The organism is Streptomyces sp. NPDC002004, from assembly GCF_053593975.1.
On sequence record NZ_JBSFDP010000043.1, the window covers coordinates 1 to 49,034 of the forward strand.

Genomic DNA, 49,034 nt, shown 5'->3' on the forward strand with positions numbered 1-49,034 from the left:
CGCACCCACCGACCGGGCCTGCGTCTTCCTCGTGGACGGCCTCGGCTGGGAGCAGCTGAGGGCGCACCCGGACGAGGCCCCGTTCACCGTGGCCCTCCCCGCGCTCGCCCGGTCCGCTGGACCCCGGACCCGAGGTGCCCCGGATGTCCCGGTGCTCCGAGGCGCGGTACGTCGTGGGCCCGCTCGAGCGCCCGCGCAGGGACCGTCCAATGGGGGCCGATCACCGTCGCGTCGAACCTGCTGAGCAGTCACGTCCGTTCACGAGTACGTCGACGGCGCGCGGCGGGTCACGCCAGTGAGTCGATCCAACGCTCCAGGCGGCGGCCTTCGACGGCCATGAGCTCCGGGTCGCGGAGCGTGTTGGTCAGCACCGAGATGCCCTGGTAGGCGGCGATCAGCGCGACCGCGAGCTCATGCGCATCGCTCCGGCCAAGTTCGGCGAACTGCCGCTCGGCCCAGTCGATGAGGGTGCACATGACCGCGGCGACCGTGGCGTCGAGGCCGTCGGCCCGCTTGTCCAACTCGGACGCGAGGGTGCCCGTGGGGCAACCGAACCGTACTGCGGTGTCACGCTGTTCGACCCACCCGGCGATGAGCGCCTTCAAGCGCTCACCCGGTGTCGGCAGTGCGTCCAGGGCCGCAATCATTCCCGAGAGGTTCTGCCGCTGGGCGTCGATGGCGGCCTCGACCAATTCGTTCTTGGTCTTGAAGTAGTAGTAGACGTTCCCCACGGGGACGTCGGCCTCCCGCGCGATATCAGCCAGGGTGGTCTTCTCGACGCCCTGTTCGTGCAGCACCTTGACCGCCGCAGCGGCCAGCCGCTCGCGCTTCCCGGGAGCGCGCCGCGCCCGCTTCTCTGAGTCAGTCACCCAACTGACTGTAGACGAACCCCAGCACAGTGAGCTACGGTCGGGCTCCGACTCAGTTAGTCAACTAACTCACACAGGAGCCCTTGTGATCGCAGTGACTGGAGCCACCGGGAACATCGGCCGCGAGACCGTCCGCATCCTCGCCGAGGCAGGCGAGACGGCGACCGCCATCTCGCGTGGCGAGGCGCGCGACCTTCCCGCCGGCGCGCGCCACGTACAGGCCGACCTCGCAGCCCCGGACAGCCTCCGCCCCGCAGTCGACGGAGCCGACGCACTGTTCCTCCTCGTGGCAGGCGACGATCCGCACGGCATCCTCGACGCCGCGAAGGCGGGTGGCGTCCGCCGGGTCGTCCTGATCTCCTCTCTCGGCGTTGCCACCCGCCCCGACGTCTACCGCCATGCCGCCACCTTCGAGACCGCACTCCGCGACTCGGGCCTTGAGTGGACCGTGCTGCGCTGTGGTGGGCTCGCATCCAATGCCCTCGCGTGGGCCGAGCCGATACGCAGCGACCGGGTGGCCGCCGCCCCGTTCGGCGACGTCGGCCTGCCGATGGTCGACCCGGCGGATGTCGCCGAGGTCGCCGCCGCCGCGCTGCTGCGGCCCGGCCACGCAGGCGCTGTCTACGAACTCACCGGTCCTGCCACGACCACCCCGCGCGAGCGGGCCGCGGCGATCGGCGCCGCGATCGGCGAACCGGTCCACTTCATCGAGCAGACCCGCGACGAGGCGCGGGAGCAGCTGCTCGCGTTCATGCCCGCACCGGTGGTGGAGGGCACCCTCGCCATCCTCGGCGAACCGTTGCCTGCCGAGCGCCGGGTGAGCCCCGACATCGAGCGGGTCCTGGGCCGCGCGCCGCGCCCCTTCACGGACTGGGCCGCCCGCAACGCCGCCGCCTACCGCTGACCTCGCCCTGTCCACACACCCCTGGGAGATCCCGCATGCCGACCACCCCCGTCCTCGACTCGACGATCGCTCACCGCGAGCACGGATCGGGCACCCCGATCGTCTTCCTGCACGGCAACCCCACCTCCTCGTACTTGTGGCGGAACGTCCTGCCGGCCGTCGGCCGGGGCCGCCTGCTCGCCCCCGACCTCATCGGCATGGGCGACTCGGGCAAACCCGAGATCGATTACACCTTCGACGACCACGCCCGCTACCTCGACGCCTGGTTCGACGCGGTGGGACTCGACGGCGTCGTCCTGGTCGGCCACGACTGGGGCGGCGCACTCGCCTTCGACTTCGCCGCCCGCCATCCCGGCCGGGTCCGCGGCATCGCCTTCACCGAGACCATCGTCAAGCCGATGACGTGGGAGGAGTTCCCCGAGGGCGGCCGCGAGCTGTTTCGGGCCATCAAGACGGAGCGGGTGGGAGAGGCCATGATCCTCGACGAAAACCTCATGATCGAGAAGGGTCTCCCCGGCACGGTTGTCGGCCCGTTCGACCGCGCCGACCTGGAGGCGTACCTGCGGCCCTACCCCACCCCGGAAAGCCGCCGACCGCTGCTGCAGTGGCCGCGCGCCATGCCCCTCGGGGGTGAGCCCGCCGATGTCGTGGCCCGCGTCGAGGCCTACGACGCGTGGCTCGGGGCCAGCGCGGACGTCCCCAAGCTGCTGATCGACTTCGCGCCCGGCCCCGGCTCGATGATGGGCCCGGACCTGGTCGCCTGGTGCGAGAAGCACATGGCCGCCCTCGAGATCGAGCGCCACGACATGCCGGCCGGGCATCACACCCCGGAGGACCGCCCTGCCGAGATCGCCCTGGCGATCGCCTCCTGGGCGGACCGACACGAGCTGCGCTAGATACTCGGGTGCACGGCCCAAGTGAGGACGCCGACTGCGGCAGAACGGCCACCGACCGGGCCGGCGTTCCCCTTCGGCCCCGCCGCCTGCAACTCCAGTGGACGAATGCCCCTTGTCCGCCAGGCTGCCCGTAAGACGGTTTCCGTATGGCCCTGTTGACCACCTGGCGGCAGTCCCGCACCGACCGGCCGATCTCCGGCGGAGCCCGAACCCGGCCGACAGCGGAGTTCATTGCCCTCACAGCTGTGGTGACGAGGTCGAGGGGCGGGGTCGCGGCGTAGGGCTTCAGGAACGTATGCCTATACCGCGCCACATGGGCAGCGGTCGCCGCCGGGCGATCGGTCGAGGAAAGCAGCCCGGCTGCTGGGGTCTGCAGCCCCCAGCAGCAGCGGGCGGCTCAGCTCAGGTGGGCGTCGGCGTAGGCACCCATCGCGTCCCGCTGGTAGGCGGCAAGACCGGCGGCGACAGCGTCGTAGACGGCGTGCCACTGCTCATCGTCGACGTAGGTCTGTCCGAGGGCCTTGAACGCGGCCGCGTCCGGGGTCCACATCCGACAGATGACCTGGTAGTGGGCGTCGACCTCGGCCTGCACCGCCGGGTCGGTGACCGGGGTGCCGGCCTGCATGAACTCGGCCATGCGGACCAACGCCGCTGTCGCCTCGCGCTCCAACTGTGCCCGCTCGGCCTCGGACGAATGGGCGGTGAAGCGCGCCGACTGCTCTGCCTGGCTGGGCCAGTGCCGACGGGCGGGTGCCTCGTAGCGTGCGGTGTCGAAGCCGGTGAACAGGTTCTCCGGCCTGCTGATCTTCTCCATGGTACGGGTGTCCTTGTCTTCCTCCAGTTCGGCGATGGTGCGGCCGACCGTCCGGACGAGTACGTCGAGACGGTCCCTCTCCGACAGCAGTCTGCGCTGATGGTCGCGCAGCGCCGCCAACGGGTCGGTCTGGCCGTCCAGCATTGCTGCGATCTCACGCAGGCCCAGACCGAGTTCCCGCATCAAGAGGATCTGCTGCAGCCGCAACAGCTCTGACTCCTCGTAATAGCGGTGGCCGTTGCCCCCGATGTACGCGGGAGCAAGCAGGCCGATCTCGCCGTAATGCCGCAGCGTCCGAGAGGTCACCCCGGACATCCGGGCAACATCCGCGATCGACCAGGCCATGGCCACACCCTTCATCGCCGGGCCGGTCTGTCCGGCCACACACACGACCGTAGAAGTTGACGCAGCGGCAATTGCAAGTCATCGAGGCCGGCCGGATGCTCCTTCGGGACCTGCGCCTGGCTCACGCGCACCGGCCAGGGACACATGGTCCGCCTCGCCGCTCCTGACGTACCGGGCGACGGGATCGGGGAGATGGCCGGGCGGGTCCCCCGGTGACGGCAGGGACCGGCCGATTCGAGCGCTCAGCCGCCCCGTTCCAGCGAATCGCTGCGGAGGCATTCGGTACGGCGTTACTGTCCCAGGCAACATCCGTGATCAGGGGGGCGGGATGCTCGATCAGGTGTTGGCCGCACTGGCCGCATCCGGTGGCACGGCTGTGGTGGCGGCCGCGGGAACAGACGCATGGTCCGGATTGCGCCAAGCGCTGGCACGCTGGTTCGGCCGGGGCGAGGCGCAGCGTGAGCAGGCGGAACTGGAACGCCTGGATCGGACAGCGGCCGCCCTCCGGGGCGCCGGCCCGGCCGAGGCTGCGCAAGCACGGATACGCCACGAGGCGTCCTGGCAGGCCCGCATCGAGGCGGTGTTCGAAATCCTGGACGAGGCGGAGCGCCACCAAGCCGCCTCCCAGCTCCGTAGCGTGCTTGCACAGCATGCTCGGTTCACTGAGGCGACCACCGGGCCGGGAGGTCTGGCCATCGGCGGCAATGCGGATCTCCGCGCCGACGGGGGTTCGATCGTGGCCGGGGTGATTCACGGAGGAGCCCATATCGGCACCCCTCCCACGCCGGATCCGTCCCAGGGCTGAACGGGCCGGCCACCTCAAGCCCACAACTCACCGGCACCCCTTCAGGCCTCGGTGAGCCGGCGCGGATTACGTCGCGCGCCCGCGACCGCAGCCTGTCCGTCGGCTATGTGGCCGATGGAGGTCACGTCACCTATTACGCCGCAACCCGCCCTGTGGTGACCTGGCCGCACCAGGTCGGGGTACTGCCGCGGCAGGCCGACTGCTTTCAAAACCGAGCAGTCATCGAGCAGTTGGAGCTGTCGGCGTCTGCCGGGACCTCGGCGGTGTCGTGCCAGGTCCTGATCGGCATGGGTGGGGTCGGCAAGACCCAGCTCGCCGCCCACCACGCCCGCACCCTCTGGAAGCGCGGAGACGTGGACCTGCTGGTATGGGCGACCGCCGAGAAGCCCGAACAAGTGGTCAGCGCCTACGCGCGTGCCGCCACCGACCTCCTGGGCGTCGACGAGAGCGATCCTGGGCGCGCCGCGGCGGCGTTCTTGGCATGGCTCGCCATGCCACCGACAGCCGCCTCATCCGCGGGTGGATGCCGGTGGCTGGTGGTACTCGACGACGTGACGCACCCGGCCACTCTGGCCGGGTTGTGGCCCCCCGACGTCCCGCACGGGCGGACCCTGGTCACGACACGCAACCGCGACGCGGCCCTGTCCGCTCAGGGCCGCCGCCTCGTCGACATCGGTCTGTTCACCCTCGCCGAGGCCACGAGCTACCTGACCGCGAAACTCGCCGCACACCACCGCAGCGACGACGCCACGCAGATCCGAGGGCTCGCCGACGACCTGGGGTGTCTGCCCCTTGCCCTGGCTCAGGCGGTGCCCTACATGATCAACAAACACCTGGACTGCGCGGCCTACCGCAGACGGCTGAACGACCACCGCCGCACCCTGCCCGACGTGCTGGCCGACGCCACCGGGCTGCCCGATGACCAGCACCGGACCGTCGCTGCCGTCTGGTCCCTGTCCATCGCCCTCGCCAACCAACTCGCTCCAACAGGCCTGGCCGAACCCATGGTGGAGCTGGCCTCGGTGCTCGATCCCAACGGGATCCCCGAGACGGTGCTGACCAGTTCCCCGGTACTCGCCCACCTCGCAGCGAACCGACGAACGGTCACCGGCCACGGAGCCCTCGGCCGGTCCTCGAACGTCCCCGGCGTCGACGAGGAAGACGCCGTGGACGCGCTGTGGAACCTCAACCAGCTCAGCCTGATCGACTACACCCCCGACGCCCCCCACCAGGCTGTGCGCGTTCACCAACTCCTCCAACGTGCTGTCCACGAACTCCTCCCACCGCGATCGCGCGCCGCCCACGCGCGTACCGCTGCTGACGCGCTGCTGGACGTCTGGCCCGACGTCGAGCGCGACACCGCTCTCGCCGCCGCCCTGCGAGCCAACACCAACGCCCTTGCGCGCCGTGCGAACAGGGCTTTGTACGAACCTGAAGCCCACGCCGTTCTGTACCGTGCCGTGAGAAGCCTGGCCGAGACCGGACAGGTCATCGCTGCCATCGGTCAACTCCAGCGGCTCACCGATGCCACCACACGACATCTCGGCGCCGACCACCCCGACACTCTCACCGCCCGCCACAATCTGGCCCGCTGGCGGGGCGAGGCAGGCGACGCGACCGGAGCAGCAGCCGCATTCGCCGAACTCCTGGCCGACCGAGTACGAGTCCTCGGCCCCGACCATCCCAGCACCCTCACCACCCGCCACAATCTGGCCCGCTGGCGCGGCGAGGCAGGCGACGCGACCGGAGCAGCAGCCGCATTCGCCGAACTCCTGGCCGACCGAGTACGAGTCCTCGGCCCCGACCACCCCGGCACCCTCACCACCCGCCACAGCCTCGCCTACTGGCGGGGCGAGGCAGGTGACCCGGCGGGAGCAGCCGCCGCGCTCGAGGAGGTCCTCGCCGACCGAGAGCGTGTCCTCGGCCCCGATCACCCCGCCACCCTGACCGCCCGCCACAACCTGGCTTGGTGGCGGGGTGAGGCGGGCGACCCGACCGGAGCGGCAGCCGCACTCGAGGAGGTCGTCGCCGACCGGGAGCGCGTCCTCGGCCCCGACCATCCCAGCACTCTCACCGCCCGCCACAGCCTCGCCTACTGGCGGGGTGAGGCGGGCGACCCGACCGGAGCGGCAGCCGCACTCGAGCAGGTCCTCGCCGACCGCGAGCGCGTCCTCGGCCCCGACCACCGTCACACCCTCACCGCCCGGCGTTCCCTCGACCACTGGCGGAAGAAGGCAGACGGAACCAGCGAACCCGAGCTTCCCGGCCCCACTTGTTCGACGGCTGATGGGCAATCCGCTCAGTAGCCACCATGGCATCCGAAGGAGACAGGGAGCTGTAGCGCCGGCCCGGTGGAGCGGTGCCTGCCCGGTTTCCCCGTCCTGTGCCGTGGCCGACGACGCCGCCGTACCCCCGGCTGAACGCATCGCCGACACCCGGAGTCCCAGCCGTCTCACGGTGACCGGGACCCTTTTGCGCCTGTGACACGTCTCAAGGGAAAAGGAGGCCATTCATGAACCGACACCACCTCATCGCTCCGGTGGTACTCACCACTTCCGTACTCCTTCTCGCGGGCTGCGGCACGCAGAAGGACAAGGGCAGTCATCCGGCAACCAGCGTGTCCGCCTGTCCCCGGAAGGCAACCCTCACCGCCGCCGACGCCGGGCGCACGGTGTGCATCTCCCCGGGCACGACGATCCGCCTCACCCTGGGCGGCAGCCCTGACCGCCCGTGGACACCGGTCAAAGCAACGGGCAAGGGCTTGAAGCAGGTCAACGCAGGCATCGGTGCCCCGCATGGCAACACGATCGCCGCCTTCCAGGCCACCACGACCGGCAAGGCTGAGCTCACGTCGTCCAGGCCGTTGTGCGGGAAGGCGGACAAGCCGGGCGGGACGGCCTGCCACGGCATGAAGCGCTGGGCGGTCAAGGTCGAGGTCGTAAGCGCTCGGAAGTGACTCTGCGTTATCGCTGATATCACTGGGCAATCCGCGGACTCCGGCTGAGCCCCGCAGTGTCCCGGCCCCGCCGTCCAGATCGGCGGTGGCCGGGGCGGGCGGGCCAGGTGAAGTGCGACGAGGCCGCGGTCATCGTCCGGGACCGCGGCTCGCAGCGCCCCCGTCCGGACCCTGATCGGCTCCCTTGCCCCTGCCTCCGAGGCCGTCGCCCGACGGATCGCCGAGATCGAAGCCCGTCGCGCGACGGCCACCACACCGGACGCGGTACCGGACGCCGGTGACACTCCCCCGCGAACCGCCCGCCATGGCGGGATGCACTGCGGGCATGCCACGCGACGCCGAGGCCCGCAGCGGGCACCGGCCCAGGCCACCGGGGCTCCGAGGGTGCCACGGGAAGGCCTTCATCTGTCCGAGCACGGACTCGCCGCACACCCGGACCGCAGGGTCGGGTACCCGGGCTTCCCGGCCATCCGCAGGACGAACCCATGGGACTTCACAGCCGCGTTGCGCGGGCCCACCAGAGCATGTGCGCCGTGTCCATGAACCGACAGGAGGCGGTGTCGGCACCGTCTCGTGGTCTCACGCTCGGCCAGGGTCCGGATGCGCGCCGTCGTTCCACGACGGTCGGGTTCAAAGAGGGGCCGGCTCGCCGGGGCGGTCCTCACGGCCGTGCTCGAGTCACGACCTCTGGGAGAACGGGCTGCCGTCCCGCTCTGCCGCGGCACCGCTGCCGGTGGCGGTCCGGTCAGCTCACGGCGGTGGAGCTGAGCACGGGGTTCGGAGAGGGATAGCAGGACGTCGGCACGCTCACGGTGAAGCCGAGGATGGGCACGCTGGCGGTGAAGGTGAGCCCGGGGTCGTCGTAGCCGGTGCCGACGAGCCGGGTGTCGACGGTGGTCCCGGACGCTCCGGCGGTCAGGTTCAGTGTCAGCGTGGGCAGCGTGAAGGTGCTGCCGCCGCTGATCGGTCCGGGGACGGTCATCACGATGTCGTCGCCCCGCACGGTGACGCTCGGGGTTCCGGAGCCGAGGTTGGAGCCCCCGGACAGGCTCTCACCGGTCAGGGTCGCGTTGGCCGGGACGGCGGCAGTGAGCTGGATGTTCTTGATCGACTTCACGGTGTGGCCGCTCACCGATCCGGGGACCGTGAGCGGCTGGGGGGCGAGGGCGACGTTGAAGGAGCTGCCCGAGGCGACCGACTCGGGTGCGGTGGCTTCGACTCCGGCGCTGAGGTCGAACGTCTGCGCCGAGCCGACCGGCGGCTTCGCCTGACAGGCAAAGGCCAGGGGCGCGTCCGCCGCCGAAGCGGGCGTCATCGTGAGTCCGGCGAGCGCCAGGCCGCCGACGATTGCCGTGCGCAGGCGTAACTGGGATAACGGTCTCATGGCCGTCCTCCTTGGCTGTCCTGGAACTTGAGTGGGCAGTCGGACCGGTTTGCGGCCCGCCGGAGCAGGTGCGTACACGGTCCGGACCGGCTGCGAGGGCCTCCCTGGCACGGGAAGGCCCTCAAAGCATGTCCATGACAGCACGAACGGGTGACGATGGGCAGGGGCGCGACACGCTTTTGGGCCCGGCATCGGCCCAACGTCCACGCCGTTGGAGTTGCCCGCCGGTCCGGGGAGAACGCACTCCGGAATCCCTCCCGGCGCGGGTGGGGCCGCCGGCTGACCCGCCGAGCCAGACAGGCAGCGGCCGTGCCGCCCGCCCACCGGACCTCCGTGGCCATCGGCGGGCGGTGCGGCAACAGCCGGATCTCTCACCTCCGGCCACGCGACCGGCCGAGGAAGCCGACGCCCGACCGGGGGCACGGCCGCGCGGGCTCTCCTGATCGACGCCCGCGCTGCCCTCCCGCTGTCCTGTCAGAACTCCAACTCGTGCTCGATGCGGGCCAGTTCCTCCGGGGTGCCCTGGACCTTCGGGCCGGTGAACCACTTGCGGGCCGAGACCAGCCACCACACGCCGGCGAAGCCGAGGACGATGAGAACGGCAATCGGGGTGTAGTTGAAGGTGGTCGCAGTGACCGGGCTGGTGGTCGGCAGCATGAACAGCACAGAGATGACCACGGTCCAGACTACGGCGATGACACCGACCGGCCTGCTCCAGCGGCCGAGGTGCCACGGACCGCGCTCGAACCGGGAGCCCTGCAGCAGGCGGAGGAACACGGGCAGTACGTACGCGATGTACAGGCCGATCACGGCAATCGAGGTGACGGCCGCGTATGCGGTGGCGTTCCACAGGTACGGCAGCCCCAGGAGGAAGGCGCCGCCGGTGGCCAGCCAGACCGCGTTCGTGGGGGTCTTGGTGCGCTTGTTGATGCTGTGCCACACCTGGGAGCCGGGCAGCGCGCCGTCACGGGAGAACGCGTAGATCATGCGCGAGTTGGCCGTGACCGAGGACATGCCGCAGAAGAACTGGGCGCCTATGGCGATGAGCAGCAGCAGCTTGCCGCCGGTGTCGCCCACCGCGTCGATGAAGATCTGCGCCGGAGGAACGCCGGTCGAGCTGCTCAGCGCGCCGTCGTAGTCCTGGATGGCGAAGGTGATGCCGATCAGCAGGACCCATCCGGCCACCAGTGACACCAGAATCGACATCACGATGCCGCGTGGGCCGGCCTTGGCTGCATCATGGGTCTCCTCCGTCATGTGCGCGGAGGCGTCGTAGCCGGTGAAGGTGTACTGCGCGAGAAGCAGGCCCAGCAGGCCGACATACAGGCCCGAGTGCCAGCCGGTGCCGTTGACGAAGTGGGTGAAGACGAAGTCGGCGGACTGGTGCTTCGACGGAACGACGACCAGGGTGCCCACGATCACCAGCACTCCCAGGACGTGCCACCACACGCTGACGTTGCCGAGGAGAGAGACCAGCTTCACGCCGAAGGTGTTCAGCAGGCCGTGTGCGGCGAGCACCAGTCCGAACAGGACCATGGTGTGCCCCGGGGTGGCGGTGAACCCGAACTGCAGGTCCAGCAGCGCGTTCAGGAAGAACGCCGCCCCGAAGTCGATGCCTGCGGTGACCGCCACCTGGCCGAGGAAGTTGAACCAGCCGGTGAACCAGGACCATGCCGGCCCGTGGGACGGTGCGAGCTTGGCCGCCCAGTAGTACAGGCCGCCCGCCGTGGGGTAGCTGGAGCAGACCTCGGCCATCGCCAGGCCCACGAACAGGGTCATGATGCCGACCAGTGGCCAGCCCCACGTGATCAGCGCCGGTCCGCCGGTGGCCATGCCGAAGCCGTACAGCGTCAGACACCCGGACAGGACGGAGATGATGGTGAAAGAGATGGCGAAGTTGGAGAAGGCCGACATCGAGCGGGCCAGTTCCTGGGCGTAGCCGAGTTCGTGCAGGCGTTGTGCGTCGCCCGACACCGGGTTGTCCCGTTCCACTTCGCTCACGGGCTTGTCTGTGGACATACGCTCCTCCTGAGGTTCGGGCAGCCGCCGAGGAATGGGGCGAGGAAACCCTCGCTGCCTGAAATCAAAGGTTTGAGCCGACACCTTTGCGATTGTTGGGGCTGTGCGCAAGAGGTTGGTGTTAAGCACTTGTTACGCAAGGGCTGTGGCGTGCCGTGTACCGCCGTCGTCCCTGGCCGCAACCGGCTCACAATGGTCCGCCGAACGACCTCATGACCATCCGGTCCGCACCGGCGGGGAGGGCGGAACGCCGCTTCGTCCGGCTCAAGGCCGCCACGGGATCCGCCACCGGGCACGCGAAGGCCGCCCCCTCGAAGGGGCGGCCTCACGCGCATCGTTCCTGCTCCGGGCAGGGCCCCCTGACGACCGGACCTTGTTGCCGCGCTGCGAACAGCGCTCCTACAGGCCTTGGACGGTTGTCGTCGACCACTCGTCCTGCTCGCCGAGGTCCGGGACTCCGGCGCGTCCGACCGGACAGCGACGGAGGACAAGGCTGCGCGACGACGGCCTCGACGATGCGACACCCCAAAATTCCTACCGGACGGTAGCCCGGCAGCACGGGCGACGCTACAGTCTGGCTCGGCCCGGGCAGCAGCGCTCCCCCTCGGGCGACACGGGCCGCTCCACTCCGCACCGCGAGATCGCAGCTCCACCCTCACCACCGTTGCGCCGCACGCCCTGCACGCGCCACGCCCCAGGAAGCCGATCACGCGCATCAGCGCCCCGGTGCGTGAGCCGTGCCGCGTATGTCGGCATTCCCACCGGAGGAGTTCTGATGCCCGTGCGTCATGCCGTTCTGAGCCGTCTGCTCCACAGGACCCGGATCCTGGGTACGGCTCTGCTGCTCACCGCGGCCGTGCCCCTGTTGTCCTCGGCACCGGTCCACGCGTTACCGAACGGAACCGGCGGCGGCTTCGACGAGACGCGGCTGGACCACATCGCGGTCCCCGGTCTCCACAACGCCTACGAACCGAGCAAGTCCAACCGGCTCACCAAGGAGCTCGACCAGGGAGCCCACCTCGTCGAGCTCGACGTCTACAGCACCTACCGCCGGGACGGCGGATGGATCGTCAGTCACGCGGACCCTCTGTTCAACGAGAACAACTGCACCTACACCCTCGGGTCCGGGTCCCTCAGCAGAACACTGCGGAACGGTAGCCTGCGCAACTGCCTGGAGAACCTCCGTGACTGGAGCGACAGCCACCCCGGCCACGACCCGATCTATGTGAAGCTCGAGCTGAAGTGGGGCTTCCGCAGCAACGCGGGCATGGGTCCGGCCGAACTCGACCATGTGATCGGGAAGTACCTCGGCGCGGACAAGGTCTTCAGGCCCAGCGACATGCTGGACGGAAGATACCCGAACCTCGATGCGGCGGCGAAGGCGGACGCCTGGCCGACCTGGAGCCAGTTGCGCGGCAAGTTCATCCTCTACCCGATCACCGGCACCATCGAGAACAGGCTGGCCGACTACCGGTTGGACAACCTCTCCACAGCACAGGAGTACGCAGAGCACGTGCGGGACCTGGCGGCGCAGGGGAAAATCGGCCAGGCCATGATGTGGCCGGACACGCACCCGGGTGCGGGTGGCGGCGACCCCCGCGACATCTACGACCCCTCTCTGCGCCCGTGGTTCGTCATGTTCGACTCCGACGCCAGCACTTGGCTGGGCCTGGACATGTCCTGGTACTGCGCGAACCACTACCTGACCACCCAGACTGCCGCCGAGAACGTGGCTCCGGCCCTGGACGACACGGATCCGGACCCTGCCGCGGCCACGGAGCGGGTCAGGTACCTCGCCGAGGAGAACCACTCCAGCGCGACCACCTTCGACTGGATGGGTGTGCCCGGCGCGTTCACCGTCTGGCCCCGCAACTGCTGACCTGCCGACCCCTGCATGGTCGACGAAGAGCCGAGCAGCGTTGTCACACTGTGCAAGCGCCGCCCATCGAGCCCGAGGTGCCGGACCGAGCCCCCGCACCACCACATGCGAGTAAGTTCGGGCAAACCGGCCGGGCCGGAACGGCTCAATATGCCGTTCCAGGTGAAATAAGTAGAGAATGGTGGAGAAATAGCACACCCCTCTACCCTCCTCGGCAATCACAAGACGCCGCCGCCAAGGCGACGGAAGCATCTTTCTTTCGAGGAGATTCGCGTGCGCACAAAATATCGAGGTCGCTTAGTGGCATCGGCCGCCGCCTTGGCTGCCGCCGCCATCCTGACCACCCCGGGCTTCGCCGAGGCCTCAACCGGAACGGTGGTCGTGGACAGCGGCTCCCAGGTGCTGACCAACCCCACGAACGGGACCTGCTACACCAGCCTGCTCGGCAGCAACGGTTACCCCGGCGCACACACCATCACGAACCACACCAGCGGGAACATCACTGCCTATTTCAGCAAAGACTGCAGTGGAGCTCCCACAGGTGCTGTCGTCATCCCGCCCGGCAAGTCCGATGCCGCGTCGAACTACGGCTCCTGGGGCTGGCTGACCGTGTGGAATTCCGTCAAGGTCGGCTGAACGGAAACAGAACGCAAGGCGCCCGCCTCCGGCAGCTCGCCACGGGTTCGACCGGGGCCGGAGGCGAGCGTCCGGTCATGTGCGGGGACATGGCCCTGGATCGTGCCGGGCGAGCTCCGCAGGAACACAGAGCCGACGTCCACCAAGCGTCCCCCAAGCTCGCCTGGCGCCTCATCGACCGGCGGCGTCAAGCCGCCCCCGCCCGGTAGCTCCGGGCTCAGCGGTCGTCGTCTGCTCAAGGCTTGCGTCGAAGCCGCTGCCAGGGTGTGCGCCGCGGCTGCCGAGCGACGATGTCGCCACCGGTCGACCTGCCGCTCAGCACGACGCGCAGTCGTACCGGCACCTCCTCGCCGGTGACCGGGCGGAGTTTGATGTCGCCGCGGCTGTAGGTGACGTCGTCGGCATCGACCACGACCCCCGCCGGCGTCACCAGCGTCAGATTTCCGCCGATGCGCAGATCGATCTCGATGTGCAGGGTGTCGTGGGTGATCACGGCCTCGGTGAAGTCGAGCTTCAGGTCACTGAACATCAGCCGGATCTCCATACGGCGTGGGACCAGCCAGCGACCGGCACGCTTGCCTTCCCCGAAGCGCTGATCGATCTGGATCACCTCGCGAGCTTGCGGTGGCATCCCTTCGATCGGGAGGTCAGCGGTCAGCGCCGCGAGGTCGGCGGCGGTACGTGCCGTCAGCGCTGCTTCGACGCGCTCGTCCAGCTCGGCGACGGTCAGCCGGCCGTCGCCCGCCGCGACCTGGAGGATCTCGACGGCCTGATCCCGGTCTCTATGAGATACCCGCTGCTCGGACGCGGAGGGACGAGGGGAAGAATCATCTGCTCTGGAGACATCGCCTGACATGCAGTCAGTGTGCTGGCAGGCTCGAAGGGCCGGCAACTTCTGATCGAAAAATAGGGGATTACCCCGACGGACATCAGGGGAAGTCGACCCGTCCTCCACCGCGCGGCCGGCCACGACCGCCGAGCCGGCATCGTCCGTCGACCGCATCCCGGAGCGGCCCTACCCGGAGGCGATGATCGCTGCCGGTGTCGATGGCGGCGGACGCGGTTTCCGCCGCCGGACCCCAGCCGCCGTCGACGCCCAGGCGACACCCATTCGTTCCCCGGGTTCCTGGGCCGACCGACGGACACCCTCGCTCCAGGCACACCTCGGGCACGTCACCGCAAAGCGCGATCTCCGACAACGAACAAGCGAACTCCTCGATTCCTGCCCGATTTCGGGCAGAAAAGTGGAGGTTCCACGGCTCCCCGCCGTATGGTCATCGTCCATGATCTCCATGGACGCACTGTGGACCTTCTCTCTGATGGTGGGCCTTCTCACCGTCACTCCCGGGCTGGACACCGCCCTCGTCCTGCGCACCGCCGCGCTCGGGCACCGCCGTCGCGCGTGGGGCGTGGTCCTCGGCATCCAGAGCGGAACACTCGTCTGGGGCGTGCTCACTTCGCTCGGTGTCACGGGACTGCTGACCGCGTCCCACCTCGCGTACGAGACCCTTCGCTGGGTCGGGGCCGCCTATCTGATGTGGATGGGCGTCAGGCTGCTGTGGGCCGCCCGGCGCCACCGGGTGGACGGACACCCGACGACGACCGGGAGCGTCACCGAGGCCGCGCCCGGCACTGCCGACGAGTCCCTGCTCGGCGGCTGGCGTCAGGGACTCGCGACCAACCTCCTCAACCCGAAGATGGGGGCCTTCTATGTCGCGGTGCTTCCGCAGTTCATCCCCGCCGGCGCCTCGCCCCTCACTGCGGGCGTGCTCCTGACCGGTGTGCACATCCTTCTGGCCGTCATCTGGGCCCGCGCACTGATCACCATGGCGCACGTGCTGCGAGACCTCCTGCAACGGCCCTCGGCGCGCCGCTGTCTCGACCGCATCACCGGTACGGTCATCGCCGCCTTCGGTGTCCGGCTCGCGCTCGGGGAGTGAGGCATCGCCCGCCGCCCCGATCAACAGCGGCAGACGAACGGTCACATCACGGGGCTGCTGCGAGCCGCCGCCCACGCCGACCACCTATGAACAGGCAACCCCTCACCCGGAGTGGAAGGACACACATGGGATCGCTTCCCACCCCTACGGAGGCCGTGGTCTTCGACTGCGACGGTCTGCTGGTCGACACCGAGGTGTGCTGGACCGCCGCGGAAACGGCCATCTTCGCCGCACACGGCCACTCATTCGGCCACGCCCAGAAGGCGCTGGTCATCGGCCGTACCCTGGAAGCTGCGGGAGAGGCCATGGCGGACTACTTCGGCCGACCCGGAGCCGGTGCCGAACTCGCCGCCGCGCTCCTCGAACGAGTCCGTACGGAGCTGGGCCGGGGCGCCGCCGCGCTGCCCGGGGCGGCAGAGCTGGTGCGCGCCTGCCGGGCCGCCGTGCCCGTAGCCGTCGCCAGCAACAGCCCCCGCGAACTGCTGGACACGGCACTGGAGTCGGCCGGCCTCGCCGCATACTTCACCCACTCGTTCGCCGCCGACGAGGTACGTTCCCCCAAGCCCGCACCAGACCTCTACCTGATGGCATGCGAGGCACTCGGTGCGTCCCCGAAGCGATCCGTCGCCTTCGAGGACTCGGCCACGGGCATCTCTTCGGCGCGTGCCGCCGGGCTCTACGTCGCCGTCGTGCCGTCCCTTCCGGGAGGCGACCTCGACCACGACTGGCTGGGCACCGGCCTCGACGAACCGGAACTGCTCGACTGGGCCGGGCAACTGGGGTGCGACGCGGTCTGCTGACGTATCCGAACCTCGCACGTGCAGCGGATCGGGGCGGCGTAGAGGCCACGTCGCCCTCGGCCCGGAGACGTCGCCCCCGACCCGGCGGTGTCGCTCGCCGACGGTCCGAGCTGCGTCATCGGCGCACTGCCGCTCGGGCCGCCGCAGCACAGGTGCACAACACGTCACCGTCGAGCACCGACGGGAGCAAGGTCTCATCCCGAGCCATCGCTCGAGCCCGGCCCTGTGAAAGCCGATTTCCGCCCGACACAGGTGCCCCGGCACCTCGCATCCGGGCAATTGTGAACGCCGCGCTTCACGCGTATGTCAGGTAATTCAGCATGCGAGACGGGTCCGGAGAGCCATTGACGTGGCCGGAACCCGCTGCGAATCTCTTGCTTGTGAGCCAGTCCGAGAACCTCGCTGCGCGCCTGCACGTCGATCTTCGACGCCAGGCCAGCGCCATCTGTGTCATCGGCCGCTGAACCGCCGAGGCGCACCGCTCTCCTGCTCCGCTTTCCACCATCGGCCGCCATGCCGAGCTGTGCTCGCGCCGTAATCGCAAGGTTCCTCAAAGGCACCTGCGGAGAGCACGTTCCGGCATTCGACGTGTGCCCGCCCCATCCCGAAACCCGGGCACATATTGCCGGTGGACTTCCTTCGCACCAGGTAATCCCGACATGGCGATGTATCTCGCGTTGCGCTCCCCCATCGCCGCACCGTCGAACCGCTTCGCAGTACGTCGACCCGCTGCGGATTTCCGACAGCCCTGAAGAAATCAGCACGGCCCGCTCCAGCCGCTCCACCGATCCCGAACAGGACCTCTCCATGGCCACGACGGCATCATCCCGACGCCAATTCCTCGCTCTGCTCGGTCTCTCGACGTTGGCCGTGAGCTGTGGCACGACCGCGACAGGAGCTTCCGGCAAGAGCCAGACCAAGACCCTCCGCTACCAGGGCTGGGCCGGCCAGGTCACCTTGCCGGAGCTCGCAGAGGACCTCGGCTATCTGGAGGACGTGAAACTGAAGTGGGTCGGCAACACGATCAGCGGGCCCCAGGACATCCAGTCCGCGGCCACCGGCCAGACCGACTTCGGCGGTGCTTTCAACGGAGCAGTCGTCAAACTGGCCGCGCACAAGGCCCCCATCAAGGCCGTCATCAGCTACTACGGCTCCGACAAAAACGTGTACAACGGCTTCTACGTCCTCAAGGACAGCCCCATCCATTCCGCCCGCGATCTGGTGGGCAAGAAGATCGGGATGAACACCCTCGGGGCCCACTCCGAGGCGATGCTCGACATCTACCTGGAGCGCGGCGGCCTTTCGCGGGCGGAGATCGACAAAGTCGAGCCGATCGTGGTGCCTCCGGTCAACACCGAGCAATCGCTGCGTCGGAAGCAGATCGAAGTGGCCGTACTCGGCGGAATTCTGCGCGACAAGGCCCTGGCGGCCGGAGGTATCCGCCCGCTGTTCACCGACTATCGCCTGCTCGGCGCTTTCAGTGCCGGCACATATGTGATGACGGACCGCTTCCTGAAGCAGAACCCGGACACCGCCCGGGTCTTTGTCACCGCCGTGGGAAGAGCCATCGAATGGGCCCGCTCCACCCCGCGCGAAGAGGTCATAGCCCGGATGACGGACATCGTGAAGAAGCGGGGCCGCAACGAGGACACCGCGCCGCTGAAGTACTGGCAGTCGTACGGCGTCGCCGACACAGCGGGCCGGATCAACGGCAAGGACCTCCAGTTGTGGATCGACTGGCTGGTCAAGCGTGGCGACATCCAGAAGGGCCAGGTCACGTTGTCCGACCTCTACACCAACGAGTTCAACGCCGCAGGCAAGGGAGGGACAAGGCCTTCGTCGCCGGCCTCCTCCGCTTCGACGGGCGGGAGCTGACCCCATGCCGGAAACCGTCACACCCAAGATCGTGCTCGAAAACGTACGGAAGGACTTCACTGTCCGGGACCGGGCCGGCAGGGGCCGAGCGGGCAGGAACGGTGCGGCGACGGACCAAGCCACCCGGTTCACCGCCCTCGACGGCATCGACCTGGACATTGCGGCAGGCGAGTTCGTCGTCCTGGTCGGGCCCAGCGGGTGCGGAAAGTCGACACTGCTGGATCTGCTCGGTGGCCTCACCCAACCCACTGCGGGACGGATCCTGGTCGACGGCAAAGCCGTCACCGGCCCAGGCCTGGACCGCGGCATCGTATTCCAGCAGTACGCGCTGCTGCCGTGGCGCACGGCGCAGGGAAATGTCGAGTTCGGCCTGGAGGCCACCGGCGTACCACGGCGGCAACGCGCCGCACGGGCACGGGAGTTCCTCGAACTGGTCGGTCTGGGCGGATTCGAGAGCCGCCATCCGCACGAGCTGTCGGGCGGGATGCGCCAACGGGTGGCGATCGCCCGCAGCCTCGCCTACGACCCCGACGTACTGCTGATGGACGAGCCGTTCGCCGCGCTGGACGCTCAGACACGGGAGTCGCTTCAAGAGGAACTGCTGCGCATCTGGCAACGCACGGGCAAGACCGTCGTCTTCATCACCCACAGCATCGACGAGGCCGTCTACCTGGGACAGCGCATCGCCGTCATGACATCCAGGCCGGGCCGCATCAAACAGATCGTGCCGGTCGCCCTCGACTCCCGAACGGCGACGGACGACCTCCGGTCCAGCCCCGATTTCGCGCGATACCGGCACCAGATCTGGGCGCTGCTGCACGACGAGGTGGCCAGGGCACAGCAGTTGGAGAAGGAGGGGGCTTCCGCATGAGCCACACGACCGGCACGACCACAACGGCCGGGACGACCCAGCCGACCACGACGCCGGGCCCGGCGACCGCCACCGGCGCCCTCCCCACCCCTTCCCGAGCCACATCCCCGGCTGCCGCGCCCCGCGCGGAATCACCGGCGCAGCTGCGGGGAAGCACCCCTCCGACGGCCCATGTACGCCGGGCACTCGACCGGTTGGCGTACGCGCTGGTGAAAGGGGCCCTCAAGTCCGCGGCGATCGTGACTCTGCTGCTGCTGTGGGAGACCGCACCGCGACTCGGTCTGGTCGACCGGACCTTCCTGCCGCCGTTCAGTGAGGTCGCCCGCTCGTGGTGGGAGCTGGCAGCCGATGGTCAGCTCGCCGACAACGCACGTGCCAGCCTGGTGCGCTCGTTCAGCGGATTCGGTCTCGCCGTCGCCGTCGCCGTGCCGCTCGGCCTGCTGATCGGCTGGTACCGGCCGGTCGCCGACCTCCTCGGACCGCTGTTGGAGGTGTTCCGCAACACCGCGGCGCTGGCCCTGTTGCCCGTGTTCGTACTGCTGCTGGGCATCGGCGAGACCTCGAAGATCGCCATCGTGGTCTATGCGTGCACCTGGCCGATCCTGCTCAACACCATCAGCGCGGTCCGCAATGTCGACCCCACCTTGCTGAAGCTGGCGAAGTCGATGGATCTCTCCGCACCCCGCCTCTTCCAAAAGGTCATCCTGCCGTCCGCGGTGCCCGTGATCTTCACCGGAATCCGGCTGGCCGGGGCGGTGTCCATCCTGGTGCTGGTCGCCGCCGAGATGGTCGGCGCCAAGGCGGGGCTCGGCTACCTGATCAACGCCTCGCAGTACAACTTCGCGATCCCGCAGATGTACGCGGGCATCATCACGATCTCCGCCATCGGCGTCGTCTTCAACCAGCTCCTGGTGGTCATGGAGCGGCGGCTGAGCTCCTGGCGCGTTCCCGTCGGCGCCTGACGCTGCCACGTCCACTCCCGCTGCCCCGTTCCCGTCCCGCCGTCCCCGATGCGAGGAAGCCATGTCCGCCACCGGACCCCGTCAGCTGCATCTCAACGCCTTCCTGATGAACGCCGGCCACCACGACGCCGCCTGGCGGCACCCCCGCACCCAGCCCGAACGGATCACCGATCTGCGCTATTTCCAGGAGCTCGCGCAGACCGCCGAGCGTGGCCTGCTCGACTCGGTCTTCCTCGCCGACGGCCTCGCTCTGTGGGGCAAGGTCCGGCACAACGCAATCGGCGGCTTCGAACCACTCACCCTGCTGTCCGCCCTGGCTGCGGTCACCGAACACGTCGGGCTGATCGCCACCGTTTCCACCACCTTCAACGAGCCCTACCACACGGCCCGCAAGTTCGCCTCCCTGGACCACATCAGCGGTGGCCGGGCCGGCTGGAACATCGTCACCTCGGGCACCGTGAACGAGGCCCGGAACTTCGGGCAGGAGGAGCACCTTCAGCACCGGTTGCGCTACCAGCGCGCACGGGAGTTCATCGAGGTCGCGACCAAGCTGTGGGACAGCTGGGACGACCATGCGATCCTGCTCGACCGTGAGCGCGGCGTCTACGCCGACACCGACAAGGTGCGGGAGATCAACCACCGCGGCGAGTTCTTCGGGGTGCAGGGACCTCTGAACGTTCCGCGCAGCCCACAGGGCCACCCGCTGTTGGTGCAGGCCGGTTCGTCGGAGGACGGCAAGGAGTTCGCAGCCCAGTACGCCGAGGCGGTCTTCACCGCCCAGCAGACCCTTGCCGACGGCCAGGCCTTCTACAAGGACCTCAAGTCGCGGCTCACCCGCTACGGCCGCACCGAGGATCAGCTCCTGGTACTTCCCGGCATCGCCCCCGTCATCGGCTCCACCGAGGCCGAAGCCCGGGCACTGGAGCAGGAGCTGACAGATCTTCAGATTCCCGCATACGGAGTGGCCCAGTTGTCAGGGATGCTCGGCACCGACCTGACCGGGGTGCCGCTGGACGGGCCCCTGCCCGAGCTGCCGGAGGAACGCGACATCAACGGCAACAAGAGCCGCTTCACACTCGTCGCCGAACTCGCCCGCCGTGACGGCCTCACGCTGCGCGAGCTCATCGCGCGCCTCGGCGCCGGACGCGGCCACCGTGTCTTCGCCGGCACCCCCGAACAGATAGCCGACGAGCTCCAGGAGTGGTTCACCCAAGGCGCCGCCGACGGCTTCAACATCATGCCGCCCCATCTGCCGGGCGGCCTGGAGGACTTCATCGACCACGTCGTGCCGATCCTTCAGCAACGCGGCCTGTTTCGTACCGAGTACACGGGCCGCACCTTGCGCGAGCACTACGGCCTGCCCCGTCCCGCCAACCAGCCGGCCGCAACGGCCCCAACGGGAGGACGGCCCGTATGACAGGACCCGAACTCACCACGGACGTTCCCGTGGCCGGTGGCGGCTCCGCAGCCGCATGGGCCGCGTTCAAGGCGGCACGGACGGGAGCGGACGTCGTCCTGGTCGACCAGGGCTACTGCGGCACCAGCGGCGCCACCGCCTCCAGCGACACGTCCTGCTCGCGGCCGCCACCGCGGGCACATCGGCCGGGGACACGGCAGCACACCCGGCGCACTGCGCGCCGTCGGCCCTCCCCGGGCCCGCCAGAGCACGAGGGAACCGCACCGCCCATCACTTCCTGACCACCGCCCGGCCCAACACCCCTCGAAAGGACACCAGCACATGACCACCAGCACCGCCTTCGACGTCCGCAGGATCGGCGGTCGTATCGGCGCCGAGATTCTGGGCGTGGATCTCTCGACCGATCTCGACCCCGCCGTCGTCACAGACATCAACTCGGCACTCCTGGAACACAAGGCGCTCGTCTTCAGGGGCCAGCAGCTCGACGACGCGGGCCAGCTCGGCTTCGCCGGCCTGTTCGGCGAGCTCACCACCGCACACCCCACCGTCCCCTCCGTCGGCGGCCAGCCCCACATCCTGCCCGTCGACGGTGACGAAGGCATTCGCGCCAACCAATGGCACACGGACGTCACGTTCGTGCGCACGCCCCCGAAGGCGTCCACGCTGCGCAGCATCGTGGTCCCGCCCTACGGGGGCAACACCCTCATCGCCAACGCTGCCGCCGCCTACCGGGACCTGCCCGAACCGCTGCGTGAGCTGGCCGACAAGCTGTGGGCGGTACACACCAACGACTACGACTACGCCGCCCCCAAGAGCGCGAAGGCGGCCGAGCACCGCAAGCAGTTCGTCTCCCGGAAGTACCGCACCGTTCATCCGGTCGTCCGCGTCCATCCCGAGACGGGAGAGCGCGGGCTGTTCATCGGTGGCTTCGCGCAGAGCATCGTCGGCTTCGGCCCCTCCGATTCCCGCGACCTGCTGCGTCTCTTCCAGTCCTACGTGACCCGTCCCGAGAACATCGTGCGCGTGGCCTGGGCGCCCGGCGACCTCGTCCTGTTCGACAACCGCATCACCCAGCACTACGCCCCCGACGACTACGGCGACCTGCCCCGCCTGCTGCACCGGGTGACCGTCGCCGGTGACGTCCCCGCCGGTATCGACGGCACGCTGAGCCACGTCGTGGAGGGTGACGACGCATCCCACTACACCCCTGCCGTGGCGTGAGCCGCTTGGCCGCCGGGTAGGGGGACACGATTCTTCCGACCCGGCGGTCCAGCCGTCCAACGCCGAGCCAAGCCATTCGGGATCATCGGATCCACCGTCCCGGCCTCGCGGCCGAGCTCGGAACTGCGAGCCGGAGGGGCGTGCGTGTCCTCCGGCCGGTTCACGCCCCTTGCCCCCGGTGCCGTGTGGGGAGCCCGGCCCCGTCGCCGTCGCCGGGAAGTCGCCCCCACCCCCGCTGTGCGGGGCGATCGTGCCTAGGAGAAGACGTAGGTGTCGTACCCGGTGCAGACCTTCTCCGAGCCCTTCACCAGGCACGCGTTGAGGCTCAACCGGCGATTCTCGGTGATGTCGCCGGTCTTCCACGGGGTCGTGTAGGGGGACGAGTGTCCCCGCGTGGAAGCATCGCGGGAGACATCAAGGCCCACGATGGACACCTTGACACCCCACCCGTCGGCCCCGCCGTCATGCGCCCGCAGCGCGTCTCCGGGGGCGCCGCCGATCACCGGGTCCGCGTTCCAGTTCACGTATCCGGCGTAGTCACCATCGGCGTAGAGGTAGAGGACCGCCGACTTGCCGTGCTGATAGGTGCTCGTCGTGTAGGTGAGCCGGGGCGCTGCCGCGGCGGAGCCCGCGCCGGCACCGAAGGAGACGCCGACGGTCACGGCGGTCGCCGCCAGGAGGGTGGCGATCCGCTTTCTTATCTCGGCCATCAGAAGCCCTTTCGCATCAAAATGATCAAAGTCGGCCGTGATCATAAACCATTGCGGCCGGGCATCCGACGCTCATCGCGCCACGTCTGCACCCGACTTGAGGCCGGAGGGCTCGCCGTGGACCTGGTCCCTTTCGTCGCTCGGTCGGCGTCCCGGGCGCCCTGCGGGACTTCCCTGGGCAGTACCCGTTCGTGCACATCAGCCTGCGCGTGGTCCGAAGCGACGAACTCGTCGAGCAGGCAGGCGTCACCTCCGCGGCCCGGGAGGCCCAGGGGCTGTCGTCGGAGGCGGTCTGGGGCGATCGATCACGGTCGGGTGATGGGCCGGCCGCTCCGGACTTCCGCATACCGACGGGCATTCCCTCGATCCGCATGATGCTGAACGGGATCATGTGCAAGCTCGGCACCTGGCGGCCTGGCGGTTGATCGACGTGCCGGATTCCAGGGCAGCCGAGCGGCCTGGACGCCGTTCCTCCCAAGGTCACCCGGCCATCCGTATGGCACTCGCCATCCAATAACACGATTGCATTTACCGTGCAACAATGCCGAGGGCGGAGCGTGTGAGGAGGGTCCATGACCGACACACCGGACCTGCGGACGGACGGCAGGGCAGAACGCGGGCGGCTCACAAGGGAGCGGATCGCCGAGGCTCTGCTCGCCCTGCTCGACGAGGGCGACCCGTTCCCCGCTGCGGACCGGATCGCCGCACGAGCGCAGGTCTCACGGCGCCTGGTCTTCCATCACTTCGCGGACATGGAGCAACTGCTGGACACCGCCGTGCGTCGCCGTATGCAGGAGATCTTCGCCCGGGCCACCCCCTTGCCGGCCACCGGTCCACGACCGGAGCGCGTCGCCGCTCTGGTCGCACAGCGGTCGGAGATCTACGAGTGGATCACTCCCGCCCGCCAGGCGGCGATACGCGTCGAACCCGGCTCGCCACGGCTGACCCAGGCGCGCGACGAGATGTTCGCCTGGGCCCGCGAACGGCTGAGCGAGGTCTTCGCCCAGGAGCTGGACGGCCTGCCCCCGGCTACCCGCACCGACACCCTGGCCGCCCTCGACGCGGTGACCGCCTGGGCGGCCTGGAACCACTGGCGCACCACCGGCCTGGATCTCGATCAGTGCCGTCGCGCCATGAGAACCGCCGTCAACGCCCTGCTCGACCAGGCCTGACCGGTCCACGCCCTCGGCCTCCGGGGTGAGCACCCGCGAAGACCGGGCATCGGCGACGGCAGGCCTCGCCGCGTGCAGGTGACGACCGTCGTGGCTCAACTGCCGCACCTCAGACGGGCGCGATCACCTTGAGCGGAGTGCGCCGCCCGGAGGGCAGGTTGTCGTAGAGGTCCGCGACGAGGTCGCCGCGCAGTCGGCGGTGGGCGGGGTCGTTCCACAGGTTGCGGAACTGGTGCGGGTCCTCGACCAGGTTGTAGAGCTCGCCCTCGGTCCCGTCGTAGTGGATGCCGCAGGAGTTCAGTGTCTGCGGTCCCCACAACTCTTCCATGCCGTTGGGCCGGCCGTCGGTGCTCTCCTCGTACGCGGTGCACAGCCAGCCGTCGCGGTAGATGGTGCGCAGGTGCATGCCGTAACCGGGGAACTGGCTGTCCCACTCGCACAGCACCCGTTCACGGCCGCTTCCGTCGGCCACCGGCAGCGGGGCGCCCTCGGCCCACTCCGGCACCGGGATGCCGGCGATGCTGCAGAGGGTGGGCAGCAGGTCCACCTGGCCGACCGGGTCGGTCACCTCCGCCGGTGTGACGCCCGCGCTCGGGGCGGGACGCCAGATCAGCGGCAGCCGCATCAGCGCGTCGATGTGGAAGGGCCCCTTGTACAACAGGCCCAGGTCTCCTTGCAGTTCACCGTGATCGGTGGTGAAGATGACGTCGGTGTCGGCGTCCCAGCCGCGTTCGGCGACCCGGCGCAGCACGCGCCCGCACGCTTCGTCGATGAGTTCGTTCATCACATGCGTCTTGGCGTTGATCTCCCGGACCTGGTTGTCCGTCATGGTTCCCGGAACGAAGTCCCACGGGCCGCCCTCGGCGTTCGCCCACCGCCCTTCCCACCAGGCCAGCCAGTGCCGCGGCCGGTCGGCGAGCACCTGGCGGATCGCGTCGGGTGAGCCGGGGTGTCCCGGAGGAAGGTCGAGGTCCTTCCAGGAGACGCGGCTCTGTTCGGACACGGGCGGGTCCCAGGGGTGATGAGGGTCGGGGAAGGACATCCAGCAGAACCAGTCGCAGTCCAGGGGCAGGCCGTCCAGCCACTCGATGGTCCGGTCGGCCACCCAGTCGGTGTGGTACCACTCCCGGGGGATGATGTTGTGCTTGATCTCCGGTGCACCGGTGTCTCCGCCCCGTTCCGCCCCCAGCAGCTGGGCGTAGCTGCGCAGGTGTTCGGGGTGATGGGCTTTGAGCCACCTGCCGTAGTGCCCCAGCAGGACATCGCCGACGGCTGCACCGTGCATGGCCTGGATGGAGTACTCGAATCCTCGCCACGCGCCGGTGTCGCCGCGCGACGCACGCCGGTTCTCCTCGAACTGCGCCGCCGGGTCGAAGGCCGGTTCGAAGTGCGCCTTGCCCACCAGGGCCGTGCGGTACCCGGCGCTCTGTGCCAGGTGAGCGGCGACGGACGGCGCATCGACGGGCAGCGGGATGCCGTTGGCCACCACTCCGTGAGTGCGGGGGAATTGTCCGGTGAGGATCGTCGAACGGGCAGGCATGCACACGGTGTTCTGGTTGTACGCCCGCCGGTAGACGATGCCGTCGGCGGCGAGTCCGTCGGCGACCGGGGTGCGGGCGATCCGCCCGCCGTTGCATCCCAGCGCGTCGTATCGCTGCTGGTCGGTGGTGATGAGCAGGATCTTTCGGCCCATGGCGGCCTCCGGGTCGGGAACAGAACGGGGCAGGCGCGATTGAGTCCAGCGCAGCCATCTTGACGCTTATTGCACTCCAAGTGCAATACTCGGGGCCCGGCCTGCACCACTGATCAACCGTCTGCACCCGTCACCAGCCCCGCCCCTCCCCCGTCGCCCATTCCTCGTCGGGAACGGTGCCCGGCTTGGTCCCGTCCCTCTTCGACCGCTGAGCGAGGAGCACTTCATGACGAGCGTTCTGCGCACACCAGACGACCGCTTCACCAAACTCCCGGACTTCCCCTTCGACGCCCACTACGTCGAGATCGACGGCGGTCTGCGGGTTCACTACCTCGACGAGGGGCCGCGCGACGGCGAGGTCGTACTCCTCATGCACGGCGAGCCGTCCTGGTCGTTCCTCTACCGCAAGGTCATCCCGGTGCTCGTAGCCGCCGGCCACCGCTGCATCGCGCCCGACCTCGTCGGATTCGGTCGCTCGGACAAGCCCGCCGACCCGGCCGCCTACACCTACCAGCGACACGTCGACTGGATGAGCGAGGCGGTCTTCGACCGGCTCGGTCTGAGTGGCATCACCTTCTTCGGCCAGGACTGGGGCGGCCTCATCGGGCTGCGTCTCCTGGCGGCCCGTCCGGAGCTCTACTCCCGTGCTGTCGTCGCAAACACAGGACTCCCCACGGGCGCCGAGCGGCCCACGGACGCATTTCTGACCTGGCAGCGGTTCTCCCGCGAGTCGCCCGACTTCCCCATCGGGCACATCGTCTCCACCGGCTGTGTCAACGCACTCGACGACGATGTCGTCGCCGCCTACGACGCCCCCTTCCCCGAAGACATCTACAAGGCCGGCGCCCGCATCTTCCCCTCACTGGTACCGACGAGCCCGGACGACCCCTCCCACGCGGCCAATACGGCGGCCTGGCGCGTGCTCGACCGATTCGACAACCCCTTCCTCTGCGCGTTCAGCGACAGCGATCCGATCACCCGCGGCGCGGACTCGACGTTCCTCACCCGCGTGCCCGGCACAGGGGGACAGCCGCACACGACCATCGAAGGCGCCGGGCATTTCCTCCAGGAGGACAAGGGCGAAGAACTCGCCGGCGTGATCGCCGCCTTCATGCACCGCGGCCGATGACCGCCTCGCACCCGCCAGGAGAGTTCATGCCCGTCGAACCGACACCCGAACAGCTCGAGGAGTTCCTCCGCAGCGACGTCGACGGCGAGATCGTCATGCTCAATCTGCTCAAGTTCAGCGACGACACCGAGACGTACGGCCGCTACCAGTCGGCTGCCGAGAGCCTGGTCCAGAGCGTGGGCGGCCGCATCCAGTGGATCGGCCTGCCCCGCCACGTCCTGGTCGGCGACCCGTCCGCCGATGACTGGGACGCGGTGGCGACAGTCACCTATCCCTCACGACAGGCCTTCCTGGCCATGATCTCCCACCCCGACTACGCCCCTGCGCGACGCCTCAGACAACGTGGCCTGGCGCGCACCGCCCTGATCTGCTGCGCCACCGCACCGACAACCGCCACCCACCACGCCCCGCGCCCCGAGTAACGGCACCTCACGCACCCCTACGGCCGGCGCGGGCCCGCCCCTTCGTAGTTCACCGGCAGCGTGAGCAGTCCACGGGCACGCAGGGAGGGCCTCCAACGCGGCGCAGCCTCTGCCGGCTCAAGCCTGCTGAACCGATCGAGGAGCGCGGCCAGAGCAATCTCCGTCTCGGCCCGTGCCAACGGTGCGCCCAAGCAGTAGTGGATCCCATGTCCCAGCGCAAGGTGACCGGAGGCGTCGCGGCCGAGGTCGAACCCGTCCGGGTCGGGGAACCGGGCGGGGTCGCGGTTGGCGGCGGAGAGGGAGAGCAGGACCGTCTCCCCCGCGGGAACCGTGACACCTCCGATGATCACGTCCGCGGTCGGGAAGCGCCGGATGGCAAGCAGCGCCGGTCCTTCGTAGCGGGCGAACTCTTCCACGGCCGCCGGGAGTTTCGACGGGTCCTTGCGCAGTACGGCCATCTGGTCCGGATGCTCCAGCAGGGCGTGGACCGCGTTTCCGATGAGTTGCACCGTGTTCTCGTATCCGGCGAAGAGGATCAGGAAGGCGAGTGACATCAGCTCGTCCTCGCTGAGCCGGTCACCGTCGGTGTCACGTACCGCGATCAGGTCGGAGAGAAGGTCTGCGGCCGGTTGCTCGCGCTTCTGGCCGAGGAGGTCGACGAAGAACCCGAACATCGCCTTCACCGCATCCTTGGCGGCCTGGGGTCGGGCCGGATCCGGAGCCACGAGCGCGTCCGTCCAACTGCGGAAGTCCCGGCGGCATTCGCTGGGGATGCCCAGCAGATCGCAGATGACGACGACCGGGAGTGGCGCGGCGTAGGCGGCGATCAGATCGGTGTCGCCGTGGGATCCAAGCGCGTCGAGGAGTTCGTCCGCGGCCTGACGTATGGGTGTACGCAGCTGCGCAACCCGGCGAGGCGTGAAGGCTCGGCCGACCAGCCGGCGGATGCGGGTGTGGTCGGGCGGATCCATGTTGAGGAGGTTGGCGTCGAGCGCCGGTGGCAGGGAGAACCCCTGGTAGTGCCCTTGCGCGGCGTGCTTCTTGTTCAGGGAGAGCCGTGGGTCGGCGAGGGCCTCGCGCACGTCGTCGTATCGCGTGACGAGCCAGGCAGGGTCGCCGTTGGGTCCGGCAATGCGATGCACCGGTGCGGCCTCACGTAAGCGCCTCAATACGTCGTACGGGTCGCCGATGAGCTCGTCCTTGAGGTCCATGAGGTCCATGAGCCCACCCTAGGTTGTCCGTTCAGGACCGTTGAGGGTGGGCGCACGACCTCTGGACGCCGCTGCGAATGGCGGAGTGTGACGAGACACGGCGTGTTCGCCGACCAGGCCGCAGGAGCAGTGCGAACCGGGCTCAGGATCAGTCCTGTTGACGGACGGTTCGCCGGCCGGGCCTCGATACCCGATGTTCCACGGCGGTCGAAGGACGACGGCTCCGGTGGAAGGGATTTCTGGCAAGTGGCCGCGTAGGGCTGGGTCGTGTCTGGAAGTCAGCTGCTCCACTGCATCGCCGACGGCCTTGCCCGCCCGGACAGGGTCGGCCCCGAAATCATTTCGCCCGTGCTCGCCTCGTCCGGTACGGTCGCGGAATTGTCCTCACTGCCGGGAGCCCATCAGGTTCGCGTGTGGCCTCCCCGGCGGTTCCCAGGCTGAGAGCAGGTTTCGTTATGGCATGTCGTATCAGTGAGCTCGTGCTCGGTTGCCGCGACCCTGAAGTGCTGGCGCGGTTCTGGTGCGAGGTCCTGGACTTCGTCGTGCTCGATCGCGAGGACGACGGCACGCTGGAGATCGGGCCGCGCGAAGGGTTCGGTGGTCCCCAGCCGACAATCATCCTCAGTCGCAGGGCCGAGCCGGAGAAGGGGAAATCCCGGCTGCACATCGACGTCAACGCCACCGACCGCGATCAGGACGCCGAGCTCGAACGCCTTCTTGAGCTCGGTGCGCGCCCGGCCGACATCGGCCAGACAGGGGAGGAGCAGTGGCATGTCCTGAGCGACCCCGAAGGCAATGAGTTCTGCCTGCTCAAGGCCCGCCTCAACCCACTCTGACGCTCATCGGCCACGCCTCGGCACCAGCTACCCAGGGTCTGCCTCAGGGCTGGGCGGGATCTTCCACGGAGGCCGCGGTGTCGGTGGTCTCCACACGCCCCATGGCCGCCCGCAGCGTCACGGCAGCCGCGACTCCCGCCACCGTGCCGCAGGTCAGGGCGGCCGGGATGCCGCCACCGACGCCGGCGGACAGGTAAACCAGATCCCAGTGCAGGGTCGTCCCGTCGATCACCACCCGCAGCAACTGGCTCGCCAGCAGTCCCAGGACGGTCGCACACACTGCGCCGACCGCCATTGCCGGAACGGTGGCTCGGGTGAGCAGTCGGGGCAGCCAGCGCAGTGCCCACCACACCAAGACGAGCACGAGCACGTCGGCGGCCCGATACAGCAGCCAGTCGCCGAGCGGCCCGCCCGCCGGGCCGGCCCATGCGCCGAGCAGCAGCCACTGTCGCAGGAGATCACCGGGTTCGGCGAACAGGCCGACATCCGGGGAGACGGCCTGGAGGCCGGCGGCGACCCGCTGGTACGAGAGGACCACCAGCGACAGCGCGATCACCACGGTCCCGGCGGTGGCGGCCAGCCGGGCGGCGCGCGCCGGGACGACGGCCTGCGGCAGCGGGCCCGCACCCTTGACGGTGATGCGCGCTGCGAGCACCGTCACCACGGCCCCGACCAGCGCGGTCGCCACCAGGACCTGCCTTCCGGAGGAGATCACACTCGCCAGCTGGGGCAGGAAGCGGTAACTGCCGTGCCCCTGCGCGGCGATGAGCCACGGCGCGGAAACGGTCACCGCGAGGGTCCCGGCCACCATGCCCCAGGCCCACACCGCGAGCAGCGCGGCCGGCATCCGGCCCTGTATCGGGGGCAGCCTGCGGACCAGGAGCAGCGCCCCCGGTACGAAGAAGGCGAATACCGCGCCGAACCGGATCTGCATCGCAGTGGAATACAGCGACACATAGCTGGTGCTGTCGGTCCCGGCCGTGTCCCCGATCCCACCGGACACCTCGGCGCCGAGCCGGATCGAGTTCGGAGGGTCGTACGACCAGGGCATGAGCCAGTGTTCGAGCTCGGCGGCGGTCTGGCCGCCGAGCACATCGGTGGCGCCCGGCAGGTGCAGCGCGTGCGCGCTCGCCCCCGCCCACCACAGGAGCGCCGTGAGCAGCAGCCCTCCGACCAGTGCCGGTATGGCCGCGCGCCGGTATGTCATGTGCTGTCCCCCGCCTTGGTCCCGCATCCCGTGAGTCCCCTGATCAGGTGGAGACTACGGGGAGTTGATCACATGCGGATCACGACCTCGGGCCGGACCGCCCGGACGACGTGTGTCTCCGGCTCCCGGTCGGGCGCGAACGCTCGGACACCCACAGTGACGGGGCCCGGACACCCACAGCGCGGGGAGTGCGGCGAACAGCGGTGTCGCTCGGTCCTGTGGTGCCGGATCGCCCTCGTCCGCCAGGGCAGGATCGGACCGAAGACGTCGTCACCTCGCGGCGTCGGCCGGACCGGTCCCGGTGGTCTGCCGTCGGCCGCCGACCTCTTCCGGGATACAGCGACCACACTCACACGCACCATCTCACCTTTGGCCAAGTCCGTTCACTGTGTTACGAGTTCGCCTTTAGACTCGAAGATCATCGTGTCGGCTCACCGTTCAAAGGAGATGGAATGACACAGCCTCCCTTTGCCTCCCTGTCCACCGCGCTTGCGGGGCTCGGGACGGCGCTGGGCTTCCTCGCCCTCCAGCTGCGCGCGGAAGGTTACGAGCAGTACGTCGAGTCCGTGGCCACCGACAGCATTCTGATGTGGACCACTGCGTGCCTGACGGTCGTGACGTGGGTCCGCTACCGCCGGACGAAATCGGACTGAGCTGTACGGACGCCGAGGGGCGCCGGGGCATCGGCCCCGGCGCCCGTTTGCGTGTGTTGATCGCGAACGTCACGACAGTTCCCTGGCCATGTCGGTGTCCGGGGTGGCCAGGTGAAGGGAGTTGCGGTCCTGGCGATGAATGAGTTCACGGGTCGTCGACAGGGCAAACGCTGGGGCGATTACCGGACAGGGTCCGACCGGGACTTGTCCATGCGGCGCTGATCTGGCTGCGGGTCCGCGCACCCGACCTGGCGCAGGCCCCCTCACTCACACCTCGTCGGTACTGCCGATGACCGTCGTGCCCCGGCGGTGGGTCGGTGGCGAGGTGGCGTCAGGGGCGTTCAGCGTTGTGGGGCGAGCTTCGCGTGGTCGGTGTCGGGGAGCCAGTCGCGGTGTGGTGCGTAGTCCAGCCAGCGCCGGGAGCGGCCCGTTTCCGTGAAACCGCGCAGCAGGGTGTCGAGCAGCGGATGGCGTGCGGACTCGCGCCACGCCAGCGACCAGGCGTACAGCGGGGTCGGCTCGACGATCGGGATGGTGCGCAGACCCGCATGGTTGGGCAGCGGAGCGTCGGCGGGGAAGAGGGTGAAGCACCCGGGGTCGCCGCGCAGATGGTCCACCAGGTGGTCCAGGCCCAGGTTGGGGCCGTCCTGCCGCCGAGTGACGGCGAACGCGTCGGCGAAGCGGCGCAGGAAGTCCAGCCGGGTCAGTTCGGCGGGACACCACAGGGTGCTCTCCCGCAGATCGGCCGGGCGCAGGGCGTCCGCGCCCGCCAGCGGATGAGACGGGCCGACCACCGCGTCGACGGGTTCCAGCCTCACCAGACGTTGGGTGAGGCCCGCGTCCCCGCCTCCGGGCAGCGGGTGCACCCGGCCGAAACCCAGGTCGGTGTCGCCACGCAGCAGTGCCTGCGCGACCGAGGGCCAGTCGCGTCCCGGGCCGGGCTCCAGCCGTACCGGCCCGAGCGCCTGAGCGGCCTGGGCGACGCTGCGCATGGGCGCGTAGAGGTGCCCCCAGGTGTCGATCCTTACCGCCGAACCGGCACCGCTCACCGCAGCGATGGCGCGCTCGCCCGACGCGAGCGCCTCGTGTGCGGCCGGCAGGAACCGTTCGCCCGCCTCGGTCAGCCGGATGCCGCCCTCGCGCACGAACAGCCGGACGGCCAGCAACTCCTCCAGTCGCGCGATGCGCTTGGACAGCGCCTGCTGACTGGTGTTCAGCTCGTCGGCGGCCCGCCCGAAGTGCAGCGTCGCGGCGGTCGTCGTGAACGCGCGGACGAGGGCAAGGTCGAGATCCATGCCGCTGACCTTAGGCGACAACCGCGCGTTGTCGGCCGGGCAGCCGCGTTGTTGGCCGTCCCGCCCCCGCACCCGGCCCAATGGTCCTCGACGCCCCAACAGGCGCCGCACCGGCGCCGGACCGGGGAATGGCCCCGGAGGCCACCGAGGAGGAGACCACGATGAAAGCCTTGATACCGACAGGGGATCCGACCGAGCCGGTCGTGCTCGCCGACGTCCCCGAGCCGACCCTGCGCCCGCATGAGGCGCTGGTGAAGGTCGAGGCGTTCTCGGTCAACCGGGGCGAGACGTTCAAGCTGGAGAAGCCCGTCCCCGGCGAGCGCCCGGGCAAGGACGTCGCGGGGTTGGTGGTGCAATCGGCAGCCGACGGGAGCGGACCGTCCGGAATCACCCGCGTCGTGGGGCACCCCATGGCGGGCGGCTGGGCGGAGTACGTGGCGGTGCCGACCGATGCGCTCGCGGTGCTACCGGACGGCGTCAGCATGGTCGATGGCGCGGCGCTGCCACTGGCCGGACTCACCGCGGTGCGGCTGCTGCGCGCCGCCGGGCCCGTGGTCGGCCGACGCGTGCTGCTGACCGGTGCGTCCGGCGGCGTGGGCCACTACCTGACCGAACTCACGGCCGCAGCCGGGGCGCAGGTCACCGCAGTGACACGGGACGCTCAACGCGGGGCCCGACTCGCCGGACTCGGCGCCGCCGAGATCGTCCACGACGTCGCCGATGCCCGCGGGCCCTTCGACCTCGTGCTGGAGTCGACCGGCGGCCGGGCCCTCCCATTGGCACTGGCACGGCTCGCCCGGCGCGGCATGCTCATCTGGTTCGGCCAGGCCAGCCGCATGCCTGTCACGCTCGACTTCTTCGACTTCTTCAGCGGCCCCGAGTCGGCGGTCATCCGCCACTTCCACTACCTCGACGCGGACACCCGCCTCGCCGACGACCTGACGACGCTGGTCCGGCTGACCGACGAGGGCCGACTGCACCCGGAGATCGGCCGCGTCGCGGACTGGGCCGACACTGCGACCACCCTCACCGACCTACGAGACCGCCGCATCCGCGGCAAAGCCGTGCTCACCCTGCCCTGACTCCACGTCACACCCACCCGACCGGTACGAAAGCCCGGCACAGCAACCCGAGGAGCCCTCATCATGAACATCTCCACCGACCCCAGGTCCGTGGTCATCCGCTATGTCGAGGCCGTGCGTGACGGTGACGCCGAAGTCATCCACGACAGCTTCGCCGAGGACGCGACCTGGCACTACCCGGGCGATCTGCCGATCTCGAAGGTGTGGCACGGCCGCGACGCGATCATCAACGACTTCCTCGGCGGCATGGGACCGCTCCTGGTCCCCGGCACCATGGAGATCACCCTGATCAGCACCCTCGCCGAGGGCGAGCGCGTGGTCGCCGAATGGACCGCCACGGCCAGGACCGTCCACGGCGGCACCTACGACAACCGCTGCCTGGGCATCTACACCGTCCGCAACGGCCGGATCGCCTCCGTCGTCGAATACGCGGACACCCACCACGTGGCCACCACGCTCTTCCCGGACGAGACCACGGCGCCGTCCAGCGGCGCCGAGTGACCCGCACACCTGCCGGACGGCTCGGCGGGTTGACGGTGTTTCACACTCGCTCGAAGACCATCCGTACGACGCCGATCCGTCGCTCGCGCTGGAAGCACAGGGCGGTGTGCTGTTCCCGGATGACGTCGGACACCGCGTCGGCACCGATGAGATCGGTGCCGTGGCCGCGGTTCTCCTCCAGACGTTCGAGCCAGGCCGCGATCGTGCGAGCGCCGTCGTCCGGATCCCGTCGGGCTTCGAGGAGTGTGAACGAACCCCGTGCGGCCTCTGCGATCTCCGACTGGGTCGGCAGGAACATCTCCGGGAACACCTTGCGCGACGCGTGCAGGCCCTCCCGAAGATTGCGCCGACCGGTGTGAGCCATCTGAGAAAGGCGCTTTCGGGTGCCGTCACGGGTCGGACCCACGGCGGCGAGTTCCTCGCTCGGCAGCAGCATGGCGGCGAGCCAGCCGCGGTCGTGCCAGGTGTTGGCCTGGATGGACAGACGTCCGCCCGGCCGCAGCCACGCGTGGCAGCGTTCGAAGAACTCGCGGTACCGAGCCACGCGTTTGGCCCTGGACATGGTGTTCCCGGCGAAGTGCTCGATGGCCTCGACAGCGATGATCGCGTCATAGGGGGCGTCGGGCTGGTGGTCGTACCAGTTCTCCACGCGCGCCTCGCAACCGGGCCAGTTCTGCTCCTGGATCCAGGCGACCTGCCCGGGGCTCATGGTGATGCCCACCACGTGCTCGACCTGATGGTTCTCCACGAGGCGGCGCATCATGCTGCCCCAGCCACAGCCGATGTCCAGGACACGGTGCGCACCGACGGCCTGCGCGGCGTGGGCGTGGTAGTCGAGTTTGCGCAGCTGGGCCGATTCAAGAGTGTCACCGTCGTCCTGCCACATGGCGTACGAGAAGACGAGCTCAGGGCCGAGCGCGAGGCGATAGTAGCTGCCGAGAAAGTCGTACTGGTGGACGATCGCCCTCGTCGAAGTGCCTTGGTAGGAGTGACTCCTGGCTTTGCGCACGATGCGTACCCGCCTGTCGGTAGAGGCCGAACACCAACCGGTCCGAGGCCGCGCTCACCGAACTCCACCCGGAGGACGGGGCCTTGAGCACGACCGATCGAACGCGGCTTCAGGTGCATGGAGACCGCCGGTGGCCACACACACCGTCAAAGGGCATGAGGACGGCCACCGGTCGGCATCCACGCATGGGCACTACTTCGTCGGGTCGATGTCCTCGGTGCCCGTTCCGCCCGCCTTCTCGCTCTGCTCCTTGAGCCGCCGGGCCTTGTCCAGCAGCCGCTGGCGCTCCTGCGGATCAGAGGCGCGCGACGCCGCCTGCTCCAGCTCGAGAGCCTGCGTACGCATCTGCTGTGCTCGCCTGCCCGGCTCGCCTGCAACACTCATGATCGCTCCTTGGGTATCGGGAAGAGCGGGACCATCCCAGCGAAGCAGTGTCCCGTCACCATCGCATCCCGGGGCGTCACCCTCTGCTATCCATGCAGGTGGGGCCGGCTTCAGTCTCGGCTGCGCTGCCTCTTCACCTCCCCGATCGGCTGCGGCCTGGAGGTCGTACCCACACCGCTCGGCGCCAGCCGGACGGCGGGGGGCAGGCATGGCACCAGACGGCCGGGGGACCCGCGAAGCGTTGTTGGATCTTTCGGATCGCGCTCACGGTCGCAGGCGTCCCGTACGTGTCGTCGGGCCGCGGGCCCATCGGGGCGGGACACCGGGTCCGTCGCAAGGTTCACGGTTCGCGGCTGGCGGCTGGCGGCTGGGCCCGAGCGTCGGTGGTCTTCTCCCCCAGGGCGGCGGACAACTGCCGGGTGCGACCCGGGCGTTCAGCTCCGTCCGCGTGTCCTGACCCGGCCCCGGAAACCGGCCTGCTCAATTGCCGGGCGCAGCCGAGACCGGATGACGGACCATGAACACGTCCACCTCGTCCTCGGCCTCGACGGTGAACCCGTGTCGCTCGTACAGCCTCCGGGCCGAACTGCCTTGCAGCACGTTCAGCCGGGTCGGAACGTGCTCCCGGTCGCACCGTTCCAGCAGCCTGCTCAGCACGGCAGAACCGATGCCCCCGCCCTGCAGTTCCGGAGCCAGGTAGAAATGCTCCAACCAGTAGGCGCCGTCTGCCGGTCGCAGTGCCACACAGCCGGCCAGGGCACCGCCCACCTCGATCGTCCAGGTGTGCGCCGGCTCGAACCCCTGCCGCAGCCGCTGCCGCACACGCCGCTCGTCGTACCGCCCGAGCCGCTCGAGATCCGCCTTCAGCACCACTGCCCGCAGCTCGGCCACCGCCTCGACGTCCGTCGGCGAAGCTGCCCGAAGCTCCCATTCAGCCATGATCATGATGCTATCGCCGCCCGGTTCCTGAGGCGCCGGACGCGAACGGCGGGGTCGTCGCGGACGGGGCGGAGGCGCCTCAGAACCGCCGGGCCGATTCCTCCGCGTGGGCCATGCGCCGCAGGCTCAGCAGCACCGGTTCGTACAGCACCGTAAGCGCGACGGCCGCCTCGATCTGCCCGGACGGGGTCGGCTGCTCCTCGACCATGTCCAGGTCGGTGACTGCCAGTTGCGCTGCCAGCTGCCCGTACGGCAGCAATTGTTCGGTGTCGCAGGGGTAGCCGAGCCGGACCAGCGCGGCGACCGAGTCGATGAGCCGCCGGTGGGCGGGGTTGAGCATGTCCAGGCCGGAGCCGGAGGACCAGCCCAGCCTCTCCAGCAGCGCCTCCACCGAGCGGCGGGCGGTCTCCACCGCCGGGTCGTCCTCGGCGGGCCTCTCGGCGCAGGGCAGCGCCCGGGTCGCCGCGCCCAGCCGCAGGTGGTGGTCCAGCGACTCGTCCTCCGCGGCAGCGATCACCCCGCGCGCGGCTGCCACCGAAACCCCGCCGATCTGGATCAGCGCCCGCACCAGGCGCAGCCGCCGCAGGTGGTCGTCCCCGTACTCGGCCTGGGTGGCGGAGATCCGGCGTCCGGGCTGGAGCAGCCCTTCACGCAGGTAGTACTTGATCGTGGCGGTGGACACACCGCTGCGCTCGCTCAGCTCAGCCAGCCGCATGCTCTTGCACCTTCCATCGGACAGTGGAACTATCCAAGCATGGATGGCGTCGCTGTCCAACACGGGACGGAGAATCTCATGGGCATGGCACCGATGTCCGAGCGCCGGGTCACGGCCGCCGCGGAGGGTGACGTCGTCGTCTTCCTCATCGGGATGCGGATCAACCGCTGGCGGGCCGTACGCCACTGGCTGCCGACCTTGGCTGCGATGCCACGCATGCTCAAGGAGCTCTCGCGGGACCGCGACAGCGGGCTGCTGGGCCACCGGGGGCTGGGCGGCGGTCCCCGCGTGTTCACCGTCGCGCAGTACTGGGAGTCGCGGGAGAAGCTGCTCGCCTACGCCTCCGACCCGGGCGGGCAGCATCGCCCCGCGTGGGCGGCGTTCAACCGCCGCGTGCGGGGCAGCAAGGGCGGCGTGGGGATCTGGCACGAGACGTACATCGTCCCAGCCGGTTCGTACGAGTCGGTCTACGTCGACATGCCGCCGGCCGGTCTGGGTGCGGCATGGGGAGTCGAGCCCGTGGGCCGACGCGGGGAGCGGGCGGCACAGCGGCTGGCGAGCGGGGCCGCCTAGACACGGCAGGAGGGTGCTCCGACCACCCCGGATCAGGGCCGCCGGGGAGTCGTGCACGCCTTCCCGCAACGAACAGCGCCGCGTCGGACGGCATCTGTCGCTCCGTCGGTTTCCGCTTCGTCACAGAGTCCCCATGGCCTTCGGAGGCCGAGTCCTCAAGACGAACCACCGGACCGTCGATCCCCGCGCCGGTCTCATCCGACGGGACGGCACAGCGTGGTGAGCCGCCCTGATGGCGAGGTTGACACTGGGTGACGGCCGTCGGCACCACGTTGCTCCGGCCGGCACCGGCCGGCCGGAGCAGACGACACCCTGCTGCTCGGCGCACCCGGGCGATCGCTCACGACAGGTCCAGTCCCATCTTGTCGGCCAGGCCCGTGGCGAGCGCCGCAATCGTGGTGTGCTTCCAGACGAAGTCGTTGGCGAGTTTGATGCCGAGTCCTGCCTGCAGCCGGGTGCGCAGTTCCATGGACAGCAGCGAGTCGAAGCCGAGACTGCGCAGCGGTGTCTGCGGGTCCAGGCGCGCGCTGCCGGACTGGAGGACGATGCGCATCTCCTCGGCGAGATAGGCCTCGAGAGCCGTTCGCCGGGCGAGAGACGTACCGAGCCCTGCCAGACGGCGACGGGTGTCGGCTCCGGTGCCGGGCGCCTTGCCCGGTGGTGTGGCGCCCTGAGCCTCGCCGGCGTCCACGAGGCCCGCGAAGAAGGAGGCGCCGCGGACCTTGGAAGGGATCCAGGTTTCCGGTTTGCCGGGCAGGACACCGCTCCTCACCCGCCGATGGGTGAGCAGTTCATCGAGGGCGCGCAGACCGTCCTTGGTGGCGATGGTCTCGTAGCCCCGTCTGGCGAAGTCGGTTGCAACGCCGATCTGGCCCCAGGGCCCCCAGTCGACGGCCAGGGTGGGCAGTCCGCGGGCACTGCGCCAGGCGGCGAAGGCATCCAGCCAGGCGTTGGCTGCGGCGTACGCGCCCTGGCCGGGGTTGCCCAGCAGCGAAGCCATGGACGAGTAGACGACGAACCAGTCCGCAGCGTGCTGCGCCAGGGCTTCGTGGAGCCGCCATGCCGCGGTGACCTTGGGCCGCCAGACGCGTTCGAGCTGTTCGTCGGTGATGTTGGTGACCACGGCGTCGTCCAGGACCATCGCCGAGTGGACCACTCCGCGCAGTGCCAGCCCGTCCGCCGTGGCGGCGGACACGAGCCGTTCGGCCACCCCCGGCCGGGAGACGTCACCCAGTTCCACGGATATGCGAGCGCCTGCGGCACGCAGCCGGGCCAGTTCGGTTCTGGCGGTGTCGTTCGGTGTCGTACGGCCGTTGAGGACGATGTGCCCGGCGCCCAGCTCGGCGAGGTGGGCCGCCGTGGCCAGGCCCACTCCGCGCAGTCCCCCGGTGACGATGTACGCGCCGTCGGGGCGGACCGGCGAGGGCGGCTTGTGGCGGGTGGCGGTCGTCTCCCCGCGTTTGGGCAGGGTCAGGACGAGTTTGCCGATGTGGCCGGCTCCCGCCATCAGACGGAACGCCTCCGTGGCCTGCGTCAGAGGGAAGTCGCGGTGCGGCAGCGTCCGGAGGACGCCCGCGGCGATGAGGTCGACGACCTCGCGCAGCAGGTCGTGGAACATCGCCGGGCGGTTCTGCTGGAGTTCGATGAGGTCGACACTGCTGAAGGTGACGTTGTGCCGGAACGGCGCCATCCCGAGGGAGGTGTCGGCGATGATGTCGCGGACACCCAGCTCGACGAATCGGCCGAAGGGGCGCAGTGCCTCCAGTCCCGCCCGGATCGCCGGTCCCGACAGCGAGTTGAGCACGACGTCGACGCCCTTGCCGCCCGTTGCCTCGCGGGCCTGTTCGGTGAAGTCCAGCGAGCGGGAGTCCATGACGTGCCGGACGCCCATGCCGCGCAGGTACCCGCGCTTTTCGTCGTTCCCGGCGGTGGCGAGGACCTCCGCCCCCAGGTACTGGGCGACGGCGACAGCGGCCAGGCCCGTACCGCCGGTGGCGGAGTGGATCAGCACGCATTCGCCTTCGGCGAGGCGCGCCACGTGCCGCAGGGCGTACCAGGCGGTCAGATACGCCGTCGGGATGCCCGCCGCCGCAACGGTGTCGAGACCGGGCGGCAGGGGGACCACGGCGTCGGCGCGGACCGTCGTGAACGAGCCGAAGGCGCCGCCGGCGAGATCCACGGCCAGGACGGTGTTCCCGGGGCGGAGGTGTTCGACGCCCGGACCGACGGCGGTCACCGTCCCCGTGCACTCGAAGCCGATGCGTTCGCCGCGGCCCGCGTTCCCCTCGACGGGCGGCAGAAGCCCCATGACGGTGAGGACGTCGCGGAAGTTCACTCCGGACGCGCCGACTTGGAGCTCCACTTCGCCCGGGCCGGGCGGGCGCTGCTCACCCACCACGAGGTGCAGGGAGCCGAGGTCTCCGGCCCGGCCGGGGCGCAGCCGGAAGTGGTCCACGCCGTATCGCACCCGGCGGGCGGTCGCGGTCAGACGTTCGGTGTCCGTCAGGGGAGCCGGGACGAGCCGGGCCACGTGACGTTCGCCGCCGCGTACGGCCATTTCGTCTCCGGGCATTCCGCTCAGCAGGAGGCCGGCCGTCTGCCGCACGTCGTCGGACCATCCGATGTCGAGGAGTGTGGGAGCCAGCTCCGGGTGCTCGTGCGCCAGGACGCGCATGAGTCCGCGGACCGGACCCTGGGCGGGGTCGGCCGTCTCTCCCGGTTCGACGGGGCGGGCGCCCTGGGTGATGACGTAGAGCCTGGGAGGAGGGGAGCAGTTCGCGACCGCCTGGATGACGCCCAGGAGGCGGCGGGTGCGTTCCAGGGCACCCGCCGTGGGATCGGGAGCCGGTCCGTCGGGGTCGGCCGGCTGCCCGGAGGCCGGCTGGGTGGCTCGGGGTGCCCCGGGGGTGTCGGCCGCCGCGCACAGGAACACCACGTCCCCCAGCGGTTCGCCGAGCTCCTGTTCGGCGAGCCGGGCCCGCAGTGCGGGGAGACGGTGCTCGTCCTCCGGAAGGGCGACGGCCCGGGCGCACGCCCCGGACTCGCGGAGTGCGTCGGCGAGCGCCTCCGCTCGGCTGCCGCGCTCGCCGACCACCAGCCAGGGGCCACGGCCCGCGAGCTCGGGCATCCTGGCGGACTCCGCTGCGGGGGTGGGAGCGGGCTGCCAGTCGATGTCGTAGAACCAGCGGTCGACGTGGGTGCTCTCGTCGACCTCGCGATGGAGCAGGCGCAGGCCGTTCAGAGCGATCACGGTGCGTCCGTCATCGGTCAGAAGCCGGATGTCCGCTGTGACCCCGTCGGGCTGCTTCTGCGTGATCTTCGCGTGTCCGTGGACGGCCGTTCCGGGGTCTCCGTGGATTCTCAGGGACTTCACGCCGACGGGGAGAACCGTGCCGCCCTCGGCTCCGTCGCGCACGAGCGATGCCACCGCCAGTTGGGCGCACAGGTCCACGAGCACGGGATGGATGTGGAGGGAGCCTGCGGTTGCGCCGGCCGCGGCCGGAAGGGCGATCGGCGCCCAGACGCTGTCGCCGCTGCGCGACAGGCGCAGTTCGCTGATCCCCGCGAACGCTTCCCCGTGCTCGAGGCCGCGCAGGCGCAGTCGCTGGTACATGGTGGCAGCGGGCAGGACGACGGGGTGTTCCGCGGCCAGCACGCGTACGGGGACGGCCGCGGGTTCCCACGGCGTCCGGTTCGTCCTCAGCGAAGCGCTGGCGTGCAGCACCCACTGTCCCTCTCCGGCCTCGCCCCGACCTTCCTCGTCGCCGTCGCCACGCGCGTAGATCTCGCATGTGGCGCGGTCCTGGGCGGACATGTCCGCCGTCATGGTGAACTCGGAGCGATCGTCCAGGGCGAGCAGTTCGTGGAAGGCGATGTCACCGACCTCCACGTCGCCCGGCGCCGCGTCGAAGGCCTGGCAGGCGGCGGTGAGGGCGAGCGCGCAGTACGCGGCACCGGGGAGGACCACCGAGCCGTTGACCCGGTGGTGGGTCAGCCACGGGTTGGCGCGTGTCCCCGCATCCCCTCGCCAGGTGTGCCGGACGGTACGGCCCGGGATCCTTGCATGGACTCCGGGCAGGGAGGTCCTCACGTCACCCGGACGGGGCTGGTCCGGGAGGCCGGCCGCCTCCGGGGAGCCCTCGTCGGGCCGGTGGTCCGGATCCACCCAGTGCTGTTTGCGGTCGAAGGCGATGGTGGGCACGTCGGCCAGGGCGCCGTCCCCGTAGAGGGGAGCCCAGTCGACGGGTACGCCGACGCAGTGGAGGGCGGCGAGCTGGGTGCGGAAGGTGGTCTGCGCGTTCTCTTCGCGCAGCAGGGTGGGCAACACCACGGGCGCGTTGACGAGTCCCCTCAGACTGCCGGTGACGGCCCGGGCGACGACCGGGTGCGGGGACACCTCCACGTACACCGTGTGCCGGTCCTGGGCGGCCGCACGGACCGCGTCGGCGAATCTCACCGGGCGGCGCAGGTTGCGGCACCAGTACTCGGCGTCGAAGACCGGGACCGTACGCGGGTCGTCCAGCACCGTGGAGTAGAACGGTACGGAGGGCGGGCGCGGCATCACGTCGGCGAGTCCGGCGGCCAGTTCGGCCAGCAGCGGTTCCACCTGCGGGGAGTGCGAGGCGACGTCCACCGCGATCAGGCGGGCGGGAACACCTCGGGCGTCCCAGCGCTCGACCAGGCGCTCCACGATGGCCGTGTCTCCGGCCACGACGGTGGAACCGGGCGCCGCCAGGACCGCGACGGAGACCCATCCCAGGGCGTCGGCGGCCGCCAGGTCCGCCTCCACCGCACCGCGCCCCAGCGCGACGGTCGCCATGGCACCGGCGCCGGCGATGCGGGTCAGCAGCGCGGAGCGCCGGCAGATCACCCTGACGCCGTCCTCCAGGGACAGCGCCCCCGCGACGACAGCGGCCGCGACCTCTCCCATCGAGTGGCCCACGACAGCGGCGGGCTCCACGCCGTAGGCCCGCCAGGTGGCGGCCAGAGCGGTCTGTACGGCGAACAGCACCGGCTGGACACGTCCGCACCCGGTCACCTCCCGGCCCTCGCGCACGACGTCGAGCACGGAGAAGCCGGCCTCGGCGGCGATCAGCGGCTCCACCGCGGAGAGGGCAGCGGCGAAGGCCGGTTCATGCGCGAGGAAGTCGCGGGTCATACCCGCCCATTGGGAGCCCTGTCCGGAGAACACCCAGACCGGCCGTCTGCGCACGCCGGCGGCCACCGCCCCCGACACCACGCCCGGCTCCGTCTGCCCGGCGGCGAACGAACGCAGCGCACGCACGAAGGACGGGCGTGAGGAGGCCACCACTCCGAGCCGCCCGCATCCGGGCTGGCGACGCAGCGCCAGGGTGTGGGCGACATCGCGGAGCGGCACGCTCGCACCGTCGCCCTCCAGCCAGTCGGCGAGCCGCCGCGCCGCCGCCGGCAGTACGTCCGCCGATCCTGCGGGCACCAGCAGGACACGCGGTTCCGCGGCCGCCGCACGCGCCCGGGCCGGGCGGGTGCTCGGTGAGCGGCGCGCGGCCGTCGCGGGCGCCTGCTCCAGCACCACGTGCGCGTTCGTGCCGGAGAACCCGAACGACGAGACGGCGGCCAGCCGCGACGTCGTCCGCGTGGGCCAGTCGGTCAGCCGTTGGGGCACGAAGAAGCGAGTTCCCTCAGGGGTGATGGCCGGGTTCCAGCGGGTGAAGTGCAGGCTTGGCGGGAGAATTCCCTGCTGAAGACAGAGCACCGCTTTCACCAGACCGGTGACGCCCGCGGCGGGTTCCAGGTGCCCCAGATTGGACTTCACCGAACCCAGCGCGCAGCGGCCCCGGCCCTGCCCGTACACACGGGCCAGGCTTGCGAACTCCACCGGATCGCCGAGCGGGGTGCCCGTGCCGTGCGCCTCGATCATGCCCACCTCGCCGGGGTCGACCCCGGCACTGGCCAACGCTTGGCGGAAGAGCGCCTCCTGGGCCGCCGCCGACGGCGCGGCCAGGCCGTCCGAGCGGCCGTCCTGGTTCACGGCCGAGCCCCGGACCACGGCCAGCACCCGGTCGCCCTCCTGTACGGCGTCCTTCAGACGCTTCAGGACGACGACCGCGCAGCCCTCGCTGCGCACGAACCCGTCCGCCGCCGCGTCAAACGTGCGGCAGCGTCCGGTCGGGGAGAGCATGCCCATCCGGACGAACGACCGCGTCGTTCTGGAGGCGAGCACCAGGGTGACACCCCCGGCGAGCGCGACATCGCACTCGCCGTTCTGCAGGGCCTGGGCCGCCAGGTGCAGGGCGACCAACGAGGACGAGCACGCGGTGTCCAGCGCCACTGACGGCCCCTGAAGTCCCAGCAGATAGGAGATGCGCCCCGGCGCGACGCAGTGACCGTTCGTCAGGACCGCCCCCTCCAGCTCCTTGGGATGCCCTGCCAGGAGGTCCATGTAGTCGGTGTAGCTCAGCCCGGTGAACACCCCGGTCGGTGTTCCCGCCAGGCGCTCGGGGGGCAGCCCCGCATGCTCCAGTGCCTCCCAGGACACTTCGAGCAGCAGCCGGTGCTGCGGGTCGAGGATGTCCGCCTCCCGTCCGGAGACGCCGAAGAACGCGGCGTCGAAACCGGAGACGTCCGTCAGCCAGCCGCCCGGTCGGGGCGGCGTGGCACCCCGGGGCGGGCCGACTTCCCTGCGCGTGGGGGGCGGATCTCCGACTGCGTCCCTGCCGGCTGCCAGCAGCCGCCACAGGGCAGCGGGCGAGTCGACGTCTCCGGGTAGCCGGCAGCCCATGCCGATGACGGCGATGGGTCCGTAACGACCGGCTTCTGAACCCTGCTCGGTGTGTCCCACGAGTTCCTCCGTCTCTTGTCGTCGTCGGGTTGCTGTGGTGATGGGGGAAGGTGGCACCCGCCGGTCCGTACGGGACGGCCGGCGCCGACGGCCGGCCGTGATCGCGGACCCGTCAGACGGCGTCGGGGCTGCCGAGGAGAATGACGCTCTTCACTCCGCCGATCTGGTAGTTGCAGGTCAGCGTGTAGTCGAAGTCGAGGGGCCTGCTGGCCGTGCCGGGGACGGGGTCGAACGGCAATCCGTCGGCGGGCTCTTCGCAGTTCGCCGTGGGACACACCTGGCCCCGCGCCATCATCAGAAGGCTCAGTGCCACTCCGACGCAGCCCGAAGGCGCGCCGTTGTGCCCGAAGCACGCCTCTTGCGAGGTCATCAGCAGATCGTTGTCAGGGCCGTAGAGTTGCTTCACCGCGTTCGCCTCGAAGGCGGTGACCACCACGTCGCCGTCGCTGCCGCCGTGGATGTAGGGCACCTGCGAGATGTCCCACCGGTCTCCCAGGCATTGCCGCACGGCTTGCACCAGGGACGCTCCGCTGTCGTCGCTCGCCAGCGGATTCACCAGGCCGTCGCGGGTCATGGCATGGGCCAGCACCTGGCCATGGGTGCGCGCCCCCCGCTCATCGGCGTGCTGCCGGGACTCCAGGATGAGTGTCGCCGCGCCTTCTCCGTGGTTCACGCAGTCCGCCCGGCGGTCGTACGGGCGCATCAGGCGGTCGAACGACGGCAGCAGCTCCGGCATGCCTTCCACCCGGACGGCCTCGTACGCGCCCTGGGCGGAGCGCAGCAGCCGCTGGACGTTCAGGATGACGTCCTCTCCGAAGAGGTCCACGCCCGACACGACGGCCACGTCGACCACGCCCTCGGCGATCATCCGCCGGGCGTTGCCGATCTGCACCGCGGACGAGGCGCATCCGCAGGAGACGGTGAAGCTCGGTCCGGTCGACCGCAGGAGAGCGCCTTGCACCAGGCAGACGTCGGACGGTGTGAGGCCCTGCTGGCCACGGACGAACAGTTCCATCGCCTCTTGCGGGCTGGTCGTCAGCGGATCGGCCTCGAGCATCGCCGTGTAGGGGCCGACGTTGGTGTCCACCCCGCCGCGTCCGGTCAGAACGGCCGCCCCCGTCAGGTCTCCTGCGCGGAAGTCCAATCCGGCGTCCGCGCAGGCCTCGACCAGCGAGACCAGCCCGAATCTGTGGGCGTAGGTGTAGTGCCGGGAGAACGCCGGTGGGATGTCGGGCAGGCGCGCCTCGAACATGCCCTGCGACAAGTCGACCGAGCCGTAGTAGACATCACGCTGCACCAGGCACGACGCGCCCTGCGAGGCGACGTCCCAGATGTCGTCCGCGGTGAAGACCGGCCGGCTGGTGCCCGGGAGGCAGAACCCCATGCCGGTGACCACGACGTCCCGCGCGCTCACTCCGCCGCGGACCGGCCCGGCGGACTTTTCGGATGCTGACCGTGGGTGGGGAGAGTTGGTCATCTTGACCTCCGAGAGGCAGTTGGTGGTGCTGGTGCCGCAACCGGGGAACAGGTCGCGGCGCCGGATTTCTGTGGGGCGCGTACATCACCGCCGGCCGGGAGGCCGGCACCGGGCTATTCCGCTCCTGGCTGATGGCGCGTCCACCGGTACACCGGCACCGGACCCTCACCGATGTCGATGTACTCGCCGGTGAATTCGTAGTGCTCATAGCCGCCGCAGTACGAGATCTTCACCGGAGCGCCTGTCCCGCCGGACGGTGCCTCCACCATCTGGGGAGCGCCACCGGGGCCTCCTTTAAGCAACACAAAGCCGGTGGAAGACATGGGCATATCACCTCCTCAAGACAGCATCCGGGGGCAAATCGAACAGGTGATGCTCCGGTAAGAGCAGTTCAGAGAGTCTTACCAACTTACGTCCGAGCACGGACCGATAGAACGGGGCATCGGAGCGCGGGGAGAGCATACGATTGCACACTGTTTCCCCGTGTAAAGAATTATGCAGAAGAGCTACCACGGGCAGGGCGGCGCTCCGGCGCACGCCTCTGACCGGATAAATCGCAACGCCAGCCCGGCGAAATCAGGACCAACGTATCCCATTTCGCGACTGCCGCCGCCCCCGCGCTCTCACCGGAAAAACGTTTCGGATTTACGAAAAGGATTTCCGTGGTGAAAATCTCGGTGCGCTCGGGCCCGATGCGTCCCAGGCGTGCCGCCCGACATCACCAGCCGTCTGCGGCCGAATCCCGCCGTCGCCGTCGCTCCTTCACCGCACTCACCGCACGGCATCGATACCGGTCTTCGGCGAACCCGTCCGCCGTCCGCCCTCGGCCACCCAAGACGTAGCGTTGGAGGGTGCGTTGGGGCAGGTCGGGGCATCTTCCGGACGTTGCGTCCACGCGGCAGAGGCAAGGTTGTACATGTGGGCCCGCTTGAAGTCGCACGCGGGAAGCCGCTGCCCGGGCCGTCGACGGCGTCGGAGGACCTTCAACTGCTTCGCGGGTGAAAGACAGCATCCGAAGTCGAGGCAGCGTCCGTGACTCACGAGAGAGCGGAACGGTTTTCATCGTCGCCCGGGTTCTTCCAACTCCGGCTTCGCCCGGCACCCTGCAGGGGCCCATCGCGATCTCCGACGGATATGTCTTCGAGAATGAGGAACGCTGTGGTGCTCCGGGCCCTGTGAGGGCCCAAGCCGGCCGCGCCGAACTACGCGAGGGGATCGACGGCATAAGCTCCGACGCCCTCACCGATACGCTGCGACGCCTTCAGTTCACCGGGCCGGTGGGTACGGCATGGATTTCCGGAAGCACCAACCCCGGAGGGAGTACCAACTCACCTGTCTAGAAAGGAGGTTGATGGGTTGGATCAACGATTTCCGCCGTGCTTTATCGAACACGACGATGAGGTGATGGCCGACCTACCGGGGTTCGGGAACGGGGCCGGGATCATTGACGGCGATCCGGCGCGCCGGACGTAGTCGAGCAGGATGAAGGCGATGGCCGCCATGACGACCCATGTGGTGAAGTGGGCATTGTCGACGCCGCGTTCGTAGCAGGGCATCGGCGTAGTCGCGTGACGCCCGGTTCGTGCCGGACTGTCAGCTGAGCGGCGGTGCTCTCGGAACAGTGACAGGCACGGCTTCCAAGATCATGGAGTTCTCGACGCCCCGTGATCCAAGTGGAAGACCGTGCCTGTCGACGCATTACGGTCACCCAGTCAAGAACCGCCTGAACCCCCGTCAGGACCGGTTTTCGCTGTGCCTCCGCCTGCTCGTCCTCGTATCCCATCGCCACCTCCGACAGCCCCCAAAGACGCCCTGGGGTCAGGGCCTTCACCCCCCATGAGGCGAAGAACCGGGTGGGACCTGCCGAAGCAGCCCCAAGCATAAGAGATGCTCCCGACCCCGAAGGACCGGCGACCACAACTTGTGGGCCACAGCAGTAATCCAACCACTACATCTGGGGTTTGCCCGTAAATTCGCCCCGACGCGTGTCGGACCTTGACGACCTGCACGTCGCCCCACCTGGGCATCTGCCCGCTAGCTTCCCGGGAGATGGAACGTGCCGGTATACGCGTAAACGGACATCCGGGACTTTCGAGAGCAACAGTCGTTGGCGAACCAGGGAGAACATTCGGGAGGGTCGACGCGGCCACCCCGCGCCAGAGGTGCCACCATCACTGCCCAGGCTCACCCGCCCAACCAGAGGCGACGCACGCCATGAATGACGCAGTCACGAACCACTAGGCACCCAAGCGCGCCCGCTCCGTTGGCCCAGGCCTCAGTTCCATGACGGCGGTTCCGAAGCCAACTAGTGCTGTGACCGGGAACGTTCACCGGGTTCTGGTCCGCATTGAGGCTGGGGCCGATTGGATGGGGCCGGACATCCCATCCAGTGTGTGGAGACGTGGTGGCAGAGCCGGTCAAAGTTCGCCGACTGACGGATCAAGAGGGGCAGCGCCTGCAGCAGATCGTGCGGCGAGGCAGTACCAGTTCCGTGCGCTACCGGCGCGCGATGATGCTGCTGGCTTCGGCCGGCGGGAATCGGGTCCCGGTCATCGCCCAACTGGTTGCGGCTGATGAGGACACCGTCCGGGACGTCATCCACCGCTTCAACGA

General features: G+C 69.6%; 43 protein-coding genes and 1 pseudogene. 27 read left to right on the forward strand and 17 right to left on the reverse strand.

Translation table 11 applies throughout. The annotated features are described in order from the left end of the window. Positions 1-142 (forward strand): annotated as a pseudogene (locus ACWCP6_RS33545) (alkaline phosphatase family protein); the annotation flags it as partial. 145 nt (positions 143-287) lie between these two features. On the opposite strand, the gene ACWCP6_RS33550 reads toward ACWCP6_RS33545, so the two are convergent. After that, a complete protein-coding gene (locus tag ACWCP6_RS33550; RefSeq protein WP_450936399.1) occupies positions 288-869 on the reverse strand; it encodes a TetR/AcrR family transcriptional regulator in 582 nt (193 codons plus the stop codon). 85 nt (positions 870-954) lie between these two features. Between ACWCP6_RS33550 and ACWCP6_RS33555 the strand changes: the two genes are divergently transcribed. Together ACWCP6_RS33555 and ACWCP6_RS33560 are read left to right on the forward strand one after the other, a co-directional pair. Then, on the forward strand, positions 955-1,773 hold the full coding sequence (locus ACWCP6_RS33555) for an SDR family oxidoreductase (RefSeq protein ID WP_450936400.1): 819 nt from the start codon (positions 955-957) through the stop codon (positions 1,771-1,773). Between the two features lie 35 nt (positions 1,774-1,808). Next, complete coding sequence (locus ACWCP6_RS33560) at positions 1,809-2,669, forward strand: haloalkane dehalogenase (RefSeq protein ID WP_450936401.1); 861 nt, start codon at positions 1,809-1,811, stop codon at positions 2,667-2,669. Positions 2,670-3,066: 397 nt separating this feature from the next. Here ACWCP6_RS33560 and ACWCP6_RS33565 read toward each other — a convergent pair whose 3' ends face one another. Beyond that, on the reverse strand, positions 3,067-3,828 hold the full coding sequence (locus tag ACWCP6_RS33565) for a MerR family transcriptional regulator (RefSeq protein ID WP_450936440.1): 762 nt from the start codon (positions 3,826-3,828) through the stop codon (positions 3,067-3,069). 328 nt (positions 3,829-4,156) lie between these two features. Between ACWCP6_RS33565 and ACWCP6_RS33570 the strand changes: the two genes are divergently transcribed. The 3 genes from ACWCP6_RS33570 to ACWCP6_RS33580 all read left to right on the forward strand — a co-directional run bounded on the left by ACWCP6_RS33570 (position 4,157) and on the right by ACWCP6_RS33580 (position 7,589). After that, positions 4,157-4,633 carry a hypothetical protein gene (locus ACWCP6_RS33570; protein ID WP_450936402.1) on the forward strand — a complete coding sequence of 159 codons (477 nt, stop codon included), beginning with the start codon at positions 4,157-4,159 and terminating at the stop codon, positions 4,631-4,633. A gap of 107 nt (positions 4,634-4,740) precedes the next feature. Beyond that, positions 4,741-6,939 carry a tetratricopeptide repeat protein gene (locus ACWCP6_RS33575; RefSeq protein WP_450936403.1) on the forward strand — a complete coding sequence of 733 codons (2,199 nt, stop codon included), beginning with the start codon at positions 4,741-4,743 and terminating at the stop codon, positions 6,937-6,939. A gap of 206 nt (positions 6,940-7,145) precedes the next feature. Then, positions 7,146-7,589: a hypothetical protein gene (locus ACWCP6_RS33580; RefSeq protein ID WP_450936404.1), complete on the forward strand. Its 444-nt coding sequence runs from the start codon at positions 7,146-7,148 to the stop codon at positions 7,587-7,589. A gap of 745 nt (positions 7,590-8,334) precedes the next feature. On the opposite strand, the gene ACWCP6_RS33585 is transcribed toward ACWCP6_RS33580, so the two are convergent. After that, entirely contained in the window at positions 8,335-8,973 is a 639-nt protein-coding gene (locus tag ACWCP6_RS33585) for a cyclase (protein WP_450936405.1), read from the reverse strand. Positions 8,974-9,447: 474 nt separating this feature from the next. Continuing rightward, positions 9,448-10,992, reverse strand: a complete 1,545-nt coding sequence (locus tag ACWCP6_RS33590; RefSeq protein ID WP_450936406.1) for an amino acid permease — start codon at positions 10,990-10,992, stop codon at positions 9,448-9,450. 775 nt (positions 10,993-11,767) lie between these two features. On the opposite strand from ACWCP6_RS33590, the gene ACWCP6_RS33595 reads away from it, so the two are divergent. Continuing rightward, positions 11,768-12,871, forward strand: coding sequence for a Ca2+-dependent phosphoinositide-specific phospholipase C (locus ACWCP6_RS33595; protein WP_450936407.1), 1,104 nt, complete (start codon positions 11,768-11,770; stop codon positions 12,869-12,871). A 273-nt stretch (positions 12,872-13,144) separates the two neighbouring features. Next, positions 13,145-13,507 carry a hypothetical protein gene (locus ACWCP6_RS33600; RefSeq protein ID WP_450936408.1) on the forward strand — a complete coding sequence of 121 codons (363 nt, stop codon included), beginning with the start codon at positions 13,145-13,147 and terminating at the stop codon, positions 13,505-13,507. A 235-nt stretch (positions 13,508-13,742) separates the two neighbouring features. Here the strand turns inward: ACWCP6_RS33600 and ACWCP6_RS33605 are convergent, their stop codons facing one another. Beyond that, entirely contained in the window at positions 13,743-14,510 is a 768-nt protein-coding gene (locus ACWCP6_RS33605) for a DUF1707 SHOCT-like domain-containing protein (RefSeq protein ID WP_450936409.1), read from the reverse strand. Positions 14,511-14,790: 280 nt separating this feature from the next. Between ACWCP6_RS33605 and ACWCP6_RS33610 the strand changes: the two genes are divergently transcribed. The 9 genes from ACWCP6_RS33610 (at position 14,791) to ACWCP6_RS33650 (ending at position 22,593) form a co-directional block, all read left to right on the forward strand. Further along, complete coding sequence (locus tag ACWCP6_RS33610; RefSeq protein WP_450936410.1) at positions 14,791-15,447, forward strand: LysE family translocator; 657 nt, start codon at positions 14,791-14,793, stop codon at positions 15,445-15,447. A gap of 125 nt (positions 15,448-15,572) precedes the next feature. After that, entirely contained in the window at positions 15,573-16,247 is a 675-nt protein-coding gene (locus ACWCP6_RS33615; protein ID WP_450936411.1) for an HAD family hydrolase, read from the forward strand. Between the two features lie 320 nt (positions 16,248-16,567). Next, complete coding sequence (locus ACWCP6_RS33620; protein WP_450936412.1) at positions 16,568-16,711, forward strand: putative leader peptide; 144 nt, start codon at positions 16,568-16,570, stop codon at positions 16,709-16,711. 343 nt (positions 16,712-17,054) lie between these two features. Beyond that, positions 17,055-18,122: an ABC transporter substrate-binding protein gene (locus tag ACWCP6_RS33625; protein WP_450936413.1), complete on the forward strand. Its 1,068-nt coding sequence runs from the start codon at positions 17,055-17,057 to the stop codon at positions 18,120-18,122. A gap of 4 nt (positions 18,123-18,126) precedes the next feature. After that, positions 18,127-18,993: an ABC transporter ATP-binding protein gene (locus ACWCP6_RS33630; RefSeq protein WP_450936414.1), complete on the forward strand. Its 867-nt coding sequence runs from the start codon at positions 18,127-18,129 to the stop codon at positions 18,991-18,993. After that, on the forward strand, positions 18,990-19,955 hold the full coding sequence (locus ACWCP6_RS33635; RefSeq protein ID WP_450936415.1) for an ABC transporter permease: 966 nt from the start codon (positions 18,990-18,992) through the stop codon (positions 19,953-19,955). Before ACWCP6_RS33630 ends, ACWCP6_RS33635 begins: the two co-directional genes overlap by 4 nt. Before the next feature lie 61 nt (positions 19,956-20,016). Beyond that, a complete protein-coding gene (locus tag ACWCP6_RS33640; protein ID WP_450936416.1) occupies positions 20,017-21,372 on the forward strand; it encodes an LLM class flavin-dependent oxidoreductase in 1,356 nt (451 codons plus the stop codon). Continuing rightward, positions 21,369-21,653, forward strand: coding sequence for an FAD-binding protein (locus ACWCP6_RS33645; RefSeq protein ID WP_450936417.1), 285 nt, complete (start codon positions 21,369-21,371; stop codon positions 21,651-21,653). The genes ACWCP6_RS33640 and ACWCP6_RS33645 overlap by 4 nt, the downstream gene beginning before the upstream one ends. Before the next feature lie 40 nt (positions 21,654-21,693). Beyond that, entirely contained in the window at positions 21,694-22,593 is a 900-nt protein-coding gene (locus tag ACWCP6_RS33650; RefSeq protein ID WP_450936418.1) for a TauD/TfdA dioxygenase family protein, read from the forward strand. A gap of 254 nt (positions 22,594-22,847) precedes the next feature. Here ACWCP6_RS33650 and ACWCP6_RS33655 read toward each other — a convergent pair whose 3' ends face one another. Further along, the gene (locus ACWCP6_RS33655) at positions 22,848-23,303 is read right to left on the reverse strand and encodes a hypothetical protein (protein ID WP_450936419.1); all 456 of its coding nucleotides are present in this window, start codon (positions 23,301-23,303) and stop codon (positions 22,848-22,850) included. A 209-nt stretch (positions 23,304-23,512) separates the two neighbouring features. Between ACWCP6_RS33655 and ACWCP6_RS33660 the strand changes: the two genes are divergently transcribed. Continuing rightward, positions 23,513-23,728: a hypothetical protein gene (locus ACWCP6_RS33660; RefSeq protein ID WP_450936420.1), complete on the forward strand. Its 216-nt coding sequence runs from the start codon at positions 23,513-23,515 to the stop codon at positions 23,726-23,728. A gap of 147 nt (positions 23,729-23,875) precedes the next feature. After that, complete coding sequence (locus ACWCP6_RS33665; protein WP_450936421.1) at positions 23,876-24,475, forward strand: TetR/AcrR family transcriptional regulator; 600 nt, start codon at positions 23,876-23,878, stop codon at positions 24,473-24,475. A gap of 109 nt (positions 24,476-24,584) precedes the next feature. On the opposite strand, the gene ACWCP6_RS33670 is transcribed toward ACWCP6_RS33665, so the two are convergent. Further along, positions 24,585-26,168 (reverse strand): sulfatase family protein, encoded by a 1,584-nt coding sequence (locus ACWCP6_RS33670; protein ID WP_450936422.1) that lies wholly within the window; start codon positions 26,166-26,168, stop codon positions 24,585-24,587. Between the two features lie 226 nt (positions 26,169-26,394). Here ACWCP6_RS33670 and ACWCP6_RS33675 point away from each other — a divergent pair, with 226 nt between their 5' ends. Beyond that, positions 26,395-27,297 carry a haloalkane dehalogenase gene (locus ACWCP6_RS33675; RefSeq protein WP_450936423.1) on the forward strand — a complete coding sequence of 301 codons (903 nt, stop codon included), beginning with the start codon at positions 26,395-26,397 and terminating at the stop codon, positions 27,295-27,297. A gap of 26 nt (positions 27,298-27,323) precedes the next feature. Then, positions 27,324-27,719, forward strand: coding sequence for a DUF1330 domain-containing protein (locus tag ACWCP6_RS33680; protein WP_450936424.1), 396 nt, complete (start codon positions 27,324-27,326; stop codon positions 27,717-27,719). 17 nt (positions 27,720-27,736) lie between these two features. Here the strand turns inward: ACWCP6_RS33680 and ACWCP6_RS33685 are convergent, their stop codons facing one another. Continuing rightward, positions 27,737-28,930 (reverse strand): cytochrome P450 family protein, encoded by a 1,194-nt coding sequence (locus tag ACWCP6_RS33685; protein ID WP_450936441.1) that lies wholly within the window; start codon positions 28,928-28,930, stop codon positions 27,737-27,739. A gap of 455 nt (positions 28,931-29,385) precedes the next feature. Between ACWCP6_RS33685 and ACWCP6_RS33690 the strand changes: the two genes are divergently transcribed. Further along, complete coding sequence (locus ACWCP6_RS33690; protein ID WP_450936425.1) at positions 29,386-29,766, forward strand: VOC family protein; 381 nt, start codon at positions 29,386-29,388, stop codon at positions 29,764-29,766. A 43-nt stretch (positions 29,767-29,809) separates the two neighbouring features. Here ACWCP6_RS33690 and ACWCP6_RS33695 read toward each other — a convergent pair whose 3' ends face one another. Beyond that, positions 29,810-30,973 carry a hypothetical protein gene (locus ACWCP6_RS33695; RefSeq protein WP_450936426.1) on the reverse strand — a complete coding sequence of 388 codons (1,164 nt, stop codon included), beginning with the start codon at positions 30,971-30,973 and terminating at the stop codon, positions 29,810-29,812. Between the two features lie 452 nt (positions 30,974-31,425). Here ACWCP6_RS33695 and ACWCP6_RS33700 point away from each other — a divergent pair, with 452 nt between their 5' ends. Continuing rightward, the gene (locus tag ACWCP6_RS33700) at positions 31,426-31,626 is read left to right on the forward strand and encodes an SCO3870 family protein (RefSeq protein WP_450936427.1); all 201 of its coding nucleotides are present in this window, start codon (positions 31,426-31,428) and stop codon (positions 31,624-31,626) included. A 341-nt stretch (positions 31,627-31,967) separates the two neighbouring features. On the opposite strand, the gene ACWCP6_RS33705 is transcribed toward ACWCP6_RS33700, so the two are convergent. After that, positions 31,968-32,921, reverse strand: a complete 954-nt coding sequence (locus tag ACWCP6_RS33705; RefSeq protein ID WP_450936428.1) for a LysR family transcriptional regulator — start codon at positions 32,919-32,921, stop codon at positions 31,968-31,970. A 161-nt stretch (positions 32,922-33,082) separates the two neighbouring features. Between ACWCP6_RS33705 and ACWCP6_RS33710 the strand changes: the two genes are divergently transcribed. Next, on the forward strand, positions 33,083-34,003 hold the full coding sequence (locus ACWCP6_RS33710; RefSeq protein WP_450936429.1) for a zinc-binding dehydrogenase: 921 nt from the start codon (positions 33,083-33,085) through the stop codon (positions 34,001-34,003). Between the two features lie 63 nt (positions 34,004-34,066). Then, on the forward strand, positions 34,067-34,504 hold the full coding sequence (locus ACWCP6_RS33715; RefSeq protein WP_450936430.1) for a nuclear transport factor 2 family protein: 438 nt from the start codon (positions 34,067-34,069) through the stop codon (positions 34,502-34,504). Positions 34,505-34,544: 40 nt separating this feature from the next. Here the strand turns inward: ACWCP6_RS33715 and ACWCP6_RS33720 are convergent, their stop codons facing one another. The 4 genes from ACWCP6_RS33720 to ACWCP6_RS33735 form a co-directional block, all read right to left on the reverse strand. Beyond that, entirely contained in the window at positions 34,545-35,513 is a 969-nt protein-coding gene (locus ACWCP6_RS33720; RefSeq protein ID WP_450936431.1) for an SAM-dependent methyltransferase, read from the reverse strand. A gap of 192 nt (positions 35,514-35,705) precedes the next feature. Next, positions 35,706-35,897, reverse strand: coding sequence for a DUF6381 family protein (locus tag ACWCP6_RS33725; RefSeq protein ID WP_450936432.1), 192 nt, complete (start codon positions 35,895-35,897; stop codon positions 35,706-35,708). 480 nt (positions 35,898-36,377) lie between these two features. After that, entirely contained in the window at positions 36,378-36,836 is a 459-nt protein-coding gene (locus ACWCP6_RS33730; protein ID WP_450936433.1) for a GNAT family N-acetyltransferase, read from the reverse strand. Positions 36,837-36,915: 79 nt separating this feature from the next. Further along, positions 36,916-37,551, reverse strand: coding sequence for a MerR family transcriptional regulator (locus ACWCP6_RS33735; protein ID WP_450936434.1), 636 nt, complete (start codon positions 37,549-37,551; stop codon positions 36,916-36,918). Between the two features lie 78 nt (positions 37,552-37,629). On the opposite strand from ACWCP6_RS33735, the gene ACWCP6_RS33740 reads away from it, so the two are divergent. Next, a complete protein-coding gene (locus ACWCP6_RS33740; protein ID WP_450936435.1) occupies positions 37,630-38,124 on the forward strand; it encodes a DUF4188 domain-containing protein in 495 nt (164 codons plus the stop codon). A 340-nt stretch (positions 38,125-38,464) separates the two neighbouring features. Here the strand turns inward: ACWCP6_RS33740 and ACWCP6_RS33745 are convergent, their stop codons facing one another. From ACWCP6_RS33745 to ACWCP6_RS33755, 3 genes are all read right to left on the reverse strand, one after another. Then, entirely contained in the window at positions 38,465-44,944 is a 6,480-nt protein-coding gene (locus ACWCP6_RS33745) for an SDR family NAD(P)-dependent oxidoreductase (RefSeq protein ID WP_450936436.1), read from the reverse strand. 112 nt (positions 44,945-45,056) lie between these two features. Continuing rightward, positions 45,057-46,421, reverse strand: a complete 1,365-nt coding sequence (locus ACWCP6_RS33750; protein ID WP_450936437.1) for a beta-ketoacyl synthase N-terminal-like domain-containing protein — start codon at positions 46,419-46,421, stop codon at positions 45,057-45,059. A gap of 113 nt (positions 46,422-46,534) precedes the next feature. Further along, positions 46,535-46,750, reverse strand: coding sequence for a DUF5988 family protein (locus tag ACWCP6_RS33755; protein WP_450936438.1), 216 nt, complete (start codon positions 46,748-46,750; stop codon positions 46,535-46,537). Positions 46,751-48,825: 2,075 nt separating this feature from the next. Between ACWCP6_RS33755 and ACWCP6_RS33760 the strand changes: the two genes are divergently transcribed. After that, the coding region (locus ACWCP6_RS33760) for a helix-turn-helix domain-containing protein (RefSeq protein ID WP_450936439.1) at positions 48,826-49,034 on the forward strand (209 nt) is incomplete at its 3' end.

What these genes read in the sequence shown, in the direction of transcription:
- ACWCP6_RS33725 (WP_450936432.1), bottom strand. Translation starts at nt 35,897, where the DNA reads ATGAGTGTTGCAGGCGAGCCGGGCAGGCGAGCACAGCAGATGCGTACG.
- ACWCP6_RS33620 (WP_450936412.1), top strand. Translation starts at nt 16,568, where the DNA reads ATGCGAGACGGGTCCGGAGAGCCATTGACGTGGCCGGAACCCGCTGCG.
- ACWCP6_RS33755 (WP_450936438.1), bottom strand. Translation starts at nt 46,750, where the DNA reads ATGCCCATGTCTTCCACCGGCTTTGTGTTGCTTAAAGGAGGCCCCGGT.
- ACWCP6_RS33635 (WP_450936415.1), top strand. Translation starts at nt 18,990, where the DNA reads ATGAGCCACACGACCGGCACGACCACAACGGCCGGGACGACCCAGCCG.
- ACWCP6_RS33675 (WP_450936423.1), top strand. Translation starts at nt 26,395, where the DNA reads ATGACGAGCGTTCTGCGCACACCAGACGACCGCTTCACCAAACTCCCG.
- ACWCP6_RS33580 (WP_450936404.1), top strand. Translation starts at nt 7,146, where the DNA reads ATGAACCGACACCACCTCATCGCTCCGGTGGTACTCACCACTTCCGTA.
- ACWCP6_RS33590 (WP_450936406.1), bottom strand. Translation starts at nt 10,992, where the DNA reads ATGTCCACAGACAAGCCCGTGAGCGAAGTGGAACGGGACAACCCGGTG.
- ACWCP6_RS33735 (WP_450936434.1), bottom strand. Translation starts at nt 37,551, where the DNA reads ATGCGGCTGGCTGAGCTGAGCGAGCGCAGCGGTGTGTCCACCGCCACG.
- ACWCP6_RS33570 (WP_450936402.1), top strand. Translation starts at nt 4,157, where the DNA reads ATGCTCGATCAGGTGTTGGCCGCACTGGCCGCATCCGGTGGCACGGCT.
- ACWCP6_RS33750 (WP_450936437.1), bottom strand. Translation starts at nt 46,421, where the DNA reads ATGACCAACTCTCCCCACCCACGGTCAGCATCCGAAAAGTCCGCCGGG.
- ACWCP6_RS33700 (WP_450936427.1), top strand. Translation starts at nt 31,426, where the DNA reads ATGACACAGCCTCCCTTTGCCTCCCTGTCCACCGCGCTTGCGGGGCTC.
- ACWCP6_RS33680 (WP_450936424.1), top strand. Translation starts at nt 27,324, where the DNA reads ATGCCCGTCGAACCGACACCCGAACAGCTCGAGGAGTTCCTCCGCAGC.
- ACWCP6_RS33610 (WP_450936410.1), top strand. Translation starts at nt 14,791, where the DNA reads ATGATCTCCATGGACGCACTGTGGACCTTCTCTCTGATGGTGGGCCTT.
- ACWCP6_RS33685 (WP_450936441.1), bottom strand. Translation starts at nt 28,930, where the DNA reads ATGGACCTCAAGGACGAGCTCATCGGCGACCCGTACGACGTATTGAGG.
- ACWCP6_RS33565 (WP_450936440.1), bottom strand. Translation starts at nt 3,828, where the DNA reads ATGGCCTGGTCGATCGCGGATGTTGCCCGGATGTCCGGGGTGACCTCT.
- ACWCP6_RS33740 (WP_450936435.1), top strand. Translation starts at nt 37,630, where the DNA reads ATGGGCATGGCACCGATGTCCGAGCGCCGGGTCACGGCCGCCGCGGAG.
- ACWCP6_RS33625 (WP_450936413.1), top strand. Translation starts at nt 17,055, where the DNA reads ATGGCCACGACGGCATCATCCCGACGCCAATTCCTCGCTCTGCTCGGT.
- ACWCP6_RS33670 (WP_450936422.1), bottom strand. Translation starts at nt 26,168, where the DNA reads ATGGGCCGAAAGATCCTGCTCATCACCACCGACCAGCAGCGATACGAC.
- ACWCP6_RS33715 (WP_450936430.1), top strand. Translation starts at nt 34,067, where the DNA reads ATGAACATCTCCACCGACCCCAGGTCCGTGGTCATCCGCTATGTCGAG.
- ACWCP6_RS33650 (WP_450936418.1), top strand. Translation starts at nt 21,694, where the DNA reads ATGACCACCAGCACCGCCTTCGACGTCCGCAGGATCGGCGGTCGTATC.
- ACWCP6_RS33655 (WP_450936419.1), bottom strand. Translation starts at nt 23,303, where the DNA reads ATGGCCGAGATAAGAAAGCGGATCGCCACCCTCCTGGCGGCGACCGCC.
- ACWCP6_RS33665 (WP_450936421.1), top strand. Translation starts at nt 23,876, where the DNA reads ATGACCGACACACCGGACCTGCGGACGGACGGCAGGGCAGAACGCGGG.
- ACWCP6_RS33705 (WP_450936428.1), bottom strand. Translation starts at nt 32,921, where the DNA reads ATGGATCTCGACCTTGCCCTCGTCCGCGCGTTCACGACGACCGCCGCG.
- ACWCP6_RS33615 (WP_450936411.1), top strand. Translation starts at nt 15,573, where the DNA reads ATGGGATCGCTTCCCACCCCTACGGAGGCCGTGGTCTTCGACTGCGAC.
- ACWCP6_RS33645 (WP_450936417.1), top strand. Translation starts at nt 21,369, where the DNA reads ATGACAGGACCCGAACTCACCACGGACGTTCCCGTGGCCGGTGGCGGC.
- ACWCP6_RS33560 (WP_450936401.1), top strand. Translation starts at nt 1,809, where the DNA reads ATGCCGACCACCCCCGTCCTCGACTCGACGATCGCTCACCGCGAGCAC.
- ACWCP6_RS33730 (WP_450936433.1), bottom strand. Translation starts at nt 36,836, where the DNA reads ATGGCTGAATGGGAGCTTCGGGCAGCTTCGCCGACGGACGTCGAGGCG.
- ACWCP6_RS33605 (WP_450936409.1), bottom strand. Translation starts at nt 14,510, where the DNA reads ATGCGGTCGACGGACGATGCCGGCTCGGCGGTCGTGGCCGGCCGCGCG.
- ACWCP6_RS33595 (WP_450936407.1), top strand. Translation starts at nt 11,768, where the DNA reads ATGCCCGTGCGTCATGCCGTTCTGAGCCGTCTGCTCCACAGGACCCGG.
- ACWCP6_RS33695 (WP_450936426.1), bottom strand. Translation starts at nt 30,973, where the DNA reads ATGACATACCGGCGCGCGGCCATACCGGCACTGGTCGGAGGGCTGCTG.
- ACWCP6_RS33585 (WP_450936405.1), bottom strand. Translation starts at nt 8,973, where the DNA reads ATGAGACCGTTATCCCAGTTACGCCTGCGCACGGCAATCGTCGGCGGC.
- ACWCP6_RS33640 (WP_450936416.1), top strand. Translation starts at nt 20,017, where the DNA reads ATGTCCGCCACCGGACCCCGTCAGCTGCATCTCAACGCCTTCCTGATG.
- ACWCP6_RS33710 (WP_450936429.1), top strand. Translation starts at nt 33,083, where the DNA reads ATGAAAGCCTTGATACCGACAGGGGATCCGACCGAGCCGGTCGTGCTC.
- ACWCP6_RS33690 (WP_450936425.1), top strand. Translation starts at nt 29,386, where the DNA reads ATGGCATGTCGTATCAGTGAGCTCGTGCTCGGTTGCCGCGACCCTGAA.
- ACWCP6_RS33630 (WP_450936414.1), top strand. Translation starts at nt 18,127, where the DNA reads ATGCCGGAAACCGTCACACCCAAGATCGTGCTCGAAAACGTACGGAAG.